This window comes from Streptomyces sp. NPDC127068, assembly GCF_042724695.1.
Classification (GTDB): Bacteria; Actinomycetota; Actinomycetes; order Streptomycetales; family Streptomycetaceae; genus Streptomyces.
Map to the genome: position 1 here is coordinate 113,183 of NZ_JBHXEN010000007.1, position 57,008 is coordinate 170,190.

The following is a 57,008-nucleotide window of genomic DNA, read 5'->3' on the forward strand; positions in this document are numbered from 1 at the left end:
GGGTGCATCACGATGGCGTGCTCGGGCATCCGCGCCATCCGGTCGGCGTCCAGGCCGTACCAGCGGGCGTACTCGCGCTCGGTCGGGAAGTAGGCGGCGTTCATCCGCTCCCGCTGGACGCGCAGCATCATCACGGCGTCGGACTTGGGCAGGACGCCGTCGAGGTCGTAGGCCACCTCGCAGGGCCACTGGGAGACCCCGACGGGGACCAGGGTGGGCGGGGCGACCAGCGTGACCTCGGCGCCGAGGGTGTGCAGCAGGTCCACGTTGGAGCGGGCGACCCGGCTGTGCAGGATGTCGCCGACGATGGTGATCCGGCGGCCGGCGAGGTCCTGACCGAGTCCGGCGTCGCGGCCGACGAGGCGGCGGCGCATGGTGAAGGCGTCCAGCAGGGCCTGGGTGGGGTGTTGGTGGGTGCCGTCGCCGGCGTTGATGACGTGGGCGTCGATCCAGCCGGAGGTGGCGAGCCGGTAGGGCGCGCCGGAGGCGCCGTGCCGGATGACGACGGCGTCGACGCCCATGGCCTCCAGGGTCTGCGCGGTGTCCTTGAGGGACTCGCCCTTGGAGACCGAGGAGCCCTTGGCGGTGAAGTTGATGACGTCGGCGGACAGCCGCTTCTCGGCGGCTTCGAAGGAGATCCGGGTACGGGTCGAGTCCTCGAAGAACAGGTTGACGACGGTACGGCCGCGCAGGGTCGGCAGTTTCTTGATCGGCCGGTCGGCGACCCTGGCCATCTCCTCGGCGGTGTCGAGGATGAGGACGGCGTCGTCACGGGTGAGGTCGGCGGCCGAGATGAGATGACGCTGCATCTGTCAGGCTCCGTAGGGCGGTTCGGGGGGATCGAGCGGGACGGGTCCGGGAGGGCGTGCGGGGGCCGAGGGGGGGTCGGCCCGGCCGGTCCGGACGGGTGCGCGGGAGGCCGGCGGCGGTCATGCCGGGACGCCGCGTCGGGGACGCGGGGCGCCGGGCGGGTCGGCCGCGGCCCGGTGTTCACCCACCGGGCGGCACGGGGAGCGGGGTCATCCGGCGGGAGCGCCGGACTTCACCCCGAGCAGGACCGTGTCCCGCCCGTCCTCTTCGGCGAGCTGCACCCGGACCGTCTCCCGCAGCGAGGTCGGCAGGTTCTTGCCGACGTAGTCCGCGCGGATCGGCAGTTCACGGTGGCCGCGGTCCACGAGGACCGCGAGCTGCACCGCGCGGGGGCGGCCGATGTCGTTCAGGGCGTCGAGGGCGGCCCGGATGGTGCGGCCGGAGAAGAGCACGTCGTCGACGAGGACGACCAGCCGTCCGTCGATCCCCTCGCCGGGGATCTCGGTGCGCGCGAGGGCGCGCGGCGGGTGCATCCGCAGGTCGTCGCGGTACATGGTGATGTCGAGCGAACCGACCGGCACCTCACGCCCGGTGATCTCCGCGAGTTTGCCGGCGAGCCGCCGGGCGAGGAAGACGCCCCGGGTGGGGATGCCGAGGAGCACCACGTCGTCGGCGCCCTTGGCGCGCTCGACGATCTCGTGGGCGATGCGGGTCAGCACCCGAGCGATGTCGGGGGCTTCCAGGACGGGCCGCGCCGCGGTGCCGTCCGGGCTTTCGATGCTGCTGGTGTCCATAAGAAACGGACCTCCTTCTCCGCCTCACGGGACGGACCTTAAAGGACGTCGGATTTGCGCCATCCACGGTAGCAGGCCGCGCATTCCCCCAGTTCACCCCCTCACCGTGCGTCTCACGGCAAGGCAGGGAAGAGTCGGTGCTGACCGTTCGGCTTGACGCATGCAAGTCACGCTGCGTAACCTCACAGTGAGTCACCAGCCTTCGTCCGGGGAGCCTTATGTCCAGCGAATACGCCAAACAGCTCGGGGCCAAGCTCCGGGCCATCCGCACCCAGCAGGGCCTGTCACTCCACGGCGTCGAGGAGAAGTCCCAGGGCCGCTGGAAGGCAGTGGTGGTCGGTTCCTACGAGCGCGGTGACCGCGCCGTGACCGTCCAGCGTCTCGCCGAGTTGGCGGATTTCTACGGGGTGCCGGTCCAGGAACTGCTGCCCGGCACCACGCCCGGCGGCGCCGCCGAGCCGCCGCCGAAGCTCGTCCTGGACCTGGAGCGCCTCGCCCACGTCCCGGCCGAGAAGGCGGGCCCGCTCCAGCGTTACGCCGCCACGATCCAGTCCCAGCGCGGCGACTACAACGGCAAGGTCCTCTCGATCCGCCAGGACGACCTGCGGACCCTCGCCGTCATCTACGACCAGTCCCCCTCGGTGCTCACGGAGCAGCTGATCAGCTGGGGCGTCCTGGACGCGGACGCCCGTCGGGCCGTGGCCCACGAGGAGAGCTGACCTCCGCCCCCATCAGCAGAAACGTGCCGCCCGGGGTGGCACGGGCCCGGAAGGGTTCGTGCCACCCCGGGCGGCTTCGTGCGCTCCGGGTGAGCGGAGTGCCCCAGCGGCGAAATCACCCGTTCGGCGGTATCCCTCGACGGGCGTTCTCCGGCGACCCGGGCGACGGTCGCGGGCGGGAGCAGGCTCGACCGGCCCGTGCAAGGCCCTGACGGCCCGCTGGGGGCACGGGGAGGGTGCGGACGGGAAGAAGCCCCCACCGTGGGACGGCAGGGGCTCCTGTGGCCGCGTCAGGCCCTGCGCAGGCCCGGCTTCAGCTCCTTGAGCCGCCCCAGCAGCCCGTTGATGAAGGACGGGGACTCATCGGTCGAGAACTCCTTGGCCAGCTCGACGGCCTCGTCGAGCACCACCGCGTCGGGCGTCCCGTCGACCCAGATGAGCTCGTACGCGCCGAGCCGCAGGATGTTCCGGTCCACGACGGGCATCCGGTCCAGCGTCCACCCCACGGAGTACTGCGCCAGCAGCTCGTCGATGCGCTGCTCGTACTGCGCGTACCCCTCGACCAGCTCCATGGTGAATTCGCTGACCGGCGGTTGACGGGTGTCAGTGCGCGAGTGCCGCACCCAGTCCGCGAGGACGGTCAGCACGTCGACCCCGCGCTGGTCACCCTCGAAGAGGATCTGGAAGGCGCGCTTGCGAGCCGTGTTCCGGGCAGCCACGGTTAGCTGTTCACCCGGCCGAGGTAGTCGCCCGAACGCGTGTCGACCTTGATCTTCTCACCGGTGGTGATGAAGAGCGGAACCTGGATCTCGAACCCGGTCTCCAGCTTCGCGGGCTTGGTGCCGCCCGTGGAACGGTCGCCCTGGACGCCCGGCTCGGTCTCCGCGATGACCAGCTCGACCGCGGTGGGCAGCTCCACGAAGAGCACGCTGCCCTCGTTCTGCGCCACGGTGGCCTCGAAGCCCTCCAGGAGGAAGTTCGCGGCGTCGCCCACGGTCTTGCGGTCGATGTGCAGCTGGTCGTAGGTCTCCATGTCCATGAAGACGAAGTAGTCGCCGTCCATGTAGGAGAACTGCATGTCGCGCTTGTCGACGGTGGCCGTCTCGACCTTGACGCCGGCGTTGAAGGTCTTGTCGACGACCTTCCCGGACAGCACGTTCTTGAGCTTGGTGCGCACGAAGGCAGGGCCCTTGCCGGGCTTGACGTGCTGGAACTCGACGACGGACCAGAGCTGGCCCCCGTCGAGCTTGAGCACCATGCCGTTCTTGAGGTCGTTCGTGGAAGCCACGGTTGCGGAATCTCCTGGACTGACGTGGACGACCGACGGGGCCCGGGTCCGGCGGCTCAGCGTGTGCTGAGGCTAGAGCGCCAGCAGCTCCTTGGTCGTGATGGTGAGTAGCTCGGGTCCGCCGTCCGCGTCGGAGCGGACGACGAGCGTGTCATCGATCCGGACCCCGCCCCGGCCGGGGAGGTGAACCCCCGGCTCGACGGTGACCGGCACACAAGCGTCCAGTTTACCCATGGCTGAGGGGGCGAACTGCGGGTCCTCGTCGTTTTCGAGTCCCACACCGTGCCCCGTCCGCAGGGGAACGCCCTCCCGGTGCCCCGCCGACTCCAGTACGAGGCGGGCCGCACGGTCCACGTCACGGCAGGCGGCACCGGGGGTCAGCGCCTCCCGACCGGCGCGCTGAGCGGCGAAGACGGCGTCGTACAGCTCGATCTGCCAGTCCGCGGGCGAGGTCCCGATGACGAAGGTGCGCCCGATCTCGCACCGGTAGCCGCGGTAGGCCGCGCCGAGGCAGACCGAGAGGAAGTCGCCCTCCTCGACCCTCCGGTCGGTGGGCCGGTGTCCGACCCGGCCCGCGTCCGGACCGGTCCCGACCGAGGTGGCGAACGCAGGACCGTCCGCCCCGTGGTCGACCAGGCGGCGTTCGAGCTCCAGGGCGAGGTGCCGTTCGGTGCGGCCGACCAGGATGGATTCGAGGAGTTCGCCCAGTGCCTGGTCGGCGATCTCGGCGGCGATCCGCAGACAGGCGATCTCGTCCTCGTCCTTGACCAGCCGGAGCTGTTCGACCACCCCGCCGACGTCGGCCAGCCGCAGCCCCGGGGCGGCGGTGGCGACGGCACGGTGGCGGGCGACCGTCAGGTGGTGCTCCTCCACGGCGAGCGCATCGGCTCCGTGGGCCGCGGCGAGGGTGGCCGCGGTGACCGCGGTGTCGCCCCGCGGGTCCGGCAGGACCTGGGTGAGGAGGGCGTCGTCGGGCTGCGGGTCACCGGGGCGGGCGTCCGGGGTCTCGGCGAGGACCAGCAGGTCGCCGTCGTCCTTCAGCAGCAGGACCGCCCCGGGCGGGGCGGCTCCGGCGAGGTAGCGGACGTTGGCGGGGCGGGAGACGAGTGCCGCCGCGGTACCGCCGGCCGCGGTGCGTTCCCGGAGACGGTCCCGGCGGGCTGCGTAGACCTCTGCCATGTCCCGAGCGTACGAGCGGCGGGGCGAAAGGGCCCGGTCAGCTCGTCCGGACGGGCTCTTCGGGGTCGGCAGGGCCCCGGTGCGCCGGGGTCACCAGGCGGGCGGGCTGGTGACCGATCGGGTGAGGACCTCGTCGAGCACCCGCGCCGTGGCGGGGACGTCGAGCTGGGAGTTGTCGATGATGGGCAGGCCCGAGCCGTACCAGCCGGCCATCCGGCCGTGGATGCGGGCGACCTCCTCGTCGGTGAGCCGACGGTTCCCCCGACGCTTCCCGTTGCGCTCCAGGACGATCTCCAGGCCCGGCAACAGGACGACGGGCAGCAGCCCCGGTCCCACGTGCCGTTTCCAGCCGCCGAGGCCGACCACCGGGCGGTCCGGGAACACGGCGTCGTCGAGGATGCAGGAGATGCCGTTGGCGAGGAAGTTGCGCGCGGCGAAACCGCAGGTGCGGCGGGCCAGGCGGTACTGCGCCTCGGAGTGGTCGTTCCACCCGGCCTGCGGGTCGGCGAATCCGGAGCGGACCCATTCGCGCACGTCGTCGAGGCTGATGTGCGCCGTGGGGACCCGTCGGTGCTCCGCCCAGTACTGGGCGACGCTGGTCTTGCCGGCACCCGCCGGGCCGATCAGCAGCACGGCGAGGGTGGTCGCCGTCGGGTCGGCGGCCGAAGGAGCCGGCGGAGGGCTCGGGACGGCGACCGGACCGCCGGGGGGCAGCCGGACGTGGCCGGTGGCGTCCGGTCCGGGCGGCGGGAGGTGTCCCGACGGAGGCGGACCGCCGGGCGAGGGGCCACCGGGCGGCGGGCCGGCGGGCGGCGGGCCGGGAGGAACTGCGGGCCGCGCGGGGCCGGGCGGGTGGGGAGGAGTACCTGGCGGGTGGGCGGGAGGAGTACCCGGCGGACGGCCGGGAGGAGTACTCGGCGGGTGGGCGCCCCGCGCCGTCGGGGGGAACCCCCGGGGTGCGGCGGCGGGCGGCTCCGGCGGGCCGGGGGGCGGCCAGCCGGGGCCCGACCCCCCGTTCGGTGGCAGCGGTGCTCCCCCTGCGTGCTGCATCCGGTGCCACTCCGTCTCCTGCCGGTCCGTCCCGCTGCTCACCGGGACGGAGGAACGCGTCTCGTACAGGCAACTGGCGGCGGCCGGGGAGAAGTTCCCGAGCGACCCGCCCCGCTCCCCCCGGCGCGGGGGGAGCGACCCGAACGGTACCCGGCCCGGGCCGGGCCGTGGGTCCGCCGGGGAAGGATTCCCCTGGGGTTACTCGGCCACTTCCCCGTACGCGGCGAGCAACACCGCCGGATCGGGTCCTTCGAGGACCGTGGGCCGGGCGAGGCCGTCGAGGACGATGAACCGCAGCAGGTCGCCCCGGGACTTCTTGTCGACCTTCATGGTCTCCAGGAGCTTGGGCCACTGGTCGTAGCGGTAACTGAGCGGCAGCCCGACGGACTCCAGGACCGCGCGGTGCCGGTCGGCGGTCGCGTCGTCCAGACGTCCGGCGAGCCGTCCCAGTTCGGCGGCGAAGTGCATGCCGACGGCGACCGCTGCCCCGTGCCGCCACTGGTAGCGCTCGTTCTTCTCGATGGCGTGCGCCAGGGTGTGGCCGTAGTTGAGGATCTCGCGGCGGCCGGACTCCTTCAGGTCACCGGAGACGACCTCGGCCTTGACCTTGATGGCCCGCTCGATGAGTTCCGCGGTGTGCGGCCCGGCGGGGGTCCGGGCCGCCGTGGGGTCGGCCTCGATCAGGTCGAGGATCGCCGGGTCGGCGATGAACCCGGCCTTGATGATCTCGGCCAGTCCGGAGACGTAGTCGTTGACCGGCAGCGACTCCAGTGCGGCGAGGTCGCACAGCACCCCGGCGGGCGGGTGGAAGGCTCCGACGAGGTTCTTGCCCTCGGCGGTGTTGATGCCGGTCTTGCCGCCCACGGCCGCGTCGACCATGCCGAGGACGGTGGTGGGCACGGCGATCCAGCGGACCCCGCGCAGCCAGCTCGCGGCCACGAACCCGGCGAGGTCGGTGGTGGCGCCGCCGCCCACCCCGACGATCACGTCGGTGCGGGTGAACCCGGACTGGCCCAGCGCCTTCCAGCAGTACGCCGCGACCTCGGCGGTCTTCGCCTCTTCCGCGTTGGGCACCTGGATGGCCACCGCCTCGAAGCCCTGCCCGGCGAGGTCGGCGCGCAGCGCCTCACCGGTCTCGGCCAGGGCCTCGGGGTGGATCACGGCGACGCGCTTGACCCGGTCGCCGACCAGGGGGCCCAGCTCGCCGAGCAACTGGTGGCCGACGAGCACCTCGTACGGTTCGGTGCCGGCGGTGCCGGCGACCTTGATGCGGATGGGTTCCTGCGCGGTCATGGGGTGTTCTCCTGCGGAGGGTCGGTGGGCAGCCCGAGCGCGTCGAGGACCGCCCGGGCGACCTCCTCGGGGCCGCGTCCGTCCGTCGGGACGACGGCGCGGGCCACCTCGGTGTACAGCGGAAGGCGCGCCTCCATCAGCTCCCGCCACTGACGGCGCGGGTTGACGGCGAGCAACGGGCGGGCGACGTTGAGCCCGGTGCGGCGCACGGCCTCGTCCACGTCCATCGACAGGAAGACGACGGGGTGGGCGGCGAGCAGCGCACGGGTGTCGGGGTCGAGGACGGCCCCGCCGCCCAGGGCGAGGACGCCGTGGTGGGTGGCGAGGGCCTCGCGCACGGCCGCCTTCTCGACGGCACGGAAGTAGGGCTCGCCCTCGTCCACGAAGAGGTCGGCGATGGGGCGGCCCTCGGCGGTGACGATGTCGTCGTCGGTGTCCCGGTAGGGGCGGTGCAGCTGCTCCGCGAGGAGCGCCCCCACGGTGGACTTGCCGACGCCCATGGGACCGACCAGAACGACGACCGGACCGCCGGGACCCGCGGGTCCCGGCGCGTCCGCGTCGGTGCCGGCGGACCCCCGCGTCGAGGGCGACCCGGATGTGTCGGGCACCGTCGTCACCGGATGTGCAGGTTGTCGAGGTAGGACCGGACGTTGCGACGGGTCTCGGGGACGCTGTCGCCGCCGAACTTCTCGGCCACCGCGTCCGCGAGGACGAGGGCCACCATGGCCTCGGCGACGATCCCGGCGGCCGGGACCGCGCAGACGTCGGAGCGCTGGTGGTGGGCCTGGGTGGCCTCGCCGGTCACCACGTCGACGGTGGCCAGGGCCCGCGGCACGGTGGCGATGGGCTTCATCGCGGCCCGCACCCGCAGCAGTTCACCGGTGGTGAGGCCGCCCTCGGTGCCGCCGGAGCGGCCGGTGGAGCGACGCAGTCCTTCGGGGGTGCTGACGATCTCGTCGTGGGCCTGGGAGCCGGGAACGCGGGCCAGGTCGAAGCCGTCGCCGAGTTCCACGCCCTTGATCGCCTGGATGCCCATGAGCGCGGCGGCGAGCCGGGCGTCGAGCCGGCGGTCCCAGTGGACGTGCGAGCCGAGGCCGACGGGCACGCCGTAGGCGAGGACCTCGACCACTCCGCCGAGGGTGTCGCCGTCCTTGCGGGCCTGGTCGATCTCGGCGACCATCGCCTTCGACGCGTCGGCGTCGAGGGAGCGCACCGGGTCGGCGTCGAGCTTCTCGACGTCGGCGGGCACCGGCAGGACGCCGTACGGGGCCTTGGCCGCCGCCAGTTCCACGACGTGGCTGACGATCTCGATGCCCGCGGTCTCCTTGAGGTAGGAGCGGGCGACCGCGCCGAGCGCGACGCGGGCCGCGGTCTCCCGGGCGGAGGCGCGCTCCAGGATCGGGCGGGCCTCGTCGAAGCCGTACTTCTGCATGCCCGCGAGGTCGGCGTGGCCGGGGCGCGGGCGGGTCAGCGGCGCGTTGCGGGCCTGGTCGGCAAGGACCTCGGGGTCGACCGGGTCGGCGGCCATGATCTGTTCCCACTTGGGCCACTCGCTGTTGCCGACCATGATCGCGACCGGGGAACCGAGGGTGAGTCCGTGTCGGACGCCACCGATGAAGGTGACCTCGTCGCGTTCGAACTTCATCCGGGCGCCGCGCCCGTACCCGAGGCGCCGCCGCGCGAGGTGGTCCGCCACCATCTCCGTGGTGATCGGGACACCGGCGGGAAGACCTTCCAGCGTCGCCACCAAAGCGGGTCCGTGGGACTCCCCCGCCGTCAGCCAGCGCAACCTGCTCAAGGGTGCTCCTCTGTTCGCGCACGCAACTGGGCGGCACGACCGGGTGCGCGGTCCCGGCCCCGCCACCCCCGATCTTCCCACGTCCGGAGCGGTTACCCGTTCGAAGGTCCAGCAAGCGGACGCCGGGGCCCGCGAACCGCCGCGCCGGTCGGTTCCGGTGGGGCGGTTCGCGGGCCGTCGATCAGCGGGCGGCCAGCGCCCGTTCCCCGGCCTGTCGCATCGCGGCCAGCGGGGCCGGGGTGCGCCCGGTCATCTGCTCGACCTGGATGACGGCCTGGTGGACCAGCAGGTCGAGGCCGCTGACGACGGCGCCCCCGTAAGCGGACCAGCGGGCCGCCAGCGCGGTGGGCCACGGCTCGTACAGCACGTCGAAGAGGGTCGCCGGACGCTCCGGCAACGCGGCGGCGAGGGCGTCGGTGGTTCCGGCCGGGGTGGTGGCGATGACGAGGGGGGCGCGCAGGGCACGGGCGGCGTCGGCCCAGTCCGCGGTGCGGACCTCGACGCCGAGGCGTTCGCCCCACTGGCGCATCTCGGCGGCCCGGGCGGCGCTGCGGACGTAGGCGGTGATCTCACCGGTGCAGATCCGGGCGAGCGCGGCCAGTGCGGAGGAGGCGGTGGCCCCCGCGCCGAGCACGGCGGCGGACTCCACGCTCTCCACTCCGTGTTCGCGCAGGGCGGCGACCATGCCGGGGACGTCGGTGTTGTCGCCGGTGCGACGGCCGTCCTCGGTGAGGACGACCGTGTTGACCGCCTCGACCGACGCGGCGGTTTCGGTGACCGAGTCGAGCAGGGGTATCACGGCGCGTTTGAGGGGCATGGTCAGGGACAGCCCTGCCCACTCGGGGCCGAGTCCCGCCAGGAAGTCGGGCAGCGCCGCCTCGTCCACCTCGAACCGTTCGTAGCTCCAGTCGGCCAGCCCCAGCTCGGCGTAGGCCGCGCGGTGCAGGACCGGGGAGAGCGAGTGGGCGATGGGCGAGCCGAGCACGGCCGCCCGACGACGGCTCCGGTCGGTGGGCTCACTCACCGTTCTTGCGCCGCTCATTGAATTCCGCCACCAGTTCCTCGTGCTCGGCCAACGTCTCGGTGAACTTGGTCGTCTTGCCGTCGATGGAGACGAAGAACATCCAGTCGCCGCCGTCCGGCTCGATCGCGGCGCGCAGGGCTTCCTCGCCGGGATTGCCGATCGGTCCGGGCGGCAGTCCCTCGACGAAGTACGTGTTGTACGGGTGGTCGTAGTTGCGGATCTCCGTGGTGGAGATGTCGATCTTGCTCTGGTTCTTCAGGTAGTTGTAGCTGGAGTCGAACTCGATCTTCCGGTTGGTGGCCACGTTGTCCGGTTTGAGCCGGTTGTAGACGACGGCCGCCATCTTCTTGAAGTCGTCGTGGGTCATGCCCTCGGCCTGGACCAGGCTGGCGACCGTGATGACTTCCAAGGGGTTCTTGAGCCCCACTTCGCGGGCCTTGGCCTGGAGGTCGTAGGTCTCGTACTGGTTCTTGGCCCGCGCGACCATCTTCTTGAGCACGTCCGCCGGTTTCATGCCCTCGGCCACGGGATAGCTCGACGGGTAGAGGAAGCCCTCCAGCGGGTCCTTCCGGTCGCCCGCGCCGTTCATCGCCCAGTCCGGCAGACCGAGCGACTTCCACTGGGCGGAGGCGACGCCCTTGGTGGTGCCCCCGGGCAGGTCGAGGCGCTTGTCGATCTGCTCGTACACCCAGATGTTGCGGCGGCCCTCGGCGATGATGAGGTTGTTGCGGCTCTTGGGGCTGAGCATGAGTTCGAGGGCGCTGGCCGCGGACATCTCCTTGCGGAGCGTGTAGACGCCGTCCTGGACGGTGTTGCCCTTGGGGTGCTGCTGCTGGGCGGAGACGAACGCGTCGACGCTCTTGATGACCCCGGCTTCCTTGAGCTTCTGACCGATGACGTAGCCGCCCGAGTCCTTGGGGATCTCGACGGACACCGTCGTGGTCAGGCCGTCGCCGGCGAAGTCGGCCGGCTCGCCGAACCGGTCCTGGTAGAACTGGTAGCCGAAGTAGCTGACGGCGCCGAGGCCGCCCACGAACACCGCGGTCACCAGGAGGCAGGCGCAGCCGTTGCGGCGTTTCTGCTTGCCCTTGCCGCCCCGGGAGCGGCGGTCCCCGCCCCGGCCGGACGGCTCGTCGTCGTACCCGTCGTCGTCGGCGTACCCGTCGTCGGCGTCGGGGCGGCGGGGGGCCGCGGGGGCGCCGCGGCCGGAGTCCGTGAAGAAGCCCTCCTCCGGACCGTCACGGTCCGGGTCCCAGTCCTGACGGCCGTCGCCCCGGGCCGGTTCCTCTTCGGGTTCGGGCTCGGGGCGCCGTCGGGCGGGCGGCTCCGGCGGGGGGTACGCCTCGGGAGTGCCGTAGTAGTCGGGGGGTTCGACGCCGTACGCCTCGGGCTGCCCGGGGTAGGTCCCGGCCGGGTCGGTGCCGTAGGGGATCTGTCCGGGCTGGGCCGTCTCCCAGCCCCCCTGGTACTGCTGGCCGTAGCCGTCCGACTGGGCCGGCGCGGCCCACTGGTCGTAACCCTGGTGGACCTGCTGCTCGAAACCTTGGGGGACCTGCTGGTCGTAACCCTGGGGAACCTGCTGCTGGACGTACTCCTGCTGGTGCTGCTGGTGCTGCGGGAAGTGACCGGGCTGGCCCTGGTGACCGTACTGCTCGCCCTGCGGGTACTGCTGGTGACCCGTCTGCGGGGACTGGCCGGGGTGGCCCTGCTGCTGGCCCTCCCATCCGACGTCCCCGTACAACGGGTCCTCCGGATACCACGGTTCGGAGCCCTGGCCCCGGCCATAATCAGTCATCTGTCCCCATCGAGCCGCGAGGCGGGGCACGTGAGCACTCGCGGCGCGCCGTCGCACCCACCTCTTTGCTGTGCGGGGGCTGTTCGAACACCACCGCATCGCGCGGAACGTTACCGTATCGCGATCAGATGACCACTTCGACGCCCTCGCCGGGTGCCTCGCCTGACGCCCGTTCGGACTCCAGAGCGTTTTGGAGGATCACCACAGCGGCAACCTGGTCGATGACAGACCGACCCTTTCGGGACGTGACGCCCGAGGCGCGCAGTCCCTGGCTGGCCGTAATTGTGGTCATCCTCTCGTCCACCAGACGCACCGGGACGGGCGCGATCGTGGTGGCGAGCCGTCCGGCGAAGGTGCGGACCTTCGCCGCCGCCGGACCTTCGCCGCCCCGCAACGAGCGCGGGAGTCCGACGACGACCTCGATCGGTTCGTACTCGTCGACGAGCTGGCGCAGCCGCCGGTGGGCGGCCGGGACGTCCCGTCCCGGCACGGTCTCCACCGGCGTCGCGAGGATGCCGTCGGGGTCGCAGGAGGCGACACCGATCCGGGCGTCACCCACGTCGATCGCCAGTCTGCGGCCCCGGCGCATCAGGCGGCGGTTTCCGCGACGAGCCGTTCGACGGCGCCGACGGCGTCCCCGATCGCAGCGGCGTTCTGGCCGCCGCCCTGGGCGACGTCGGGCTTGCCGCCGCCACCTCCGCCGAGGGTCTTGGCGGCGGTGCGGACCAGGTCACCGGCCTTCAGACCGCGCTCGCGGGCCGCCTCGTTGGTGGCGATGACGGTGAGCGGCTTGCCGCCCGAGGTGGTGAACAGGGCCACGACGACGGCCCGCCCGCCCTGCACCCGGCCCCGGACGTCGAGCACCAGCTTGCGCAGGTCGTCGGCGGTGGTGCCGTCCGGGACCTGACCGGTGACGAGGGCGACCCCGTGGACGTCCTTGGCGGACTCGGCGAGACCGGCGGCGGCCTGGAGGACCTTCTCCGCGCGGAACCGCTCGATCTCCTTCTCCGCGTCCCGCAGCTTGGTGAGCATGCCGGAGATCTTCTCGGGCAGTTCCTCGGCGCGACCCTTGACCAGCTCCTGGAGCTGGGCGACGACGGTGTGCTCACGGGCCAGGAAGTTGTACGCGTCGACGCCGACGAGGGCTTCGATGCGGCGGACCCCGGAGCCGATCGACGACTCGCCGAGCAGCTTCACCAGCCCGAGCTGGGCGGTGTTGTGGACGTGGGTGCCGCCGCACAGCTCCTTGGAGAAGTCGCCGATGGTGACGACCCGGACCCGCTCGCCGTACTTCTCGCCGAACTCGGCGATGGCGCCCTGCTTCTTGGCCTCGTCGATGCTCATGACCTCGGCGTGCACGTCGAGCTCGTGGGAGAGCACCTCGTTGATCCGCTGCTCGACGTCCGTGAGGACGGTGCCGGGCACCGCGGCCGGCGACCCGAAGTCGAACCGGAAGCGGCCGGGCTGGTTCTCGGAACCGGCCTGGGCGGCCGTCGGGCCGAGGGCGTCCCGCAGTGCCTGGTGGGTGAGGTGGGTGGCCGAGTGGGCGCGGGCGATGGCGGTGCGGCGGCGCACGTCGATGGTGGCGTGGGCAGCGGCGCCGAGCGTGACCTCGCCGACCTGGACGACGCCCTTGTGGACGTAGACGCCGGGGACCGGCTTCTGGCAGTCGCGGACCTCGACCACGGCGCCCGACTCCAGCCGGATGCGACCGGTGTCGCCGATCTGGCCGCCGCCCTCGGCGTAGAACGGGGTGCGGTCGAGGACGATCTCCACCTGGTCGCCCTCGGTGGCGGCCGGCGAGGCGACGCCGTCCACCAGGATGCCGACGACCCGCGATTCGCCCTCGGTGTCGGAGTAGCCGATGAAGTCCGTCTCGCCGGCGCTGTCGGCGATCTCCCGGTAGGCGCCGAGGTCGGCGTGGCCGGTCTTCTTGCCGCGGGCGTCGGCCTTGGCGCGCTCCCGCTGCTCCTTCATCAGCCGGCGGAAGCCGTCCTGGTCGACGGCGAGGCCCTGCTCGGCCGCCATCTCCAGGGTGAGGTCGATGGGGAAGCCCCAGGTGTCGTGCAGCAGGAACGCCTTGTCGCCGGAGAGCACCGTGCCCCCGCCGGCCTTGGTCTCCGTGACGGCGGAGTCGAGGATGTTGGTGCCGGCCTTCAGGGTCTTGAGGAAGGCGGCCTCCTCGGCGAGGGCCACGACCTCGATGCGGCTGCGCTCGTCCTCCAGCTCCGGGTACTGCTCGGCCATGGAGCGGATGACGGTGTCCACCAGCTCGCCGACGACGGGACCGGTGGCGCCCAGCAGCCGCATGTTGCGGACGGCCCGGCGCATGATGCGGCGCAGCACGTAGCCGCGGCCCTCGTTGCCGGGGGTGACGCCGTCGCCGATGAGCATCACGGAGGTGCGCATGTGGTCGGAGACCACGCGCAGCGCCACGTCGCTCTCGTGGGTCTTGCCGTAGGCGACGCCGGTCAGCTCGGTGGCCTTGTCGATCACGACCCGGGAGGTGTCGATCTCGTACATGTTGTGCACGCCCTGGAGGATCATGGCGAGCCGTTCGAGACCGAGGCCGGTGTCGATGTTCTTGTTCGGCAGTTCGCCGAGGATCTCGAAGTCCTCCTTGCCGGTGCCCTCGCCGCGCTCGTACTGCATGAACACGAGGTTCCAGATCTCGACGTACCGCTCGTCGTTGACGGCGGGGCCGCCCTCGACGCCGAACTCGGGGCCGCGGTCGTAGTTGATCTCGGAGCAGGGGCCGCAGGGGCCGGGAACGCCCATGGACCAGAAGTTGGGTCCCTTGCCCAGGCGCTGGATGCGCTCGGCGGGGACGCCGACGACGTCGCGCCAGATGCGCTCGGCCTCGTCGTCCTCCTCGTAGACCGTGATCCACAGCCGCTCGGGGTCGAGGGCGTAGCCGCCGTCCGCGAGGGAGCTGGTCAGCAGCTCCCAGGCGTACTTGATGGCGCCTTCCTTGAAGTAGTCCCCGAAGGAGAAGTTGCCGCACATCTGGAAGAACGTGCCGTGCCGGGTGGTCTTGCCGACCTCTTCGATGTCCGGGGTGCGGACGCACTTCTGGACGCTGGTGGCACGGGCGTAGGGGGGCTTGACCTCGCCGAGGAAGTACGGCTTGAAGGGGACCATGCCCGCCGGGACCAGGAGCAGCGTGGGGTCGTCCGCGATCAGCGACGCCGACGGCACGACGGTGTGCCCGCGCTGCTCGAAGAAGCGCAGCCAGCGACGGCGGATTTCAGCCGACTCCATCAGTGGTCCTCATTCCGGTTGTCCTTGTGCGAATACAGGTCCGAACGTGTGCGGTGACCGAGGTGTTCCGGTGCGTTCGGACCGACTGGGGGGTAGCTGTCGAGGGCGGCGCGGCGCGGCGCGGGCAGCTCGTGGTGGTCGACCGGGTCGTGCAGACCGAGCGCGTCGCCGAGTTCGGCTTCGCGCTGGAGCATTCCGGCGCGGATGTCGAGGGCAAACTCCCGGACCCGGTGGCCCGCGTCGACGGCCTTGTTGGCGGCCTGGGCGGCGAGGCTCTCGGGCGTCAGCTGCTTGAGCTTGCGGTTGACCTTGGTGGTGGCCCAGACCCCGGCGGCGGCGCCCGCGGTGAACCAGAACGTACGACGGAACATCGCTTGTCAGTCCTTCTTCCGCCTGCCGCGGCGGGCGGTGGGGACGGTCCGGCCGACGATCACGGTACGGCGGGTCCGCTCGGTGGGCGGGGGGTCGGCGGGGGCGCTCTTGCGGCCGACGGCGCGGCGGACTCCGTACCCGAACGCGGCGACCTTCACCAGGGGGCCGCCGAAGGTGGAGGCGACGGTGGAGGACAGCGCGGAGGCGTTCTGGGTGACTTCCTGCACGTCGGAGGCGATGGAGTCGACCCGGTCGAGCTGGGTCTGCGCGGATCGCACCGCATCGGTGGCACCCGCGAGGAGCGGTACGGCCTGGTCGGTCACGTCCGCGACGAGTTTGGTGGTCGCCTTGAGCGTCTGGGCCAGCCTCGCCAGCGCGACGGCGAGGAAGGAGACCAGGATCGCCCAGAAGACGGCCACCAGGATCCCGGCAACCTCTCCACCGGACACTGTGCACCGCTCCCTGAGGTATCGCCCGGACGGACCGGGGCTCACTTGCTCGACATGGTCGACGCTCGTCATGGTCGGCGATCGTCATGGTCGACATGGTCGACAACCGTCGGTCGGTGCCGACAGGTGTCGTACGAGCCTATCGCGCCGGAAGCGGGGCTCCGCACCCCATTTCGCCCCCGCCGCGCCACGGACCGGGGCCGCGCCGGGCCCCGCGGCGCACGGGAGCCGGGCGGACTGATTGTACGTACCGCTTATGCGTGAGTACGCTCCGTTGCCCATGCGACCCACATCGCGGCCCGGGCCGCGAACGAACGATTCTTCGGACGTCGCCGAGGTGCCCCGCGACCTCCCCCTGGAGCTGACCGCCTTCGTGGGCCGTGCCCCCGAGTTGACCCGTCTCGGCGAGGCGACGGCCCACGACCGGTTGGTGACCGTCGTCGGCCCCGGCGGGGTCGGCAAGTCACGGCTGGTGGCCCGGGCCGCGGCGGCGTGCGCCCTCCCGGACGGGGCGCGCCTGGTGGACCTCACCGCCGTGCACGCCGTGGAGCGCGTCGACCGGGCAGCCGCCGCGTCCCTCGGGCTCACCGACCACGCCGGCCGCCCCGCCCTGGAGGTGCTGCGGGAACACTTCGCCGGGCAGCGCGCACTCCTCGTGCTGGACGGCTTCGAGCACCTGGTCGCCCCGTGCGCCGCCCTCGTGGGCGACCTGCTGCGGGCCGCGCCGGGACTGCGGATCCTCGCGGCCGGGCGGCGTCCGCTGGGGGTGCGGGGCGAACGCGTGGTCCCGCTCGCCCCGCTGGACGAACGGGACGCCGTGGCGCTGTTCGCCGACCGCGCGGAGGCCGCCGTGCCGGGCTTCGCACTGGACGAGGACAACACGGCGGACGTACGGGAGATCTGTCGGCGCCTGGACGGCATCCCGCTCGCGGTGGAACTGGCGGCCGGTCGGCTCACCGTGCTGTCGCCGGAACAGCTGCTGCACCGGCTCGACGACCGGTTCCGGCTGCTGACCGGCGGCGGCCGGGACGCACCGCCCCGGCACCGGACGCTGCGCACCGCCATCGGCTGGAGCCACGAACTGTGCACCGCGCAGGAGCGGCTGTTGTGGGCGCGGCTGTCGGTGTTCGCCGGGTCCTTCGACCTGGAGGCCGCCGAGTACGTGTGCGGTGCGGAGGGGCTGTCCGTCGACGAGGTGCTCGACGTGCTCGGCGAGTTGCTGGCACAGTCCGTGATCAGCCGCGAGGACGGCCCCGAGGGCGTGCGGTACCGCATGTTGGAGACCGTCCGGGCGTACGGCGCCGACTGGCTGGCGGGCTCCGGGGACACGGCGCGGCTGCGGCACCGGCACCGCGACTGGTACGCGGGGCTGGCTACCTGGTGCGAGCTGGAGTGGTTCTCGTCGCGCCAGGCGGAGGCCGCCGCACGGATCGAGGTGGAGCTGCCGAACCTGCGGGCCGCGTTGGAACACGCGCTGACCGAGCCCGGTGACACCCACCCGGGGCAGCACCTGGCGAGCACCCTCTGGTTCTGCTGGGTGGGGTGCGGACGGCTGGCGGAGGGCCGGTACTGGCTCCAGCGGAGCATCGAACTCGACCCGGGCCCCGAGGCGGAGTCCGACGGGGTCCCGGGCGCCCGGCTCAAGGCGCTGTGCGCGTTCGGCCACGTGGCACTGCTCCAGGGCGACACGGTCGCGGCGCTCACCGCGCTCCACGAGTGCCGGGACGAGGCGGAGCGCACGGACGACGCCGTGGCGGTCGCCTACGCCGAGCACCGCACCGGCTTCCTGGCCCTGGTCGGCGACGACGCGGCGCGCGCCGAGCGGCTGCTGCGCTCGGCCCTGGAGCGCTACCAGGACATCGGCGAGCTGAACAGCCTGGTCCTGCTGGCCCGGGTGGAGCTGGCGACGGCGGTGCTGGTCCAGTGCGGCTTCCCGGGCGAGGGGTCGCCGGACGATCGGGGCGGGGCGGTCCGCACGGCCGAGGCGGTACGGCTGTGCGAGGAGGTGCGCGAGGTCTGCGAGGACCACGGCGAGCGCTGGGCCCTGGCGTACGCGCTGCTCGTCCTCGCCTACGTGGCCTGGTCGGAGGGCGATCCGGCGCGGGCCCGGCGGCTGTTGGAGGAGTGCTTGGTCATCGAGCACGGCTTCCAGGACCTGGTGGGCGCGCTGCTCGCGATCGAACTGTTGGCGCTGGTCACCCTGGACCAGGGCGATCCGGCGGAGGCGGCGGTGCTCCGGGGGGCGGCGGGAGCCCTGTGGCCCTCGGTGGGGCCGCCGTTGTTCGGTTCGGCCTCGTCCCGCGACCCGCGGGTGCCGGGTGAGCGGCGCTGCCGCGCGCGGCTGGGCTCAGCGGGGTACGAGGCGGCGGTGCGGGAGGGCGCGCGGCTCGGACTGGACGCCGCCGTGCGACGGGCCCTGGGGCGGAGCGCGGAACCGGTGCCCGTGGCGCCGTAGGAACCCCGGGAGGGGCCCGGCCCCGAAACAGCGGGGGCGGGAACAGCACGGCCCGCCGCCTCCCCTGCTCCGTGGAGCGGGAGGGACGACGGGCTGATGCGCTGGGCGCGGGAAGTGCTACGTCCGGGTCAGCGGGCGTAGTACTCGACGACGAGCTGCTCGTCGCAGATCACGGGGATCTCCTTGCGCTGCGGGTCCCGGTCGAGGCGGAAGGCCAGGGCCTTCAGGTTGACCTGGAGGTAGCGCGGGGTCTCGCCGTCGGCCGCGTAGCCACCCTCGCGGGAGACCTGGAACAGCGTCTTCTCGCGGGAGCGCTCGCGCACCATCACGACGTCGTCGGGGCGGACGCGGAAGGAGGGCTTGTCGACCTTCTTGCCGTTGACCTCGATGTGGCCGTGGACGACCATCTGACGGGCCTGGTAGATCGTGCGGGCGATGCCCGAACGCAGGACCAGCGCGTCGAGGCGGCGCTCCAGCTCGATGATCAGGGCCTCGCCGGTCTTGCCCTGGACCTTGCTGGCGCGGTCGTAGGCGCGGACGAGCTGGCGCTCGGACACGTCGTACTGCGCGCGCAGACGCTGCTTCTCCAGCAGACGGACCTTGTAGTCCGAGGTCTGCTTGCGACCGCGGCCGTGCTCACCCGGCGGGTAGGGACGGGCCTCGAAGTACTTGACGGCCTTGGGGGTCAGCGCGATGCCGAGGGCACGCGACTTCTTGACCTTGGGACGGGACTGGTTCGGCACGAACCAACCTCTCTCACTCTGTGCGAATACGGCTTCACCAGGGTTAGGGGAGGTCGCATCCGCAGCCTGGGGAAACCCGGCGGGTCCTGGTGGACCCTCGGGCAGCCGCTCCCCTGGTCTGGGCACATACGTGCAGCACGCGAGTGGCCCACCGACCGCCGCAGGGGGGTGGTGGGCTGCCCGCGACACCGTTCGACGGTGCGCGACGCTCCTGGGACCCCGTCCTCACGGACCGGGTCCCGGCTGCTCGTCCCGCTCTGGTGAACCGACCGGAGTCGGACACGGGACGCAGCACTCGGGCCAGTTTAGCGGGTGTCCGGGGTCGGGATGACCCGGGCCGGTGGTCGGCTACTCCGGAGCGGTCTCGGAGCCGCCCGGCTGCTCGCCCCGCAACCGGGCGCGTACCCGGTCCACGACGTCCGCGTAGCGGGCCTCCGCCCCGTACCGGGTGGGGCGGTAGTAGCGCTTGCCCTCGACGGCCTCGGGCGCGTACCGCTGGGCGGCGATGCCCCCGGGGACGTCGTGGGGGTAGAGGTAGCCCTGGGCGTGACCGAGCTTGGCGGCGCCCTGGTAGTGGCCGTCCCGCAGGTGCGCGGGGACCGGGCCGGCGAGACCGGCGCGGACGTCCTCCATGGCGGCGCCGATCGCGAGGGTCGCCGCATTGGACTTGGGGGCGAGGGCCAGGGCGATCGTGGCGTGGCTGAGGGTCAGCGCCGCCTCCGGGAAGCCGATGAGCGCGACGGCCTGGGCGGCGGCCACCGCGAGGGGCAGGGCGGTCGGGTCGGCGAGCCCGATGTCCTCGCTGGCGGAGATCATCAGCCGGCGGGCGATGAACCGGGGGTCCTCGCCCGCCTCGATCATGCGGGCCAGGTAGTGCAGCGCGGCGTCCACGTCGGAGCCCCGGATGGACTTGATGAGGGCGCTGGTCACGTCGTAGTGCTGGTCGCCCGCGCGGTCGTACTTCACCGCCGCCCGGTCGACGGACTCCTCCAAGGTGGTCAGCGTCACCGTGCCCTCGCCCTTGGCGAGGGCGGAACCGGCACCCGCTTCGAGCGCGGTGAGCGCGCGCCGGGCGTCCCCGCCGGCGATCCGCAGCAGATGGCCCTCGGCGTCCTCGTCGAGGGCGACGGCGCCGCCGAGCCCGCGTTCGTCGGTGAGTGCGCGCCGCAGCAGACCGCGCAGGTCCTCGTCGGTGAGGGGTTCCAGGGTGAGCAACAGGGAGCGGGAGAGCAGCGGGGAGATCACCGAGAAGTACGGGTTCTCGGTGGTGGCGGCGATCAGGGTGACCCAGCGGTTCTCCACGGCCGGCAGCAGCGAGTCCTGCTGCGCCTTGCTGAAGCGGTGGATCTCGTCCAGGAAGAGGACGGTCTCCTTGCCGTAGCCGCCGGTGGCGCGCCGGGCGCCCTCGATGACCGCGCGGACCTCCTTGACGCCGGCGGTGATCGCCGAGAGTTCCACGAAGCGCTTGTTGGTGGCCTTGGAGACGACGTACGCGAGGGTCGTCTTCCCGGTGCCGGGCGGGCCCCAGAGGATCACCGAGGAGGGGCCGGCCGGGCCGCCGCCGCCCTCGCCGACCAGGCGACGCAGGGGGGCTCCGGGCTTGAGGAGGTGCTGTTGGCCGACGACCTCGTCCAGGGTGCGCGGGCGCATGCGCACGGCCAGCGGGCTGCTCGCCGGGTCCTTCTCCTGACGTTCCTCGGCTGCCGCGGTGAAGAGATCGGGTTCCACGGGTGAACCCTATGTCAGCGGCGCCGCGGCCCGTGCCGCCGGGCAGTGGCCCGGGGCGGCACGGACCCGCGGCCCAGCGGCCCAGCGGCTCAGCTGGCCGCCCAGAGCTGGTCCTTCCAGCGGGTCAGGATCAGCATGGCGATGATGCCGAGGTGCACGACGGGCAGGACCCAGGTGAACTCGGCGAAGAAGCGCTTCAGCCAGCTGGGCGCCGGGAGGAAGCCGTTGCGGATGTTGGAGGAGGTCACGTACCAGAACATGATGATCGTGGCGGCCCAGGCGAGGCAGCACCACAGGCACAGGGCGTTGATCTCGTAGAGGGACTGCTGGGTGAGCCAGGCGCAGAAGCCGACGCCGAAGAGCATTCCGGCGTTCATGGTGAGCCAGTACCAGCGCGGGAAGCGGGCCCCGGCGAGCAGGCTCATGCCGACGGCGATGACGATGCCGTAGGTGACGAGCCCGAGCATCGGGTTGGGGAACCCGAAGACGCTCGCCTGCTCGCTCTTCATGATGTTGCCGCAGGAGATGACCGGGTTGACGCTGCACCCGGGGACGTAGTCCGGGTTCTCCAGGAGCTTGAACTTGTCCAGGGTGATGATCCACGCGGCGAGGAGTCCGGCCGCGCCGGTGATCACCAGCAGCAGGGCGAGCCCCCGGCCGGCACCCGCTCTCGAAGTGTCCGGCGCGGAGGGGGCCGAGGACACCGGGGGTTCTGCTGTCGTCGTCTTGGTCATCTCGCCGTTTCCGTCAGTCGAGTCGCGGTCCAAGGGCAGGGTCATTGTGCCGTACGTGACCCGGGACCCACCGTTCGGTACGGATAAGGTCCGTCCGCATCGGTGGCGGCCCCGTCGCAGGTGACGGGCGCCGCTCGGGCGTCGGACGGGTCCCCCCGGACGGAAGACGAGGGGGCCGCACGGCACCCGGCCGCGCGACCCCCTCGTACGGATGTGCGCTCAGCCGAGCCGGGAGCGCAGCTTGTCGACGACCGCGTCCAGGGCGACGGGCTCCTGCTCGCCCGACTCCATGTTCTTGAGCTGGACCACTCCGTCCGCCAGGTCCCTCCCCCCCGCGACCAGCGCGAACCAGGCGCCGGAGCGGTGCGCGGACTTCATGGCGGACTTGACGCCGCGACCGCCGTAGGCGAAGTCGGTCGCGATCCCCGCCCGGCGCAGGTCGGCCACCACGGCGAAGAGGACCTTGCGGGCCTCCTCGCCGAGCGGCACCGCGTACACGCTGGTGACGGGCGGGACGTCGAGGGTGATCCCCTCGGCCTCCAGCGCGAGGACGGTCCGGTCCACGCCGAGCGCCCAGCCGACGGAGGGCAGCGCGGGGCCGCCGATCATCTCGGACAGGCCGTCGTACCGGCCGCCGCCGCCCACCGCGGACTGCGCCCCGAGGCCGTCGTGGACGAACTCGAAGGTGGTCCGGGTGTAGTAGTCAAGGCCGCGCACCAGCCGCGGGTCGTCCTCGAAGGCGACGCCCTGCGCGGTCAGCAGCTCGCGGACCTCGGCGTGGTAGGCGCGGCACGCCTCGCACAGGTGGTCCCGCAGCAGCGGGGCGCCGGCGAGTTGGGCCTGCACCTCGGCGCGCTTGTCGTCGAGGACGCGCAGCGGGTTGATCTCGATGCGCCGGCGGGTCTCCTCGTCCAGGTCGAGGCCGCGCAGGAAGTCCTGGAGCGCCGCCCGGTAGGCGGGGCGGCACTCGCGGTCGCCGAGCGAGTTGAGCAGGATGCGGAAGCCGGTGAGGCCGAGGGACCGGTACGCCTGGTCGGCCAGCAGGATCAGTTCCGCGTCGAGTGCCGGGTCCTCGGTGCCGATGGCCTCGGCGCCGACCTGCGAGAAGTGGCGGTAGCGGCCCTTCTGGGGGCGCTCGTAGCGGTAGTACGAGCCGGAGTACCAGAGCTTGACCGGGAGGTTGCCGGCCTTGTGGAGGTTGGCCTCCAGCGCGGCGCGCAGCACGGAGGCGGTGCCCTCAGGGCGCAGCGCCAGTTCGCTGCCGCCCTTGGTGGTGAGGGTGTACATCTCCTTGGTGACGATGTCGGTGGACTCGCCGACGCCGCGGGCGAAGAGTTCGACGTCCTCGAAGCCGGGGGTCTCGACGTACCCGTACCCGGCGGCCCTGAGCGGCGCCGCGAGCGCGTCACGGACGGCGAGGAACGCCGCGCTGGTCGGGGGGATCAGGTCGTACGTGCCCTTGGGGGCGGTGAAGGTGCTCACGGGGTTGGTCTCGTCACATTCCTCGTCGGGGGGCCGCAGGGGCTCCCTGGCCGTCGGCCACCTGCCGCAGATGGGGGTTGGTGGCGCGCTCCCGGCCGATGGTGGTCTGGGGGCCGTGGCCGGACAGCACCACGGTCGAGTCGTCGAGCGGCAGGCACACCCGGGCCAGGGACCGCAGGATCTCGGGGTGGCTGCCGCCGGGCAGGTCGGTGCGTCCGATGGAGCCGGCGAAGAGCAGGTCGCCCGAGAAGAACACGGACGGCACGTCCGCGCCCTCGGGCATCCTGAAGGTCACCGACCCCCTGGTATGCCCGGGCGCGTGCGCCACGGTGAGGTCGAGTCCGGCGAGCTCCAGGGTGGAGCCGTCGGTCAGCTCCCGGAGGTCGTCGGGCTCGCCCACGGTCAGCTCGCCCATCAGGGGCGCCCCGATGGTCCGGCCGAGGGCCTTCTCCGGGTCGCTCATCATGTACCGGTCCTCGGGGTGGATCCAGGCGGGCACGTCGTGCGCGCCGCACACCGGGACCACCGAGGCCACGTGGTCGATGTGGCCGTGGGTGAGGATGACCGCGACGGGCTTGAGTCGATGCTTGGCGATGGCGTCCTCGACTCCCTGGGCGGCCTGGTGGCCCGGGTCGATGATCACGCACTCCTCGCCGGCGGCGGGGGCGACCAGATAACAATTGGTGCCCCAGGCCCCGGCGGGGAACCCCGCAATGAGCACGATCGTCCTTCGTGTGTCTCGGAATGTTCTCGTACGTCTCGTACGAATGGGATGCCGTGACGCCCGCCGTCCGGAGGGCGCGGCTCCCCCAGAGCCTACCGGCGCTGCCGTACACACAGCGAACCCGGATACGGTACGGGGCACATACGCAGGCGGTCAGGGTTTTCGAGGCGTAGCCACGACTGACCACGACAGGAACGGAGACATCCCGTTGGTCAGCCAGGAGCAGCGGCGGCGGCAGCTCGCCCGGGAGAAGTTCTTGCGGCAGCAGCAGCGGCGCGAGGACGCACGGCGCAAGGGGCGTACGCGTAACGCGGTGATCGCGGCGGTACTGGCCGTGGTCGTGGCGGGCGGCGCGGTGTCGTACGCCGCGGGCGCGTTCGACGGCGGCGGCGACAAGAAGAGCGGGGCCGCGGCCTCGCCGAGCAAGGCCCCGGACCCGTGCGAGAAGCCCGCCGCGGGCAAGCCGAAGACGGCGACGTACAAGAAGGAACCCAAGCTCGCCGTCGACAAGTCCGCGAAGTACACGATGAAGCTGGACACCACGTGCGGTGTCCTCGACATCGGGCTCGACGCGGCGGCGGCGCCCCGCACGGTGAACTCGTTCGACTTCCTGCTGAACAAGGGCTACCTGGACCACACCAAGTGCCACCGGCTCACCACCAGCGGCATCTACGTGCTCCAGTGCGGTGACCCGCAGGGCACCGGGCAGGGCGGGCCGGGCTACTCGATCCCGGACGAGAACCTGAAGGACAAGCGGCTGAAGGGCAACGTGTACCCGGCGGGGACCGTGGCCATGGCGAACCAGTACAACGGGCAGACCAACAAGGGCCGCGACTCGGGCGGCAGCCAGTTCTTCCTGGTCTACCAGGACAGCCAGCTGCCGCCGGACTACACGCCGTTCGGCACGCTGTCCGCGTCGGGCATGAAGGTGCTGAAGAAGATCGCGGGCGCGGGTGCCGCGGCCCCGGACCAGATGGGGACGACCAAGCCCAACGCGACCGTGGTCATCAACAAGGCCACGGTCACCAAGTCCTGATCCGGACTGCGTAAATCCGGTCGCGCGGGATGCGGACAGCCGCCCCGCCGGTCGCCTAGATTGACCGTGACGAAACTGTGGACGATGCCCGGGGGCCGCCTCGGCCCGCGCGGGCATCATGTGGAGGAGGCGCTGTGAGCAGCGACCCGTGGGGCCGCGTCGACGAGACGGGGACCGTGTACGTGCGGACGGCCGAGGGCGAGCAGGTCGTCGGTTCCTGGCAGGCCGGCTCTCCCGAGGAGGCGCTGGCCTACTTCGAGCGCAAGTACGAGGGCCTGGTCGTGGAGATCGGCCTCCTCGAACGCCGGGTGAGGACCACCGACCTGTCGGCGAAGGACGCCCAGACCGCTGTCGGCCACCTCCGTGAACAGGTGGACGCGCACCACGCGGTGGGCGATCTCGACGCGTTGCGGAAGCGGCTCGACAAGCTCGTGGAGACGGTCGACGCGCGCCGTGAGGAGCGCAAGGCCGAGCGGGCGAAGCAGTCCGACGAGGCGCGGCAGGCCAAGGAGGACCTGGTCTCCGAGGCGGAGGAGCTGGCCCGCAGCGAGCAGTGGCGGTCCGCCGGTGAGCGGTTGCGGGCGCTGGTGGACACCTGGAAGGGGCTGCCCCGCCTCGACCGCAAGTCCGACGACGAGCTGTGGCACCGCTTCTCGCACGCCCGCTCCGCGTTCTCCAAGCGGCGCAAGGCGCACTTCGCGTCGTTGGACGCGCAGCGCGAGGAGGCCCGCAAGACCAAGGAGCGGCTGGTCTCCGAGGCGGAGGCGCTGTCGGCTTCGTCGGACTGGGGTCCGACGGCGGCCCGCTACCGCGAGTTGATGGCGGACTGGAAGGCCGCGGGCCGGGCCCAGCGGGAACACGAGGACGACCTGTGGAACCGCTTCCGGGGCGCGCAGGACGTGTTCTTCGCGGCCCGCAGTTCGGTGTTCGCGGAGCGTGACGCCGAGCAGACGGAGAACCTGAAGCTCAAGGAGGAGCTGGTCGCGGAGGCCGAGAAGCTGCTCCCGGTGACGGATCTGAAGGCGGCCCGGGCCGCGTTCCGTTCCGTCAACGAGCGGTGGGAGGCCATCGGTCACGTGCCGCGGGACGCCCGGGCGCGGGTCGAGGGCCGTATGCACACGGTGGAGCGGGCCCTCCAGGACTCGGAGGAGTCGGAGTGGCGCCGGACCAACCCGGAGGCACGGGCCCGGGCCGAGGGCCTGACCGGGCAGCTCCAGGCGGCCGTGGACAAGCTGCGGGCGCAGATCGACGCGGCGCGGACGCAGGGCAACAACGCCAAGGCGGACAAGCTGGAGCGTGAGTTGGAGGGCCGGCAGGCGCTGCTCGACCAGGCGCTCAAGGGTCTCCAGGAGTTCGGGGGCTGACCCCGGGCCCCGTAGCGACGACGAAGGGGGCTGACCCGCACACTCCGGTGCGGGTCAGCCCCCTTCGTCGTGCTCCGTGAGCGCCCCGGTCAGCCGGTCAGGGCCTGCGGGCCGAGGTGACGCGGTAGACGTCGTAGACGCCCTCCACTCCGCGGACCGCCTTGAGGACGTGGCCGAGGTGCTTGGGGTCGCCCATCTCGAAGGTGAACCGGGAGGTGGCCACCCGGTCCCGGGAGGTCTGGACGGCGGCCGAGAGGATGTTGACGTGCTGGTCCGACAGGACCCGGGTGACGTCGGAGAGCAGCCGGGAGCGGTCCAGTGCCTCGACCTGGATGGCGACGAGGAACACCGAGGACTGGGTGGGCGCCCACTCGACGTCAAGGATGCGTTCGGGCTGCTTGGACAGGGACTCGACGTTGACGCAGTCCGCGCGGTGCACCGAGACGCCGCTGCCGCGGGTCACGAACCCGATGATCGGGTCCCCCGGCACGGGGGTGCAGCAGCGCGCCAGCTTCACCCAGACGTCGTCGACGCCCTTGACGACCACCCCGGGGTCGGCGTTGGAACGCCGCTTGCGGCCGCGACCGCGGGCCGGGGGCACGCTCTCCTCGATGTCCTCGCTGGCGGCCTCCTCGCCGCCGAGCGCCTGCACGAGCTTCTGGACGACGTTCGCCGCGGCGACGTGGCCCTCGCCGATCGCCGCGTACAGCGAGGAGATGTCCGGGTAGCGCATCTCGTGGGCGAGGGTGACCAGGGAGTCCCCGGTGAGGATGCGTTGGATGGGCAGGTTCTGCTTGCGCATCGCGCGGGCGATGGCGTCCTTGCCCTGCTCGATGGCCTCGTCCCGGCGTTCCTTGGAGAACCAGGCGCGGATCTTGTTGCGGGCCCGGGGGGACTTGACGAAGCCGAGCCAGTCCCGGGAGGGGCTGGCGTTGGTCGCCTTCGAGGTGAACACTTCCACCAGGTCGCCGTTGTCGAGCGTGGACTCCAACGGGACGAGCCGGCCGTTGACCCGGGCCCCTATGGTGCGGTGGCCCACCTCGGTGTGCACGGCGTACGCGAAGTCGACGGGGGTGGCGCCGGCGGGCAGCGCTATGACGTCGCCCTTGGGCGTGAAGACGAAGACCTCGTTGCGGGACAGGTCGAAGCGCAGGGACTCCAGGAACTCGCCCGGGTCCTCGGTCTCCTTCTGCCAGTCAAGCAGCTGGCGCAGCCACGCCATGTCGTTGACGGCCGCGCTGTCCTTGCCCGCCTTGCCGGCCGGGCTCTTGGGGGCGTCGGTGCGGACCTTGGAGGCGCCCGCCACGGCCTCCTGCTTGTACTTCCAGTGCGCGGCGATGCCGTACTCGGCCCGGCGGTGCATGTCGAAGGTGCGGATCTGGAGTTCGACGGGCTTGCCGTTGGGCCCGATCACCGTGGTGTGCAGCGACTGGTACATGTTGAACTTGGGCATCGCGATGTAGTCCTTGAAGCGCCCCGGAACCGGGTTCCAGCGCGCGTGGACGGTGCCCAGGGCCGCGTAGCAGTCGCGGACGGTGTCCACCAGGACGCGGATGCCCACCAGGTCGTAGATCTCCGCGAAGTCCCGGCCGCGGACGATCATCTTCTGGTAGACGCTGTAGTAGTGCTTGGGGCGACCGGTGACGGTCGCCTTGATGCGGGCGGCCCGCAGGTCGGCCTGGACCTCGTCGGTCACTATGGCCAGGTACTCGTCCCGCTTCGGGGCGCGCTCCGCGACGAGCCGGACGATCTCGTCGTACATCTTGGGGTAGAGGATCGCGAAGGCGAGGTCCTCCAGCTCCCACTTGATGGTGTTCATGCCCAGCCGGTGGGCGAGCGGGGCGTAGATCTCCAGCGTCTCGCGGGCCTTCTTCTCCTGCTTCTCCCGCTTGAGGTAGCGCATGGTGCGCATGTTGTGGAGGCGGTCCGCGAGCTTGATGACCAGGACCCGCGGGTCCTTGGCCATCGCGACGACCATCTTGCGGACGGTCTCGGCCTGCGCGGCCTCGCCGAACTTGACCTTGTCGAGCTTGGTGACGCCGTCCACCAGCAGGGCGACGGTGTCCCCGAAGTCCCGGCGCAGGGTGTCGAGCCCGTACTCGGTGTCCTCGACGGTGTCGTGCAGCAGGCCCGCCATGAGGGTCGCCGGGTCCATGCCCAGCTCGGCGAGGATCGTGGTCACGGCGAGCGGGTGCGTGATGTACGGGTCGCCGCTCTTGCGCTTCTGACCGCGGTGCCAGCGCTCGGCGACCTGGTACGCCTTCTCGATCTGGCGCAGGGTCGCCGTCTCGATCTTGGGGTCGTTGCCCCGCACTATCCGCAGCAGCGGTTCCAGGACCGGGTTGTACGGGTTGGAGCGCTGCACGCCCAGCCGGGCGAGCCGGGCGCGGACCCGGTTGGACGAGGCGGAGCGGGACGAGGCCTGCCCGGGGGCGGGGCGGGCCGGACCGGACGCCGGGGAGGCGGGAGCGGGCCGCGGAGACGGTTTCGGGCGTGACGGTTCCTCCGCCCGACCGCTGCGCGCGCGCTCGGCGGGCTTGCCCTGCCGCGCGTCCTGCGCGGGCTTGGCGGTCGCGGTGGTGCGGGCCGCCGCCGCCCGTTCTGCCTGCGTGTCGGGCGTGGCGGCGAATGGCTGGGGCTCGTCTGGCAAGTGCGCTCCTCGTGCGCTTCCGGGTCCTCCGGTCAGGTCCCGGCAGGCCCATGGTATCGACCCCGGGCCGCGGCCTCCTGTCGTGCGGGACGCCGCCCTGCGCGAGCGGCCGTCGTGACCGTGGGCACCGCGGACGCCCCCGGCGTTCCCGGGACGGCGACGCGCGACACCTGTGCGCAGGAATGTGTCAGGGCCTCGGGAGGTGCCCGGGGCGCTGCTGTGGCCCATGGGACATCCTGTGCGGCTGTCAACGCAAGATATGCGCCAAGAATTCCTGGTGATCGCCGAAGAGCGGGGATCACCGAAAGTGGGGCGCCCCCGGGAACCTGGTGTTCCCGGGGGCGCCCCGAAACCGTGCCGCGCCGGCGGCGGGCCGGTCAGACGGTGATGAGGGACTGGAGGGGCGCGCCGTCCAGCGCGGCCTCCAGCCGGGTGCGGCCGTTCAGGAACCCCAGCTCCATCAGGACGGCCACCCCCGCCACCGACGCGCCCGCGCGCCGGATCAGCGAGAGCGATGCCTCGGCCGTACCACCCGTGGCGAGGACGTCGTCGATGACCATCACCCGGTCGTCGGGGGTGAGGTCCTCGGCGTGCACCTCGATCTCGGCGGAACCGTACTCGAGGTCGTACGACTGGCTGAGGGTGGCACCGGGCAGCTTGCCGGCCTTGCGGACGGGGATGAAGCCCACCCCCGCCCGCACGGCGACCGGAGCGCCCAGGATGAAGCCGCGGGCCTCCAGACCGACGACCTTGGTGGCCCCGTACCGCAGCGTCAGCTCGGTCAGGGTGTCGGTCAGCGCCGTGAACGCCTCCGGGTCGGCGAGCAGGGGGGTGATGTCCTTGAACACCACGCCCGGCTCCGGGTAGTCCGCCACGTCCCGGATGCGGCTCAGCAGCAGCTCGCTCACCCCGGTCATCGGCGCTTGCCCGAGGAGCGACCGCGGCCCCGCTGGCTGCGGGGACCGACGACGGCGTGCTGCTCGCCGTCGGGCACGGAGTCCTGCGGCTGCGCACCGTCGCCACCGGCCGCCGCCTCGTCGCGGGCGGCCTGGGCGCGCTTGGCGAGCACCCGCTTGGTGAGCGCCTTGAACTGGGGCTCGCGCTCCTTGAAGTCGGCGACGAGCGGCGTGGCGATGAAGATCGACGAGTAGGCACCGGCCGCGAGACCGACGAACAGCGACAGCGAGATGTCGTTGAGCATGCCGGCGCCGAGGACACCGCCACCGATGAACAGCAGACCGGCGACCGGCAGCAGCGCGACGACCGTGGTGTTGATCGACCGCACCAGGGTGCTGTTGATCGACCGGTTCGCGACCTCGCTGTAGGTGTAGCGGGTCTGTTTGGTGAGGTCCTTCGACTGTTCCTTGAGCGAGTCGAAGACGACCACGGTGTCGTACAGCGAGTAGCCGAGGATCGTCAGCAGACCGATGACGGTACCGGGCGTGACCTCGAAGCCGACGAGGGCGTAGACGCCGACGGTGATGGTGATGTCGTGGATCAACGCGATCAGCGCGGCGAGCGCCATCCGCCACTCGAAGGCGATCGCCAGGTAGATCACCACGAGGAACATGAACACGCCGAGGCCGGTCCACGCCTTGTTGGCGATCTGTTCACCCCAACTGGGGCCGACCAGCTCGGCGTTGATGTCCTTCGGGTCGACGTTCAGTTCCTTGGCGAGCGTCGGCCGGATCTGGTCGGCCTTGCTGGTGTCGACGTTGCTGATCTGGATCCGCATGCCGCCGGTGCCCAGTTCCTGCACGATCGCGTCGTGCCCGGCCGCCTCCTCGGCGACCTTCTCCGCGTGGGAGGCGGACACGCTCACCTTGGGCGTGGTGAAGACGGCACCGCCCTGGAACTCGATGCCCATGTTCAGGCCGCGCACCGCGAGGCCGACGATCGCCGTGATGGTGATCAGGATGGAGACGCCGTACCAGAAGCGGCGCTTGCCGACGAAGTCGTACCCGACCTCGCCGCGGTACAACTTGGCGCCCAGTTCACCGAGTCGCGACATGTCACGCCTCCTTCGGGTCGGTCAGAGGGGCGGACGGGCGGCGGGTGCGGCGCAGCGGGGCCTTGATCCCGAGGCGCTTCGGGTCGAAGCCGGACCAGGGGTGACCGTCCGCGAAGAACTTGGAGCGGGCGGCCAGGGTCAGCAGCGGCTTGGTGAAGAAGAACACCACGACCACGTCGAGCAGGGTGGTGAGGCCCAGCGTGAACGCGAAGCCCTGGACCTTGCCGACCGTGACGATGAACAGCACGGCGGCGGCGAGGAACGACACGAAGTCGGAGACCAGGATGGTGCGCCGGGCCCGGGGCCAGCCGCGCTCGACGGCGGGCCGCAGCGAACGGCCTTCCCGGACTTCGTCGCGGACCCGTTCGAAGAACACGATGAACGAGTCGGCGGTGATGCCGATGGCGACGATCGCACCGCAGACGGCCGGCAGGTTCAGCGCGAAGCCGATGGCCGGGCCGAGCAGGGACATGAGCACGTAGGTGAGGGCCGCGGAGAGCAGCAGCGAGGCGATGGCGATCAGCGCCAGGCCGCGGTAGTAGACCACCAGGTAGATCACGACGAGTGCGAGGCCGATGGCACCGGCGATCAGGCCGGCCTCCAGCTGCTCACCGCCGAGCGCGGCGGTGACGGTGGTGACGCTCTGCTCCTCGAACGTCAGCGGCAGGGCGCCGTACGAGAGCATGTTGCCCAGGTTCTCGGCTTCCTCCTGCTTGAAGTTGCCGGAGATCTGGGCGTTGCCACCGGTGATCGCGGTGTTCACCGAGGGGGCGGAGGTGATCTCACCGTCGAGGACGATGGCGAACTGGTTCTGCGGGGCGGCCTTCGCGGCGAGCTGGGAGGTGATCTTGCCGAACTGGTCCGCGCCCTTCTTGTCGAAGTCCATCTGCACGATCCAGCCCTCGACGCCCTGGGGGTCGATGACGGCGCTGGCGTCCGAGATGCGCTTGCCCTCGACGGCGACGGGGCCCAGCACGTACTTGTAGCCGCTGTCCGGGTCGCAGGCGACGATCGAGTCCTCGGGCTTCGCGCCGCGGGCCTTGTCGCTGGCGTCCAAGCGGCCTTCGGCGGTGGAGCAGTCGAGCGCTTCGAGCCGCTTCTGGAGGTCGGTGGCCTGGGCGGCGGCGGCCGCGTCGGCGGAGGAGCTGGACGACGGCGCCGGGCTGGTGGAGTCCGACGGCTCGGCCGAGGCGGAACCGCTGGGGGTGGCGTCCGCGGCGAGGGCCCCGGTCACCGCGCGGCCCTGGGTGGTGGCGCTGCTCGACGGCGAGGCGGAGGCGGAGCTGCTGGAGCTGGCCGAGGGCTTGCCGCTCTCGTCGCCCTTGCCCTTGTCGCCGCCCTTGTCGCCGGAGGCGCTCGGGGACGGGCTGGGCGACTCCTTGCCCGACTCGGTGACCGGCATGCCGGTCAGGACGGGTCGGAAGGACAGCTTCGCGGTCGTGCCGACCTGCTCACGCGCCGATTCCTCGTCGGTGCCCCGGGGGATGTTGACGATGATGTTGTCGTTGCCCTGGGTCTGCACCTCGGCCTCGGACACGCCGAGGCCGTTCACCCGCCGTTCGATGATGCCGACGGCGGTTTCCATGTTGGTCTGGTTGACCGCGTTCTTCTGGCCGGGTTCGTTCTTCGCCTTGAGCGTGATGCTCGTACCGCCGGCGAGGTCGATCCCGAGTCGCGGGGTAGTGTGCCCCGAAAGGAACATTCCCCCGGTGAGCGCCACCATGGCGATCAGGATCAGGACCAGCGTGCGCCCGGGCTTTCCCTGTGCACTCGGCTTACGGCCCTTCTTGGGTGCTGCCACCTTGTCGTTTCTCCCTCTCCAGCCGCCCCGCGCGGGTCGGGCGCCGACGGCCGGTCACTGGTGTGGAGACGCGGCGTGAAGCCAGCACGACCCGGGAGCCACCGCACGTGAGCGGTCTCGGCGGAGCTCCCGGGCGTGACTACTTCGCGTCGGACTCGCCGTCGGTCTTCTTCGGCTCGGCATCGGCCGCCTTCTCGGCCCCGTCCGCCGCGTCACCGGCGGCTTCGGTGTCGGCGTCCTTCTTGCCGAGGTCGATGCGGGAGGCGCGGGAGTCCTCGGATTCGGCGGCTTCGGTGAGGGAGGAAGCGTCATCGGGGACGACTGCGCCGTCGAGGTCGTCGGACCCGTCGGTCTCGTCCGTCTCGTCGGTTCCGTGCACGAGACGGTTGTACTCGTCGTCTTCGAGGACGACGGCGATCGCGTTCTTGGCGAAGATCAGGTGGACGCCGGGGGCGGCTTCGAGGAGCACCGTGTCCTCGCTGACCTCCTTGACGGTGGCGTACATGCCACCGATCGTGCGGACGCCTGATCCGGGCTGCATCTGGTCCCGCATCTGGACGGCCTGCTGCTGCTTCTTCTTCGCAGACCGCGTCATCAGGAACATGGCCCCGATGAGCACGATGAACGGGAGGAGGGTCACGAGACTCACGGGTCGGAACTTCCTTCAAGGGACCGCTTGCGGCGCGGCCTGATCATTGGGGGTGTGGTGACGCCCCCATGAGGGGGCCATCGGCGGAGTCTAAGCGAGTCCGCGCTGATGGAACAACGCTCAGCATGGCACCGGGGTTCCCGACCCCGCGAGGACACGCGCCGTCACGCCCCGAACAGGTCCTGTTGTCCGATTCCGCCGACGAATCCGCCCGGGGCCCGCTCGGGGGCGGTCAGCCCGAGGTGCGCCCAGGCCGCCGGCGTGGCCACCCGACCACGGGGCGTGCGCGCGAGCAGCCCCTCCCGGACCAGGAAGGGCTCGGCGACCTCCTCGACGGTCTCGCGCTCCTCCCCCACCGCGACGGCCAGCGTGGACAGGCCGACCGGGCCGCCGCCGAAGAGCTTGAGCAGCGCCTCCAGCACCGCCCGGTCCAGCCGGTCGAGTCCGCGTTCGTCCACCTCGTACACCCGCAGGGCCGCGCCGGCGACCTCACGGGTGATCGCTCCGTCCACCTTGACCTGCGCGTAGTCGCGGACCCGGCGCAGCAGTCGGTTGGCGATGCGGGGGGTGCCCCGGGACCGGCCGGCGATCTCGGCGGCGCCCCCGGTGTCGATCGTGACGTCGAGGAGGCCGGCGGACCGGTGGACGACGCGCTCCAGTTCGGGCGGGCCGTAGAACTCCATGTGCGCGGTGAAGCCGAAGCGGTCGCGCAGCGGCGGGGGCAGCAGTCCGGCGCGGGTGGTGGCGCCGACCAGGGTGAAGGGCGGCAGTTCCAGGGGGATCGCGGTGGCCCCGGGTCCCTTGCCGACGATCACGTCGACGCGGAAGTCCTCCATGGCCATGTAGAGCATCTCCTCGGCGGGCCGCGACATGCGGTGGATCTCGTCGAGGAAGAGGACCTCGCCCTCCTGGAGGGAGGAGAGGACGGCGGCGAGGTCGCCCGCGTGCTGGATGGCCGGGCCGCTGGTGATCCGGATGGGAGCGCCCATCTCGGCCGCGATGATCATGGACAGGGTGGTCTTGCCGAGGCCGGGGGGGCCGGAGAGCAGGACGTGGTCGGCGGTGGCACCGCGCGCCCGGGCGGCCCGCAGGACCAGGTCGAGCTGTTCGCGGACCTTCTCCTGACCGATGAACTCGGCCAGGTCCTTCGGCCGCAGGGCGGCCTCCACCGCCTGGTCCTCGCGGTCGGCGGACGCTCCCACCAGCCGGTCGGCCTCGGAGGTCTCGTCGGTCGAGTCGTCCCAGTTCATCAGCGTGCCTCGGGGTGGTGGAGGGGGCCGGTCGGTCCGGCCGGCGGGTGGCGTGCGAAAGCCGGTGCGGGGGGCTGACGTCGGCGGCGCCCTCACGACGAGGGCGGCGGGGCGTCAGCGGGCCTTGTTCAGGCTCTGGAGGGCCGCCCTGAGGAGGTGGCCGACCTGGGGGGCGCCCTCGGCCGCCTCGGCCTGCGGGGTCACGGCGGTGATCGCCTCGTCGGCCTCGCGGGGGGCGTAGCCGAGTCCGATCAGGGCGGTCTGGAGCTGGTCGCGCCAGCCGGGGGCGGCCGGGGCGGCGGACGCCGGAGCGCTGCCGACGGGGGCCCCGAGTCGGTCCTTGAGTTCGATGAGGAGCTTCTGCGCGCCCTTCTTGCCGATGCCGGGAACGGCGACCAGTGCCTTCTCGTCGGCGGAGGCGACGGCGCGGCGCAAGGCGTCGGGGCTGTGCACGGCGAGCATCGCCTGGGCGAGCCGGGGGCCGACGCCGCTCGCGGTCTGGAGCAGTTCGAACGTCTGGCGTTCGTCCTCGTCGGCGAATCCGTACAGCGTGAGCGAATCCTCGCGGACGACCAGCGAGGTCGCGATCCTGGCGGGCTGGCCGACGCGGAGCGCGGAGAGGGTGTTCGGCGCGCACTGGACGGCGATGCCGATGCCGCCGACCTCGACGACGGCCCCGTCCGGGGCGAGCGAGGCGATCGGGCCGCTGACGAAGGCGATCATCGGTTGACCTTCCGTGCGAGGGTGCTGGCCCGGCGGGCCTCGTCGTGGGCCTGCTGGAGGCGGTTCACGGCGGGAGCGCGCCAGATGTGACAGATGGCGAGGGCGAGGGCGTCGGCGGCGTCGGCGGGTTTCGGCGGGGCGTCGAGCCTCAGCAGGCGGGTGACCATGGCACCGACCTGGGCCTTGTCCGCGCGCCCGCTGCCGGTGACGGCGGCCTTGACCTCGCTGGGGGTGTGCAGGGCGACGGGCAGTCCGCGGCGGGAGGCGCAGAGCAGGGCCACGGCGCTGGCCTGGGCGGTGCCCATGACCGTGCGCACGTTGTGCTGGCTGAAGACCCGTTCCACCGCCACGTACTCCGGGCGGTGTTCGTCGAGCCACTTTTCGATGCCCTGCTCGATGGCGACCAGTCGGTGGCCGAGGGGCGCATCGGCAGGGGTGCGGACCACCCCGACGCCGACCATGGTGAGCGGCCGTCCGGCGACGCCCTCCACCACTCCCACCCCACAGCGGGTCAGCCCGGGGTCCACCCCCAGTACGCGCACGTCAACCGCCTTCCGTCGATCACCTGTTCCCGCAGGCTATCGGCACCCGCTGACAACGGGGCCCGCGCGCCCCGTGTCGACGGTACGGGTCGCGGACCCGTACGCGGCGACGGGCCGACGGGTGTGTCCCGTCGGCCCGTCGGCGTGCCCGGTGCGGTCCGCGAACCCGTCCGGGGACGGTTCGCGGGCTGCGGCGTCAGGCGTCGACCTTCTCCATCACGTCGTCCGGGACGTCGAAGTTGGCGAAGACGTTCTGCACGTCGTCGCTGTCCTCCAGGGCGTCGATCAGCTTGAAGATCTTCTTGGCGCCCTCCTCGTCCAGTTCGACCTGCATCGTCGGGACGAAGTTGGTGTCGGCCGAGTCGTAGTCGATGCCGGCTTCCTGGAGGGCGGTGCGGACGGCGACCAGGTCGGACGCCTCGCTCAGCACCTCGAAGGACTCGCCGAGGTCGTTGACCTCTTCGGCGCCCGCGTCCAGGACGGCGCCGAGGACGTCGTCCTCGCTCAGCTCGCCCTTGGGGACGATCACGACGCCCTTGCGGTGGAAGAGGTACGACACCGAGCCCGGGTCGGCCATGGAGCCGCCGTTGCGGGTCATCGCGACCCGCACGTCGGACGCGGCCCGGTTGCGGTTGTCGGTGAGGCACTCGATCAGGACGGCGACGCCGTTGGGGCCGTAGCCCTCGTACATGATCGTCTCGTAGTCGGCGCCACCGGCTTCGAGACCGCCACCGCGCTTGATCGCGGAGTCGATGTTCTTGTTGGGAACCGACTGCTTCTTGGCCTTCTGCACGGCGTCGAACAGCGTCGGGTTGCCTTCGAGGTCGACGCCACCGAGGCGGGCCGCGACCTCGACGTTCTTGATCAGCTTCGCGAAGAGCTTGCCGCGCTTGGCGTCGATCACGGCCTTCTTGTGCTTCGTCGTGGCCCATTTAGAGTGGCCGGACATCTGCCTGTCTCCTTCGCGTAACCCATCTCTTTACGAACGCCAGCGATCCTACAAGGATCGCACGGCCCCCCGTCCGCACGCCCGACCCGTCCCGGGCGCGGGCCGTTCTCCCTCAGGAGGCGACGGCGGCCCGCACCATCGCCACGAAGAGGGCGTGCACCCGGTGGTCGCCGGTCAGTTCCGGGTGGAAGGAGGTGGCCAGGGCACGGCCCTGGCGGACGGCGACCACGTGCCCGGCGTGGGTGGCCAGCACCTCGACGCCGGGGCCGACGGACTCGACCCAGGGCGCGCGGATGAAGACCCCCTCCACGGGGGACCCGGTGACGCCCGTGACCTCGACGGCGGCCTCGAAGGACTCGTTCTGCCGGCCGAACGCGTTGCGCCGCACCACCATGTCGATCCCGCCGATCGTCTCCTGACCGGAACGGGGGTCGAGGATGCGGTCCGCGAGCATGATCAGGCCCGCGCAGGTGCCGTAGACGGGCATCCCCGCACGGACCCGTGCCCGCAGCGGCTCCATCAGCCCGAAGAGCACCGCCAGCTTGGAGATGGTGGTGGACTCGCCGCCGGGGATCACCAGGGCGTCCACCTCCGCGAGTTCCTCGGGGCGGCGGACCGGTCGGGCCACGGCGTCGGCCGCGGCGAGCGCGGCCAGATGCTCCCGTACGTCGCCCTGGAGGGCGAGCACGCCGATCAGCGGCGTGCGGGCGTCCGGCGCGGTCGGCTGCGGGGGGATCACGGTGGTGGTCGTCATGGTTCGGGTGACCTGTGCCTCGCTACTCGGTGCGGTACGGGGGCACGGCGCCGCGGGGGCGCCGTGCCGGGGGCGGTGGCCGGTCACCAACCGCGGTTGGCGTACCGCTCCGTCTCGGGGAGGGTGTCGCAGTTGATGCCCACCATGGCCTCGCCGAGGTTGCGGGAGGCGTCGGCGATGACCTTGGGGTCGTCGAAGAAGGTGGTGGCGCGGACGATCGCCGCGGCGCGCTTGGCCGGGTCGCCGGACTTGAAGATGCCGGAGCCGACGAAGACTCCCTCGGCGCCGAGCTGCCGCATCAGCGCCGCGTCGGCCGGGGTGGCGACGCCGCCGGCGGAGAACAGCACCACGGGCAGCTTGCCCAGCTCGGCGACCTCCTTGACCAGCTCGTAGGGGGCGCGCAGGTCCTTGGCCGCGGCGTACAGCTCGTTGTTGTCGTAGCCGCGCAGCCGGGCGATCTCGTTCTTGATCTGCCGCAGGTGCCGGACGGCCTCGACCACGTTGCCGGTGCCGGCCTCGCCCTTGGAGCGGATCATCGCCGCGCCCTCGGCGATCCGGCGCAGCGCCTCGCCGAGGTTGGTGGCGCCGCAGACGAACGGGGTGGTGAAGGCGAACTTGTCGGAGTGGTTGACCTCGTCGGCGGGGGTCAGCACCTCCGACTCGTCGATGTAGTCGACGCCGAGCGCCTGGAGGACCTGGGCCTCGACGAAGTGGCCGATGCGGGACTTCGCCATGACGGGGATCGAGACGGCCCCGATGATGCCCTCGATCATGTCCGGGTCGGACATCCGGGCCACCCCGCCGTCCTTGCGGATGTCGGCCGGGACCCGCTCCAGGGCCATGACGGCGACGGCACCCGCGTCCTCGGCGATCTTCGCCTGCTCCGGGGTGACGACGTCCATGATCACGCCGCCCTTGAGCTGCTCCGCCATGCCGCGCTTGACGCGCGCGGTGCCGGTGGCGGGGGTGCCCTGCGGGGCGGCCGGGGCGGTCTGGTCGGTGCTGGGCGTGCTGGACACGGGAGGACCTCGCTCGGGGGAAGAGTGATGCTGCTGCCCCGAGGAAACCTTTCGGGCGGGTCGGGCGACAAGAGCCAATGGGGAGCCGGTGGATCGTTCTCGCCCGTCCACCCGGCCACCGCGCCGGCCCGGCCCGCGCGGTGGCCCCTGCCACGGGTGTCCGCCGCTCCGCCGTGCACGACCGCCGGACACGACCGCCGGGCAGGCATCCCCGTGCGCCCCGCTGCGACCCTGTGGCGCCGTGTCCGCCCCGTGGGGCTTGTGGGGCCTGCGCGGCGGGCTGGCGGCTAGGCGGCGCGCTCCGCCAGCGCGGCCGGCGGCCGGTCGTCCATCTCGAACGCCAGCGGGAAGGGCGCGTGCCCGGCCAGCCGGAACCAGCGGACCTTGCGGTGCCGGCGCAGGGCCCGGGCGGCACGTACGGCGTCGTTGTGGAACCGGCGGGCCATCGGCACCATGCGCACCGCCCGGGCCAGTTCGCCGGTGGCCTCCTCACCGCCCGGCACCGCGCGGACCGCCTCGATCTGGGGGGCCTCCCCGAAGACCGCGCGCAACGCCTGGCTCAGATCGCTCTCGGCGACCTCGCGGTGCTCCTCGTCCGCCTGCCGGGCCTCGTGGGCCGCCTCGTACAGGACGATGGAGGCCGCCGGGTCCAACACCCCCGAGGTGGCCAGTTCCTGGGCGACGGAGGCCCGTCGCAGCAGTTGCGCGTCCAGGGCGGCGCGGGTCGAGTCGATGCGGGTGTGCAGGCGGTCCAGCCGACCCGCGGTCCAGCTCAGGTAGAGGCCGACGGCCACCAGGGCCACGACGATCCAGATCAATGTGGAGGTCACGGGGGGCAAGGCTAGTCGTCCGCCCGCCGAGGGCCGCCGTCCACGTCGTCAGTTGCCGATGCCGAGCCGGGCGCGCAGCCCGGTGACCCGCTCGTCCGCGGCGACGGCCGCGGCTCCCGCGGTGACGGTCTCGTAGACGGACAGGATGTCGGCGCCCACAGTGGACCAGTCGAAGCGACGCACGTGCGTGCTGCCGAGCCGGCGCAGTTCCGCGCGCCGTTCGGGGTCCGCCAGCAGCCGGACCGCGCCCTCGGCGAGCGCGTCCGCGTCCTCGTTGGCGAAGAGTTCCCCGGCGTTGCCCCGGTCCAGCACCTGGGCGAACGCGTCGAGGTCGGCGGCGAGGACGGGCGCTCCCGCGGACATGGCCTCGACGAGGATGATCCCGAAGCTCTCGCCGCCGGTGTTCGGCGCCACGTACACGTCGACGCTGCGCAGCAGCCGGGCCTTGTCCTCGTCGCTGATCATGCCGAGGAACTCGACCCGGGAGCGCAGGGCGGCGGGCAGGGTCGCGACGGCTTCCTCGGCGTCCCCGCGGCCGGCCACCAGGAGCCGGGCGCCCGGCCGTTCGGCGAAGATCCGGGGCAGGGCGCCCATCAGGACCGGGAGGCCCTTGCGCGGCTCGTCGATCCGTCCGATGAAACCGATCGTCTCGCCCTGCCACTCGGGGCGGGGCTCGGCGCGCGCGAAGAAGTCGACGTCGACGCCGTTGGGGATGACGACCGCGTCGCCGCCCAGGTGCTCGACCAGGGTCCGGCGGGCGTACTCGCTGACCGCGATCCGGGCGCTGATCTTCTCCAGGGCCGCCTGGAGGATGGAGTACGCGGCGATCATCGCCCGCGAGCGCGGGTTGGAGGTGTGGAAGGTCGCCACGATCGGGCCCTGCGCGGCCCAGCAGGCCAGCAGGCCGAGCGAGGGCGAGGCGGGCTCGTGGATGTGGATCACGTCGAAGGTGCCGTCGTGCAGCCAGCGGCGGACCCGGGCGGCGGACAGGAACCCGAAGTTGAGCCGCGCCACCGAGCCGTTGTACGGGACGGGCACCGCGCGCCCGGCGGACACCACGTACGGCGGCAGCGGGGTCTCGTCGTCGGCGGGCGCGAGGACCGAGACCTCGTGGCCCAGCCCGATCAGGTGCTCGGCGAGGTCGCGGATGTGGAACTGGACGCCACCGGGCACGTCCCAGGAGTACGGGCAGACGATGCCGATCCTCATGCCGCTCCCCCGTACCGCGGGGCGTCGGGCGCCCGCGCCGGGTCGAGGTCCGCGAGCCACAGCCGCTGGAGCATGTGCCAGTCCTCCGGGTGGTCGGCGATCCCGGCGGCGAACGCGTCCGCCAGGGCCTGGGTCATGAGGGACGTCTTCTCGGCCCGGTCACCCGAAGCGGGCACCTCGACGGGCGGGTGGACCCGGCCCCGCATCACCGGCGAGTCGTCGTACCAGAGGGTGACGGGCAGCAGCAGGGCCCCGGTCTGCTGGGCGAGCAGGGCGGGCCCGGCGGGCATCCGGGCGGTGTCCCCGAAGAACCGGACCTCGACCCCGGACGCGGACAGGTCGCGGTCCGCCACCAGACAGACCAGACCGCCCGCGCGCAGCCGGCGGGCGAGGGTGCCGAAGGCGGCGCCACCGCTGTGCGGCAGCACCTCCATGCCGAGGCCCTCGCGGTAGGCGACGAAGCGGTCGTACAGGGTCTCGGGCTTCAGGCGTTCGGCGACGGTGGTGAACGGCGTCCCGAGTTCGGTGGTGACCCACGCCCCGGCGAGGTCCCAGTTGGCGAGGTGCGGCAGGGCCAGGACGACGCCCTTGCCCTCGGCGAGCCCGTCGGTGAGGTGGTGGACGTCCTCGCAGGTGAATCCGGCCCGCACCCGCTGTTCGCTCCAGGCGGGGAGCCGGAACGACTCCATCCAGTAGCGCAGGTAGGAGCGCATGCCGGCCCGGGACAGCTCCGCGAGGCGCTCGGGGCCGGCGTCCGGGACCACCCGGGCGAGGTTGGCCTCCAGCCGCAGGACCCCCTTGCCGCGGCGCTTCCAGGCGAGATCGGCGACCGTGCGGCCCAGCCGGGCGGCGGCGGGCTCCGGCAACTTCTTCACGGTGGCCCAGCCGGTGCCGTACAGGGTGTCCGCGAGCCGGTCGCCGAGGCTCATCCGGTCGCCTCGCTACCGGCGGCGGTGTGACCGCTGGGCGGGCGCGGGTTGTCGGCGTCGGCCTCGGCGGCCTCCTTGCGGACGGTGATCACCCGCTGGACGAGCGTGACGAGGCTGCCCACGGCGACGATCCACAGCGCGATGGGGAGCAACACGTCGATGCCGGGGACCCCGAAGGCGTGCAGTCCGGCGAGGCCCGCCGCGACCAGCGACACCACGAGCCGTTCGGCGCGCTCCACGAGGCCGTTGACGGCGACCGGCAGCCCGATCGACTCGCCGCGGGCCTTGGTGTACGACACCACCTGGCCGCTGGCCAGACAGAAGATCGACACCGCGCACAGGACGTTGTTGTCGCCCTGCCCCGCGTACCAGAGGGCGAACCCGCCGAAGATGGCCCCGTCGGCGACCCGGTCCAGGGTGGAGTCGAGAAACGCCCCCCAGCGGCTGGAGCGGCCCAGCTGGCGGGCCATGTTCCCGTCGACGAGGTCCGAGAAGACGAACAGCGTGATGACGATCGTCCCCCAGAAGAACTCGCCCCGGGGGAAGAAGACCAGCGCGCCCACCACCACTCCGGCGGTCCCGAGGAGGGTGACCGTGTCCGGGCTCACCCCGCGGCGGATCAGAAATGCGGCGAACGGCGTGAGGACACGCGTGAAGAATGCACGCGCGTACTTGTTCAGCATGGCCTTCCCGGAGGTTCGGTGGACCGGTCGGCCCTTGCTGGCCTCCGGCTGGCCCATCGTAGCCACGCCCGGCCGGGTGCTCCCCCGGGCACCGTCCGCCCCGGTGGCCGCGTCCGACGGATGGACGCACGGTTACGGGAGGGGAAGGCTCACGAGCACCGCGCGCGTCCTGCGGGGCCGCCCTCCCCGTGCGGCCCCGCAGGACCCGCTCCGGACGGGGCTCCCACCGTGCACACGACCGGGAGGCAGGCCATGGGCGACAAGGCGAACGCGCATCCCGGAGCCGCCGCGGGGGTGCTGCCGGCCGACGGTCCCGCGTCGGTCCGGAACGTGGCGCTGGTGGGCCACAGCGGCTCCGGCAAGACGACCCTGGTGGAGGCCCTGGCGCTGACCGCGGGGGCGGTGAACCGGGCGGGCCGGGTCGAGGACGGCAGCACCGTCTCCGACCACGACGAGATCGAGCACCGGCAGCACCGTTCGGTGCAGCTGTCCGTGGTCCCGCTGGAGTGGAACGGCTGCAAGGTGAACCTGGTGGACACCCCCGGCTACGCGGACTTCGTCGGGGAGCTGCGGGCCGGGCTGCGCGCGGCCGACGCGGCGCTCTTCGTGGTGTCGGCGGCCGAGGGGCCGGAGGTGACGGCCGGGGCGACCCGGCTGCTGTGGGAGGAGTGCGCCGCCGTGGGGACGCCCCGGGCGGTCGTGGTCACCCACCTGGAGTCGGCGCGTGCCGGTTTCGAGGAGGTGGCGGAGCGGTGCGCCCGGACCTTCGGCGGCGAGGACCCCGATGCGGTGCTCCCGCTCCACCTGCCGTTGCGGGGCGAGCCGGGGCCGGACGGCCACGCACCCGTGACCGGGCTGGTCGACCTGGTGTCGGGGCGGTCGTACGACTACTCCTCCGGTCGGCGGGTGGCGACGGAACCGGGACCCGAGCAGGAGCCGCTGGTCCGGGAGGCACGGAACCGGCTGATCGAGGGGATCATCGCCGAGAGCGAGGACGAGGGGCTGATGGACCGCTACCTCGCCGGCGCGGTCGTCGAGGTGGAGACGCTGGTGGCCGACCTGGAGCGGGCCGTGGCGCGCGGGGTGTTCCACCCGGTGGTCGCGGCGGCCCCGGCCGCCCCGGGTGCCCGGCAGGGCCTCGGCACGGTGGAGCTGCTGGAGCTGCTGACCGGTGGCTTCCCCACCCCGTTGGAGCGCACGGCGCCGCCGGTCACGACCCCGGACGGGGCGGAGCGGCCCGGGGTGGTCTGCGACCCGGACGGCCCGCTGGTGGCAGAGGTCGTGAAGACGCTGTCGGACCCGTACGTGGGCCGGGTGTCGCTGGTACGGGTGTTCTCCGGGACGCTGCGGCCGGACGCGACGGTGCACGTGTCCGGGCACGGGCTCGCCGACCGGGGCCACGAGGACCATGACGCGCAGGCCAGGATCGGTGCGCTGACCTCGCCCTTCGGGAAGCAGCAGCGGATGCTCGCCGAGTGCGTCGCGGGTGATCTGGCGTGTGTGGCGAAGCTGAGCGCCGTGGAGACCGGTGACACCTTGTCCTCGACCGACGACCCGCTGCTGATGGCCCCGTGGGAGCTGCCGGACCCGCTGTTGCCGGTCGCGGTCCGGGCGCACGGAAAGGCCGACGAGGACCGGCTGTCGACGGGGCTCGCGCGACTGGCGGCCGAGGACCCGACGCTGCGGCTGGAGCAGAACCAGGACACCCACCAGGTGGTCCTGTGGTGCGTCGGGGAGGCGCACGCCGAACTGGCCCTGGAACGGCTGCGCGCCCGGTACGGGGTGCAGGTCGACGTGGTGCCCCATCGGGTGCCGCTGCGGGAGACCTTCGCGGGGCCCTCGATCGGACGGGGTCGGCACGTCAAGCAGTCCGGCGGGCACGGGCAGTTCGCCGTCTGCGAGATCGAGGTGGAGCCGCTGCCGGGCGGCTCGGGGATCGAGTTCGTGGACGCGGTGGTCGGCGGGGCGGTGCCCCGGGCGTTCGTCCCCTCGGTGGAGAAGGGCGTGCGCGCGCAGGCGGCGAAGGGGGTGGTCGCGGGCCATCCGTTGATCGACGTGCGGGTCACCCTGCGGGACGGGAAGGCGCACTCGGTGGACTCGTCGGACGCCGCGTTCCAGGCGGCCGGGGCACTCGCCCTGCGGGAGGCCGCCGAGGGCGCCACGGTCCGTCTGTTGGAGCCCTTCGCCGAGGTGCGGGTCCTGGTGGGCGACGCGTACGTGGGCCCGGTGATGAGCGATCTGACCGGGCGGCGGGGCCGGGTGGTGGGCACCGAGCAGGAGCCGGGGGGCCGCACGCTGGTACGGGCCGAGGTCCCGGAGATCGAGATCGGACGGTACGCGGTGGACCTGCGTGCTCTGGCGCACGGGACGGCCCGCTTCAGCCGGGGCTACCTCCGTCACGAACCGATGCCGCGGCAGGTCGCGGAGCGGGTGCGGGAGCAAGGGAAGGCGGGCGCCTGAGCGTCGGCCCCGGTGGCGAGGGCGGGGACAGGGCCGGGGCAGGGACGGGGGGCAGGGCCGGGGACGAACTCGCCCCGGCGGGTGGCCTTTCGTCGTCCCCTGACGGATACCGGCCCCTGCGGATACGCTGAGTCCTGGTCATGTCGCGGTGCGCGTGCGCCCCGTGCCGTCAGGACGGCGGGGGCGGCTCGATCCAGCCGTCCACCTGGTCAACAGGTGTGCGGAGCAGTCACGTCGGGAAGGGCCGCAGGAGCGACAGCGCGGCAAGGAGGGGGTTCTGCGGTGGCGGACGGTTTCGATTTCACTCCGGGGGCTCAGGTTCCGCTCTCGGGTTCATCGGGTCAGACCGCGGCCACCACGGCGCTCGCGTCGGCCGCGTACCGGGACAGTCCGATCGAGGACATCAAGCAGGCGGACAACGAGCTGTACCAGTCGGGCGTGGACGGCGGTCGCCCCTGGGCGTCCCTGTTCGCGCCGAACCTCGGGGAGGCGTTCTCCCGGGCGATCCAGGTCCGGATGCTGGGGGGCGGCCGGGCGCCGCTGATCCAGTCCTTCGGCATCGATCCGCAGGCCGTCGTGGAACACGCCCTGGCAGCCAGTCGCATCCGCAAGCACCGGGACAGCTGGCTCACCGCGATCATGGCGCTGTGCGGGTTCGTCTTCCTCCCGGGGTTGCTGGGCTGGTTGTTGGTCTTCCAGGTGCGCCGCTGGGTGAACGGCTCCACCGACAAGCGCGCCTCCACGCTGGGCACCGCGCTGCTGATCGGGGTCGGCGTGTTCGCCGCCCTGCTGTTGTGGAAGCTGCCGTTCACCGGTTTCTGGCCCTGGTACGCGCGGGCCGCGATCGTCGCCCCGGTCGTCGGCTGGTTGTGGGCCAAGCAGATCTGCGAGCGGACGGCGCAGGACCTGCGTTCGCGCTGGGACGGTCTGCTGTCCGGCGGCGGGGTCGGAGCGAAGATCCCCGAGTCGGTGCCCACCCACCCCAACCAGACCGCCGCCGAGGCGCTGCGCCAGGGGCTGGCCCGGCTGGGCGCCGAGCAGCAGTCCAACTCGGTGTTCTACGCCGGCCCCAAGGGCATCCTGGGGATGGGCACCCGCTGGGGCAGTTGGCAGCTCGCCGAGGACCTGGTGTCCCGGGAGCCGGGCAAGGAGATCCATCCGTTCCGCAGCTGGGACGTGGTGCGCGCCATCCACGACCAGTTGCGGATGCTGACCCGCGGCCCCCTGCACACCGGTGGCTTCCCGACCCCCTCGATACGGCACTGGATCGTGACGCCGATCGGCGAGGGCGCGAAGGGGGTGTCGCGGCCGAGCGGCACGGACGTCGACGCGTACCAGATCAAGTCGCACGAGATACAGCGGATCTGCAACGAGCAGCAGTTCGGCAGCGGTGACCGGCACTACCTGGGCGTCCAGTTCGTGCTGTGGGACGGCCAACTGGTGATCACCATGATGATCACCGTCACGGTGCTCCACGAGACGCTGCGCATCGAGGTCACGGGGCACGCCCTGGGGCCGGTGCACGGGCTGTTCACCACGCCGTCGTCGCCGAAGACGAAGTCCGTGTCCAAGGCGATCAGGTTCTGGGAGACCAGGACGGTGAACCTGCCGCTGATCGAACCGGACGAGGTGGTGCGGCTGGCGGCGCGGGCGCCGCTCACCTGGTACCCGCCGCTGCTGGACTGGCTCGGCGGCAAGATGTCGTTGCCGGAGCCGTTCGGGCTGCGGCACGCATGGGCCTCGCAGCCCTGGCGGCACCGGTTCATGGCGGACGACGCGCTGCGGGCCGCCACCCCGGTCCTGCGGGTGGTGCACGCGGCGGCGCTCAAGGTGCTCGACGAGAACGGCGTCGACACCGACAAGTTCGGCGCCCGTTCGGCGTTCCTCTCGGGAGCCGTCCAGGACCCGTCACCGCGCAAGGCCGACCTGTACGACGCCTGAGGTCCGCGGCTGCGCCGCCCGCGCCCCGAAGGGCACGGGCGGTGGGCGGCTCAGACGGGCCAGGCCGCCGCGAGCATGGCCCGGGTGTCGGCGAGGAGCTGGGGCAGCACCTTCGTGTGTCCGACGACGGGCATGAAGTTGGTGTCACCGCCCCAGCGCGGCACCACGTGCTGGTGCAGGTGCGCGGCGATGCCGGCGCCGGCGACGGTCCCCTGGTTCATGCCGATGTTGAAGCCGTGCGCTCCGGACGCGGCCCGCAGTGCGGTCATCAGGCGCTGGGTGAAGTCCGCCAGCTCCAGCGTCTCGCTCCGGTCCAGCTCGGTGTAGTCGGCGACGTGCCGGTAGGGCACGGCCATGGCGTGCCCGCCGGTGTACGGGTACAGGTTGAGCACCGCGTAGACCTGCTCGCCGCGGGCGATGATCAGCCCGTCCTCGTCCGACTTGGCCAGAATCGCACAGAACGGACAGCCGTCGTCCACCCCGGGGCCGGTCGGCTTGTTCTCTCCCTGGATGTACGCCATCCGGTGGGGCGTCCACAGCCTCTGGAAAGCGTCGGGGACGCCCACTCCGATCTGGTGCTCCGGCTCACTCGTCGTCATGTTGTGCAGCATAAGACCCCCGGGAGGACGAGCCTCCCGGGGGCCGGATGCCGCGGTGCCGGATCAGACCTGGGTGCGGTCCGCGACGACCTGCTCGATCTTGGCCAGGGCGTCGGCGACGGCGATGCCGTTCTCCTGGGAGCCGTCGCGGTAGCGGAAGGAGACCGCACCGTTGGCCATGTCCTCATCGCCCGCGATGATCATGAACGGCACCTTCTGCTTCTGCGCGTTCCGGATCTTCTTCTGCATCCGGTCCGAGGAGGAGTCGACCTCCACCCGCAGCCCGCGCTTGCGGGCCTGCCGGGCGAAGTCCTCCAGGTAGGGCACGTGGGCGTCCCCGATCGGGATGCCGGTCGCCTGGACCGGCGCCAGCCACGCCGGGAAGGCCCCCGCGTAGTGCTCCAGGAGCACCGCGAAGAAACGCTCGATCGACCCGAACAGTGCACGGTGGATCATGACCGGCCGCTGCTTGGTGCCGTCGGGGCCGGTGTACTCCAGGTCGAAGCGCTCCGGCAGGTTGAAGTCGAGCTGCACGGTCGACATCTGCCAGGTCCGGCCGATGGCGTCCTTGGCCTGGACGGAGATCTTCGGGCCGTAGAAGGCGGCGCCGCCCGGGTCCGGGACCAGCGGCAGGCCCTGCTTCTCGGCGACCTTGCGCAGCGTCTCGGTGGCCTCGTCCCAGATCTCGTCGGAGCCGACGAACTTCTCGGGGTCCTTGGTGGACAGCTCCAGGTAGAAGTCGGTGAGGCCGTAGTCGCGCAGCAGGTTCAGCACGAAGGTCAGCGTCGAGTCCAGCTCGTCCGCCATCTGCTCCTTGGTGCAGTAGATGTGGGCGTCGTCCTGGGTGAAGCCGCGGGCGCGGGTGAGGCCGTGCACGACCCCCGACTTCTCGTACCGGTACACCGTCCCGAACTCGAACAGGCGCAGCGGGAGCTCACGGTAGGAGCGACCCCGCGCGTCGAAGATCAGGTTGTGCATCGGGCAGTTCATGGGCTTGAGGTAGTAGTCCACGCCCTCGTCGAGCTGCATGGGCGGGTACATGCCGTCGGCGTACCAGTCGAGGTGCCCGGAGGTCTCGAACAGCTTCCCCTTGGTGGCGTGCGGGGTGTAGACGAACTCGTACCCCTCCTCCTCGTGGCGGCGCCGGGAGTAGTCCTCCATGACCCGGCGGACGACGCCGCCCTTGGGGTGGAAGACGGCGAGGCCGGAGCCGATCTGGTCGGGGATCGAGAAGAGGTCCAGCTCGTTGCCGAGCTTGCGGTGGTCGCGCTTCTCGGCCTCGGCCAGGAAGTCGAGGTGCGCCTTCAGCTCCTCCTTGGAGGGCCAGGCGGTGCCGTAGATGCGCTGGAGCATCGGGTTCTTCTCGCTGCCGCGCCAGTACGCGGCGGCGTTGCGCATCAGCTTGAACGCCGGGATGTTCCGGGTGGTCGGCAGGTGCGGGCCCCGGCAGAGGTCCTTCCAGCACAGGTCCCCGGTCTTGGCGTCCAGGTTGTCGTAGATCGTCAGCTCGCCGGCGCCGACCTCGACGTCCGCGCCGTCGTCGTGCGAGGCGGCGCCCTTGAGGCCGATCAGCTCCAGCTTGTACGGCTCGTCCGCCAGCTCCTCGCGGGCCGCCTCGTCGCTGACGACGCGGCGCGAGAAGCGCTGGCCGCGCTTCTGGATCTCCTGCATCTTCTTCTCGACGGCCTTGAGGTCCTCGGGGGTGAAGGGCCTCGCCACGTCGAAGTCGTAGTAGAAGCCGTCCCGGACCGGCGGGCCGATGCCGAGCTTGGCCTCGGGGAACAGTTCCTGCACGGCCTGCGCCATGACGTGCGCGGTGGAGTGGCGCAGGATGTCGAGGCCGTCCTCGGAGGAGATGTCGACGGGCTCGACGCTCTCCCCGTCGCGCACCTCGTACGCGAGGTCCTTCAGGTCGCCGTCCACCCGGGCGGCGACGACGGAACGCTCGCCGGGGAACAGGTCGGCGGCCGTGGTGCCCGTCGTCACCGCTCGCTCTTCCCGCTCGGAATCGCGTTGGATGACCACACGGACGTCTGACACCGGACTCTCCTGCCTGAAGGTGGGGCGCTACCAGTCGCGGGTACGCGCTCCCCGGATCGTACCGAGCCGGGGCCGTCCACCGCGAAACGGTTACCGCGGGCGACGCTCCGTGTACTCCCCCGGCGCCCCCTCGCACGCCCCGCCTCGCCCGCTCCCGGTCACCGCGCCCCGTTGCGCGCGGCGGCGCCGGGTCTCCTCGGACGGGGGACGTTCCCCCTCCGCAGCCAGCGGTGCCGGCGGGTCGTCGAACTGCCGTAACCGAGGCGGGGTCTTGCCGCCGGCCCGCGTATGCCCGAAGCGGCCCGGGTATCACCCGAGCGGGCAGCAGGCGACAGCCAACTGCCGAGTTGGACTGAGGAGTTGGGTGACCATGACGCTCTGGTACGAGGGCCCGCTGGCTGCCTTCGCGACGGAGACCACCGGCGTGGACGTCGAGTCCGACCGGATCGTCGCCGCGGCCGTGGTCTGTCAGGACGTGCCGGGCGGGCGCCCCCGGGTCACGCGCTGGCTGGTCAACCCGGGCGTGCCGATACCGGAGCGGGCCACGGCGGTGCACGGCCTGACGGACGAGCAGGTGGCGCGGACCGGCCGGTGGCCGTCCCCGGTGATGGAGGAGATCGCCCGCGCGCTCAGCGACCACGGCGCGGCGGGCCGCCCCCTGGTGGTGATGAACGCGCCGTTCGACCTGACCCTGCTGGACCGCGAGTTGCGTCGGCACCGGGCGGCCACGCTCCCCCGCTACCTGGAGACCACCCCGCTGCGGGTGCTCGACCCGTGGGTGCTGGACCGGCACTTCGACCGCTACCGCAAGGGCGGCCGGACCCTGGCCGACCTGTGCGCGCACTACGCCCTGGAACCGGTCGGGGCGCACGACACCGCGGCCGACGCCCTGCGGGCGATGGAGGTGGTCCGGGCGGTGGGCCAGCGCTTCGCGGCCCGGCTCGGCCGGCTCTCGCCCGCCGAGCTGCACACCCTCCAGGCGGTCTGGCACGCCGCACAAGCCCGCGGTCCCCAGGCGTGGTTCGCCCGTCCCGGCGTCGAGGAGGCGGTCGACCCGGCTTGGCCGTTGCGCCCCGAGCTGCGGACCACCGTCTGAGGGGCCCGGCGGCGTCCGAACGCAGAAGGACCGGCCCGCCTTTCGGCGGACCGGTCCTCTCCCGGGTGGGCGATACTGGGTTCGAACCAGTGACCTCTTCGGTGTGAACGAAGCGCTCTCCCACTGAGCTAATCGCCCGGGAACGCACTGAACCATACAGGTCCCGGGCGGGTTCGTTCAAACCGTTCTGCCCGCCCCCGGCTGCGTGCCCCGACGCAGCAGCGCGGTGAGGCCGCGCCGCCCGCAGCGCATCATCCACGCGTGGTTGAGCAGGAAGAAGGGCCGGCCCGGCACGGCGAGCCGGCGCATCGACGGCCGGCGCACCTCGACCTCCTGTTCGTAGCGGGCCAGGGTGCCGAGCCCACCGGGCGCCAGGGTCCAGCGGGCCCAGCCGTCGAGGTCCCCGCTCATGGCGACCTCCAGCACCCCGGCGGCCGGGTCGCTCCGGAGGCGGGTCGCGGTGACGACGAGCGCGTACGGCAGGAACGAGCGGAACCGGGCGGTGCCGGCGGGCTGCCCGTCCCGGGTGCGCCCGGGCGCCGGGGTCACCTCCCGGACCTGCGGCCACCAGCGCGGGTACTCCTCGGCCCGTTCCAGGACGGCGAAGACGGTGCCGGGCGGCGCGGGCAGGTCCCAACGGCTGTGCAGGCGGTAGTGGCACCAGTCCATGCCGGCAGTGTGCCCGGCCGGGGGCGCCCCTCCCGGCGGGACGCGCCCGAGCACTGAGTACGCCGGCTGAGTACGCGTGCTCAGGTGGTGCGCGCCGATCGTCGTCACACTCCCGGTATGACGAACTACCCCCCGCCGGCCGAGGAACTTCGGCTGGTGGACCGCGAACTCGGGATGCTGGACGCCCGTCGAGCGGTCCTGCTCCAGCGCCGGGCCTGGCTGCTGAACGTGCTCCGGGCCGCCGCCCCCGTCCCGCCGCCGGCCCGCACGGGCCCGCCGTCCGGATGGAGGGCTCCGGGCCCCGACACGGGTGCGCGCGGGGTGCAGAACCTCCTGCTGGTGTTGGGCGGGTTGCTGCTGGCGGTGGCGGCCGTCGCCTTCACGCTGTTGAGCTGGGGGCGGATGGGCATCACGGGGCGCTCCCTGGTGCTCGGCGCGGTGACCGCGGCGGCGCTCGCCGTGCCGCTGGTCGCGCTGCGCCGGGGACTGCGCTCCACCGCCGAGGCGATCGCGGGCACCGGCCTGGTGCTGACGGTCCTGGACGCGTACGCCGTGCACCGGGTGGCGCTGCCCGAGCTGGGGGCGACGGCCTACACGGCGGTCGCCGCGGCGGTCCTGGCCACCGGGTGGGCGGGCTACGGGCTGGGGGTGCGCGCCCTGCGGCTGCCGGTCCCCGCGGCGGTGCTCGCCGCGCAACCGGTGCTGTTCCTGTGGGCGGTGGCGGCGGGGGCGGAGGTCCCGGTGCTGGCTGCGGCGCTCCTGGTGACGAGCGCCGGCGACACGGTGCTCGCGCTGCGTGCCCCGGGCCGTGCCGTGCGGATCACCGCCGCGGTGACGGCGGGGGTCGCGGGATCGGCGGCGGTGCTCGCGAGCCTGTGGCAGGTGGGGTCGGCCGACTCGTGGGCGGACTCCCTGGTCGGTGCCGCGCTGTTGGCCGCCACCGCGGCCCTCGCGGTGGCGGCGGCCCGGGCGGTGGCGTCGACGGGGCTCGCCCTGGCGCTGTCGCTGACCGGCGGTCTCCTCGCGGTGGCGGCGCTCGGTGTCGTCCCGGCCCGGTTCCTGCCGGACGCCTGGGTGCTCCCCGGGTACCTGTCGGTCGCGCTCGTCCTGGGCGCCGCGGCCCTGTTGCCGGAGCCCTCGCGGTGGCCGGCCGGTCCGGTGCGCCGCGGTGCGCTGCTGGCGGCGGGGGTCGTGCAGACGGCGGGCCTGCTGTGGGCGGGCCCCGTGGTGGCGCTGGGCGTGGTGGGACCGCTGCGGCAGTGGGGCGCGGTGTGGTCCGGGACTCCCGAGCACCTGCCGTCTTCGGCAGGAGCAGCCGGGCTCCCGGAGCCGCTGGCGGCGACCGTGGTCCTCGGGGTGCTCGCCGCCGTGGCGTACGGCCTCGCCGTGCTGCGGGAGCGCGGCGGCGTCCCGGACCCGCGGCTGCGGCTCGCCGTCGTCGTGCTGGGCTGGGCGGGCGCGGTGTCGCTCCCGCTCGCCCTACGACTGCCCTACGCGGCGGCACTGACGGCGTACGGGGTGCTGGTGGCCGTACTGGTGGCCCAGGGGTGCCGTCGCGGCGGGACGGCGCCCGGCAGCGCCACGCCCGGCGAGGAGGGCGGGCCGGCGGCACTGCCGCACCCGGCGCTGCCGCTCGCCCTGCTGACCTCGTTCAGCACCACGTCCCTGGCCCTGGCCACGCAGACCGCCACCCTGGTGGTCCTGGGCGCCCTGTGCGCCCTGTCCGGCGGTGCCGGTCGAGCGCTGCGCGGGAGCCGTGTGCCGCTCGCGGCCCCGGTGGCGGCCGTGGTCTGCCTCGGCTACGCCACCGGCCTGCTCGGGGCCGTCGGCGCGGCGCTCGACCTCGGCCACCCGGGCACCGCCCTGCTGGTCCTCACCGTGCCGACGGTCACCGTCCTGCTCGCGGCCTGGCTCGGGGACGATCCGCTGACCCGGGCCGTGGAGGGCGGCGGGGTGCCGGCGGCCGTCGTCGCGGTGCTGCTCGCCGTACCGGACGCAGCGGCGCTCTCCCTGGTCCTCGGCCTGTGCGGCGGGCTGGCTGCGGTGACCGCGCTGCGCGCCGACCGGCGGGCGGCGGGGTACGTGGCGGCCACGCTGTTCGTGCTGTCCGCCTGGGCCCGGCTGCTCGGCTGGGAGGTGACGGCCCCGGAGGCGTACGCCCTTCCGGTGACGGTGCTGGCCCTGGCGGTGGGAGTGCTGCGCAGGCGGGGCCGGCCGCTGACCTCCTCCTGGACCGCGTACGGGCCGGGTCTGGCCGTGACGCTGCTGCCCTCGCTGATGGCTGCGTGGTCCGACACCGGATGGGTACGGCCGCTGCTGCTCGGCGCGGGGGCGCTCGGCGTGACCCTGGTGGGTGCGCGCCACCGCCTCCAGGCGCCGCTGGTCCTCGGCGGGACGGTCGTCGCGCTGGTGGCCCTGCACGAACTCGCCCCGTACGTCGCCCAGGTGGCGGGAGCCCTGCCGCGCTGGCTGCCCCCGGCGCTCGCCGGTCTGCTGCTGTTGACGGTGGGAGCGACGTACGAACACCGTCTGCGGGACGTGCGCCGTTTCCGTACGGCACTCGGTCGGCTGCGCTGAGGACCGACGGGTGAGGGGTGCCCCGCCCGGGGCCGCGCGACCCCGGGCGGGGCTTCGACGGGGGTCGCGGCGGGGCGAACTGAGCGCCGGTCAGAATCACCCCGGAGAAGCCGAGTTCCGACACAGGGAATTCACCGGAAAGCGACGGTGACAATTCAGCCTCGAACACGGTCAGTGAAGTATCACGCCAAATACCCGTGGCCCGGAGGCTTTGGGGCCTCCGGGCCACGGGTCCGGGGTGGGCGATACTGGGTTCGAACCAGTGACCTCTTCGGTGTGAACGAAGCGCTCTCCCACTGAGCTAATCGCCCCGGGTGCACGGAGAACATTACCGCATGTCAGCCGGCGCTCCGACCACCCCGGCCCGCCCGACGGACGGGCCCGCCGGGCGGCTCACCACTCGACGTCCCAGGGCATGGCCAGCCCGTACTTCCACAGGTAGTAGCCCATGAGCACACCGATGATGGTGAGCCCGAGCCCCGTGAGGATCATGTTCCGACGGCGCACCTTGGGGTCGAGTGCCCGCTGCGCCGCCTCGGTGACCTTGCGTTTCGTCCATCGGAGCACCAGCTGGGCCCAGACGAACTCGGTCGCCCAGATGGCCATGCCGGCGAAGATGACCAGCCAGCCGGGACCGGGCAGCACCAGCATCGCGACGCCGGCGCCGACCACGGCGAGCCCCACGATGAACACACCGACCTGCCAGCTCAGGTGCAGCACCTTGCGCCGTTGGACGTACGCCGGGGCCCGGGAGCCCAGGGGCCGTTCCGCCTGCTCGTCTTCCGCGTCGTCGGCCGCCAAGGCCACCTTCCCCGTTCCGTCACTCCCCGTATTCATGGGGACAAACGTACCCGAAGGAATCCGGTCACCGGAATGGTCCCGTGGTACGAACAATGGCTCCGCCGTACGGGGTACCTAAAGACACGCAAAACCCTCAGAGGGGTTTACAACGACACCGTAGGTGGCATGTCGATTTCGCCGACGTGCGAATCCCCGAGCGCACACTGAGCGAAAGGCCATGGCGCTTATGAACACCACGGTCAGCTGCGAGCTGCACCTGCGCCTCGTTGTGTCGAGCGAGTCCTCACTGCCTGTTCCCGCAGGACTGCGGTATGACACGGCCGATCCCTACGCCGTGCACGCCACCTTTCACACCGGAGCCGAGGAGACCGTCGAGTGGGTCTTCGCCCGTGATCTCCTCGCCGAGGGCCTGCACCGGCCCACCGGCACCGGCGACGTCCGCGTCTGGCCGTCCCGGAGCCACGGTCAGGGCGTGGTGTGCATCGCCCTGAGCTCCCCCGAAGGTGAGGCCCTACTGGAGGCCCCGGCGCGGGCCCTGGAATCGTTCCTGAAGCGAACGGACGCAGCCGTGCCGCCGGGCACGGAACACCGCCACTTCGATCTCGATACGGAGCTGTCCCACATCCTGGCCGAGAGCTAGGAGAGGTCCGGGAGAGCCACCGCACGACGAGAGAGGGCAGGCACAGCCACACCGAACGAGCCCGACGCCGTCCGACTCGGGGAGACGGCGCGGGCCCCGGCCCCCGTAGAGGGCACTCACCGGCGCCACCGCAGCGGAACACCGTGCGGGGGCGCCGGTGAGTGCGTTCGGGGCCCGGGAGGGGCGCAGGCGCCCGTACAGGGGCTCGCGGAGCCAGTAGCATCGGCCCTCAGACGGGCCACGGGTCCGGTTCGCGGCCAGGGGAGCGATTCGTGCTGATCACCCATGACACCCGGTGCGCTCTGAACACCGTGGTCGATCTGGTGAACTCCGCACCGGAGGACGACGGCGCCGATCCGAAGAGTGACGGGTTGGCCGACCTCACCGCGCTGCGGGCCTTCGTGCGCGACCACGAGATCAGCGACGTCGGCGCCCTGACCGACGCGGACCTCACCGCCGTGCACCGGGTCCGCGCCCGGTTCGCCGAGGCGTTCGCGGGCCACGGTCCGGCGACGGTGGCGGCACTGATCAACGAACTGGTGGCCGGAGCGGGCACCACCCCACGGCTCACCGACCACGACGGCTACGACTGGCACATGCACTACTTCGCGCCGGGAGCCTCCATCGGGGACCACCTCGCGGCGGACTGCGGGATGGCCCTCGCGTTCTTCGTGGTCGCCGGGGAGCAGGAACGGCTGCGCCGCTGCGCGGCCCCGGACTGCCGGCGGGCCTTCGTGGACCTGTCCCGGAACCGCTCCCGTCGCTACTGCGACGGCCGCACCTGCGGCAACCGTCTGCACGTCGCCGCGTACCGGGCCCGCCGCAGGGAAGCCACCGGCTGATCGGGGCGGGCCGCCCGTCCCCCGCGCCCGGTCAGCGTCCCAGCAGGAACAGGTCGTGCACCGCCCCCATCATCAACAGGGCGCCGATCACCGTCAGGAAGATCATCAGTGGTGGTTGGGAGAGGGCGTAGAGACACCCCTGCGCCTCCTGGGGAACCCCCGCGGGCACGTCGGCGCAGGGCGTCCCGGTCCGTTCCGGTCGAACGGGGACGGGAGGCGGCGGTTCGACCGGCTCCCGCCGGCTCACGGGACGCGCCGACCGTCCCCCGTACGCTGTGACCCAGGGTGACCGTCGGAGGTCCTTGCGGCCCACCGGACGGGCGTGCGCCCGGCGGACCGCCACCGGGGACGGGGGTGGCCCTGCCGGGTGCGCGTGGGACGGGTCGGCTCCCGAGGGGAGCCACACCGAGGGCGCGGTGCGTCGGTTCCGGGGCCGGCGTGCGCTGGGGCGCACGGTGTGGGCGGGGGTGGCTGTGTGGGTGGGGGTGGCTGTGTGGTTCCTGGTGGCGCCGTCGTCCAGGGGGGCCCGACCGGCCCGGTCCGCCGTGTTCGCGGCGACTGGATCGACGAGGGCGGCACCGTGGTGCGTGGTGTCGAGCATCTCGCGCCGATGATGACGCATCGCCAGACGCGACGCGATCAACACGCCCGTATTGGGCGGGAGTTCACCGGATTCCGTGTCACATGTTGAGACGGCTCGGCAGGGCGTTCGTGCCCCGGGCGGGGCTCCCGGCGGGAGCCGACAGCCGTCAGATGCCGTGCTTCTTCAGAATGGCCTCGATGTCGCTGAAGTCCTCCGAGCCGGGGGCCGAGGACGGTCGGGAGGCGGGCTTGGCGGACTGCTTGGACGGCTTGAGCGACGGACGGCCGCTCGCCGGCGACGACGCGCCGGGCGCCACCGCCTCCCGCTCCGCGGCGCCGGCCGCCTTCGCCTGGGCCTTGGCCGCCCGCCGGTCCTTGCGGCTCATCCCGCGCCGCCGCTCCACCGCCCGGGTCGTCATGAACAGGCCCCACGCCACGCCGAGCACCCCGAACCCGGCCCACGCGGTCGGGCTGAAAGCGGTGTCCACGATCCACTGGACGGCCCCGGTCATGACCAGCCCGAGCGGTACGAGTGCATAGGCGGCCGTCCGGGCCGCGGCGAGGAACCGCTTGCGGTAGGCGGTGACCGCCGCGATGCCCAGGCCCGCCACGGCCACGGCGGAACACACGGTTTCGGCAATCATTCCGGCCTCCAACTGAATCG

The 57,008-nt window shown here is 72.3% G+C and carries 50 protein-coding genes, 2 tRNA genes and 1 pseudogene (1 of these 53 cut by a window edge); 10 read left to right on the top strand and 43 right to left on the bottom strand.

The annotated features are described in order from the left end of the window. Positions 1–809: the 5' portion of an aspartate carbamoyltransferase catalytic subunit gene (locus tag ACFWIA_RS06320; protein ID WP_385494178.1), read on the bottom strand. 169 nt of this gene lie to the left of the window's left edge; 809 of the gene's 978 nt are visible here — the first part of the coding sequence; the start codon lies at positions 807–809; the stop codon falls past the left edge of the window. A gap of 210 nt (positions 810–1,019) precedes the next feature. Further along, positions 1,020–1,604 carry a bifunctional pyr operon transcriptional regulator/uracil phosphoribosyltransferase PyrR gene (gene pyrR / locus ACFWIA_RS06325; protein WP_387000948.1) on the bottom strand — a complete coding sequence of 195 codons (585 nt, stop codon included), beginning with the start codon at positions 1,602–1,604 and terminating at the stop codon, positions 1,020–1,022. A 218-nt stretch (positions 1,605–1,822) separates the two neighbouring features. Here pyrR and bldD point away from each other — a divergent pair, with 218 nt between their 5' ends. Beyond that, positions 1,823–2,323 (top strand): transcriptional regulator BldD, encoded by a 501-nt coding sequence (gene bldD, locus ACFWIA_RS06330; protein WP_030607052.1) that lies wholly within the window; start codon positions 1,823–1,825, stop codon positions 2,321–2,323. A gap of 290 nt (positions 2,324–2,613) precedes the next feature. On the opposite strand, the gene nusB is transcribed toward bldD, so the two are convergent. From nusB to ACFWIA_RS06395, 13 genes are all read right to left on the bottom strand, one after another. Then, positions 2,614–3,042 carry a transcription antitermination factor NusB gene (gene nusB, locus ACFWIA_RS06335; RefSeq protein ID WP_387000951.1) on the bottom strand — a complete coding sequence of 143 codons (429 nt, stop codon included), beginning with the start codon at positions 3,040–3,042 and terminating at the stop codon, positions 2,614–2,616. Positions 3,043–3,044: 2 nt separating this feature from the next. Then, the gene (gene efp, locus ACFWIA_RS06340) at positions 3,045–3,611 is read right to left on the bottom strand and encodes an elongation factor P (RefSeq protein ID WP_385494181.1); all 567 of its coding nucleotides are present in this window, start codon (positions 3,609–3,611) and stop codon (positions 3,045–3,047) included. Between the two features lie 72 nt (positions 3,612–3,683). Beyond that, a complete protein-coding gene (locus ACFWIA_RS06345; protein ID WP_387000953.1) occupies positions 3,684–4,790 on the bottom strand; it encodes a M24 family metallopeptidase in 1,107 nt (368 codons plus the stop codon). A 90-nt stretch (positions 4,791–4,880) separates the two neighbouring features. Beyond that, on the bottom strand, positions 4,881–5,840 hold the full coding sequence (locus tag ACFWIA_RS06350; protein WP_387000955.1) for an AAA family ATPase: 960 nt from the start codon (positions 5,838–5,840) through the stop codon (positions 4,881–4,883). Positions 5,841–6,038: 198 nt separating this feature from the next. Further along, positions 6,039–7,133, bottom strand: coding sequence for a 3-dehydroquinate synthase (gene aroB / locus ACFWIA_RS06355; RefSeq protein ID WP_387000957.1), 1,095 nt, complete (start codon positions 7,131–7,133; stop codon positions 6,039–6,041). Next, positions 7,130–7,633: a shikimate kinase gene (locus ACFWIA_RS06360; protein WP_387001040.1), complete on the bottom strand. Its 504-nt coding sequence runs from the start codon at positions 7,631–7,633 to the stop codon at positions 7,130–7,132. Before ACFWIA_RS06360 ends, aroB begins: the two co-directional genes overlap by 4 nt. Before the next feature lie 113 nt (positions 7,634–7,746). Beyond that, positions 7,747–8,931 carry a chorismate synthase gene (aroC, locus tag ACFWIA_RS06365; protein ID WP_385494184.1) on the bottom strand — a complete coding sequence of 395 codons (1,185 nt, stop codon included), beginning with the start codon at positions 8,929–8,931 and terminating at the stop codon, positions 7,747–7,749. Between the two features lie 181 nt (positions 8,932–9,112). Further along, positions 9,113–9,955, bottom strand: a complete 843-nt coding sequence (locus tag ACFWIA_RS06370) for a shikimate dehydrogenase (RefSeq protein WP_387000959.1) — start codon at positions 9,953–9,955, stop codon at positions 9,113–9,115. After that, positions 9,948–11,750 carry an endolytic transglycosylase MltG gene (mltG, locus tag ACFWIA_RS06375; protein WP_387000961.1) on the bottom strand — a complete coding sequence of 601 codons (1,803 nt, stop codon included), beginning with the start codon at positions 11,748–11,750 and terminating at the stop codon, positions 9,948–9,950. Before mltG ends, ACFWIA_RS06370 begins: the two co-directional genes overlap by 8 nt. A 124-nt stretch (positions 11,751–11,874) precedes the next feature. Continuing rightward, positions 11,875–12,339, bottom strand: a complete 465-nt coding sequence (gene ruvX, locus ACFWIA_RS06380; RefSeq protein WP_385756503.1) for a Holliday junction resolvase RuvX — start codon at positions 12,337–12,339, stop codon at positions 11,875–11,877. Beyond that, positions 12,339–15,011: an alanine--tRNA ligase gene (gene alaS / locus ACFWIA_RS06385; RefSeq protein WP_387000964.1), complete on the bottom strand. Its 2,673-nt coding sequence runs from the start codon at positions 15,009–15,011 to the stop codon at positions 12,339–12,341. Before alaS ends, ruvX begins: the two co-directional genes overlap by 1 nt. Next, positions 15,011–15,382 carry a DUF6167 family protein gene (locus tag ACFWIA_RS06390; protein WP_387000965.1) on the bottom strand — a complete coding sequence of 124 codons (372 nt, stop codon included), beginning with the start codon at positions 15,380–15,382 and terminating at the stop codon, positions 15,011–15,013. Before ACFWIA_RS06390 ends, alaS begins: the two co-directional genes overlap by 1 nt. A 6-nt stretch (positions 15,383–15,388) precedes the next feature. Next, positions 15,389–15,832 carry a DUF948 domain-containing protein gene (locus ACFWIA_RS06395; protein ID WP_387000967.1) on the bottom strand — a complete coding sequence of 148 codons (444 nt, stop codon included), beginning with the start codon at positions 15,830–15,832 and terminating at the stop codon, positions 15,389–15,391. Positions 15,833–16,112: 280 nt separating this feature from the next. Here ACFWIA_RS06395 and ACFWIA_RS06400 point away from each other — a divergent pair. Next, a pseudogene (locus tag ACFWIA_RS06400) lies at positions 16,113–18,428 on the top strand (ATP-binding protein). Here ACFWIA_RS06400 and rpsD read toward each other — a convergent pair. From rpsD to ACFWIA_RS06425, 5 genes are all read right to left on the bottom strand, one after another. Continuing rightward, the gene (gene rpsD, locus ACFWIA_RS06405; RefSeq protein ID WP_073792029.1) at positions 18,416–19,030 is read right to left on the bottom strand and encodes a 30S ribosomal protein S4; all 615 of its coding nucleotides are present in this window, start codon (positions 19,028–19,030) and stop codon (positions 18,416–18,418) included. The pseudogene ACFWIA_RS06400 and the gene rpsD sit on opposite strands and share 13 nt — an antisense overlap. A 348-nt stretch (positions 19,031–19,378) precedes the next feature. Then, positions 19,379–20,758 (bottom strand): replication-associated recombination protein A, encoded by a 1,380-nt coding sequence (locus ACFWIA_RS06410; RefSeq protein WP_387000969.1) that lies wholly within the window; start codon positions 20,756–20,758, stop codon positions 19,379–19,381. Between the two features lie 89 nt (positions 20,759–20,847). Next, on the bottom strand, positions 20,848–21,492 hold the full coding sequence (locus ACFWIA_RS06415) for a vitamin K epoxide reductase family protein (protein WP_387000971.1): 645 nt from the start codon (positions 21,490–21,492) through the stop codon (positions 20,848–20,850). 219 nt (positions 21,493–21,711) lie between these two features. Continuing rightward, positions 21,712–22,974, bottom strand: a complete 1,263-nt coding sequence (gene hisS, locus ACFWIA_RS06420; protein WP_387000972.1) for a histidine--tRNA ligase — start codon at positions 22,972–22,974, stop codon at positions 21,712–21,714. Between the two features lie 13 nt (positions 22,975–22,987). Further along, positions 22,988–23,695 carry an MBL fold metallo-hydrolase gene (locus tag ACFWIA_RS06425; RefSeq protein ID WP_385494195.1) on the bottom strand — a complete coding sequence of 236 codons (708 nt, stop codon included), beginning with the start codon at positions 23,693–23,695 and terminating at the stop codon, positions 22,988–22,990. A gap of 211 nt (positions 23,696–23,906) precedes the next feature. Between ACFWIA_RS06425 and ACFWIA_RS06430 the strand changes: the two genes are divergently transcribed. After that, a complete protein-coding gene (locus ACFWIA_RS06430) occupies positions 23,907–24,734 on the top strand; it encodes a peptidylprolyl isomerase (RefSeq protein ID WP_387000974.1) in 828 nt (275 codons plus the stop codon). A 134-nt stretch (positions 24,735–24,868) separates the two neighbouring features. Continuing rightward, positions 24,869–26,098, top strand: a complete 1,230-nt coding sequence (locus tag ACFWIA_RS06435; RefSeq protein WP_387000976.1) for a DUF349 domain-containing protein — start codon at positions 24,869–24,871, stop codon at positions 26,096–26,098. 97 nt (positions 26,099–26,195) lie between these two features. On the opposite strand, the gene ACFWIA_RS06440 is transcribed toward ACFWIA_RS06435, so the two are convergent. The 15 genes from ACFWIA_RS06440 to pgsA all read right to left on the bottom strand — a co-directional run bounded on the left by ACFWIA_RS06440 (position 26,196) and on the right by pgsA (position 42,154). After that, the gene (locus ACFWIA_RS06440; protein ID WP_387000978.1) at positions 26,196–28,748 is read right to left on the bottom strand and encodes a RelA/SpoT family protein; all 2,553 of its coding nucleotides are present in this window, start codon (positions 28,746–28,748) and stop codon (positions 26,196–26,198) included. Between the two features lie 377 nt (positions 28,749–29,125). Next, complete coding sequence (locus ACFWIA_RS06445) at positions 29,126–29,665, bottom strand: adenine phosphoribosyltransferase (protein WP_387000980.1); 540 nt, start codon at positions 29,663–29,665, stop codon at positions 29,126–29,128. After that, positions 29,662–30,759, bottom strand: coding sequence for a protein translocase subunit SecF (secF, locus tag ACFWIA_RS06450; RefSeq protein WP_387000982.1), 1,098 nt, complete (start codon positions 30,757–30,759; stop codon positions 29,662–29,664). Before secF ends, ACFWIA_RS06445 begins: the two co-directional genes overlap by 4 nt. 1 nt (position 30,760) lies before the next feature. Further along, entirely contained in the window at positions 30,761–32,560 is a 1,800-nt protein-coding gene (gene secD / locus ACFWIA_RS06455; protein ID WP_387000985.1) for a protein translocase subunit SecD, read from the bottom strand. A gap of 139 nt (positions 32,561–32,699) precedes the next feature. Beyond that, the gene (gene yajC, locus ACFWIA_RS06460) at positions 32,700–33,209 is read right to left on the bottom strand and encodes a preprotein translocase subunit YajC (protein ID WP_387000986.1); all 510 of its coding nucleotides are present in this window, start codon (positions 33,207–33,209) and stop codon (positions 32,700–32,702) included. Between the two features lie 164 nt (positions 33,210–33,373). Then, positions 33,374–34,459 carry a Holliday junction branch migration DNA helicase RuvB gene (ruvB, locus tag ACFWIA_RS06465; protein ID WP_387000988.1) on the bottom strand — a complete coding sequence of 362 codons (1,086 nt, stop codon included), beginning with the start codon at positions 34,457–34,459 and terminating at the stop codon, positions 33,374–33,376. Positions 34,460–34,573: 114 nt separating this feature from the next. Next, a complete protein-coding gene (ruvA, locus tag ACFWIA_RS06470) occupies positions 34,574–35,182 on the bottom strand; it encodes a Holliday junction branch migration protein RuvA (RefSeq protein ID WP_387000990.1) in 609 nt (202 codons plus the stop codon). Further along, a complete protein-coding gene (ruvC, locus tag ACFWIA_RS06475) occupies positions 35,179–35,724 on the bottom strand; it encodes a crossover junction endodeoxyribonuclease RuvC (protein ID WP_387000992.1) in 546 nt (181 codons plus the stop codon). Before ruvC ends, ruvA begins: the two co-directional genes overlap by 4 nt. A gap of 196 nt (positions 35,725–35,920) precedes the next feature. Then, the gene (locus ACFWIA_RS06480; protein WP_385493233.1) at positions 35,921–36,673 is read right to left on the bottom strand and encodes a YebC/PmpR family DNA-binding transcriptional regulator; all 753 of its coding nucleotides are present in this window, start codon (positions 36,671–36,673) and stop codon (positions 35,921–35,923) included. Positions 36,674–36,785: 112 nt separating this feature from the next. Then, positions 36,786–37,427 carry a pyridoxal 5'-phosphate synthase glutaminase subunit PdxT gene (gene pdxT, locus ACFWIA_RS06485; RefSeq protein ID WP_387000994.1) on the bottom strand — a complete coding sequence of 214 codons (642 nt, stop codon included), beginning with the start codon at positions 37,425–37,427 and terminating at the stop codon, positions 36,786–36,788. Between the two features lie 83 nt (positions 37,428–37,510). Further along, positions 37,511–38,446, bottom strand: coding sequence for a pyridoxal 5'-phosphate synthase lyase subunit PdxS (gene pdxS / locus ACFWIA_RS06490; protein WP_387000996.1), 936 nt, complete (start codon positions 38,444–38,446; stop codon positions 37,511–37,513). 287 nt (positions 38,447–38,733) lie between these two features. Further along, positions 38,734–39,276, bottom strand: a complete 543-nt coding sequence (locus ACFWIA_RS06495) for a hypothetical protein (protein ID WP_387000997.1) — start codon at positions 39,274–39,276, stop codon at positions 38,734–38,736. Positions 39,277–39,324: 48 nt separating this feature from the next. Further along, a complete protein-coding gene (locus tag ACFWIA_RS06500; RefSeq protein ID WP_387000999.1) occupies positions 39,325–40,485 on the bottom strand; it encodes a glycosyltransferase family 4 protein in 1,161 nt (386 codons plus the stop codon). Then, on the bottom strand, positions 40,482–41,414 hold the full coding sequence (locus ACFWIA_RS06505; RefSeq protein WP_387001001.1) for a phosphatidylinositol mannoside acyltransferase: 933 nt from the start codon (positions 41,412–41,414) through the stop codon (positions 40,482–40,484). Before ACFWIA_RS06505 ends, ACFWIA_RS06500 begins: the two co-directional genes overlap by 4 nt. Next, positions 41,411–42,154, bottom strand: coding sequence for a phosphatidylinositol phosphate synthase (gene pgsA, locus ACFWIA_RS06510; protein ID WP_387001042.1), 744 nt, complete (start codon positions 42,152–42,154; stop codon positions 41,411–41,413). Before pgsA ends, ACFWIA_RS06505 begins: the two co-directional genes overlap by 4 nt. Positions 42,155–42,349: 195 nt before the next feature. Between pgsA and ACFWIA_RS06515 the strand changes: the two genes are divergently transcribed. Both ACFWIA_RS06515 and ACFWIA_RS06520 read left to right on the top strand, forming a co-directional pair. Beyond that, the gene (locus tag ACFWIA_RS06515; RefSeq protein ID WP_387001003.1) at positions 42,350–44,557 is read left to right on the top strand and encodes an elongation factor G-like protein EF-G2; all 2,208 of its coding nucleotides are present in this window, start codon (positions 42,350–42,352) and stop codon (positions 44,555–44,557) included. A gap of 282 nt (positions 44,558–44,839) precedes the next feature. Further along, positions 44,840–46,498 carry a hypothetical protein gene (locus tag ACFWIA_RS06520; protein WP_387001004.1) on the top strand — a complete coding sequence of 553 codons (1,659 nt, stop codon included), beginning with the start codon at positions 44,840–44,842 and terminating at the stop codon, positions 46,496–46,498. A gap of 50 nt (positions 46,499–46,548) precedes the next feature. Here the strand turns inward: ACFWIA_RS06520 and ACFWIA_RS06525 are convergent, their stop codons facing one another. Further along, positions 46,549–47,109, bottom strand: coding sequence for an HIT family protein (locus ACFWIA_RS06525; protein WP_387001006.1), 561 nt, complete (start codon positions 47,107–47,109; stop codon positions 46,549–46,551). Positions 47,110–47,160: 51 nt separating this feature from the next. Next, positions 47,161–49,137, bottom strand: a complete 1,977-nt coding sequence (thrS, locus tag ACFWIA_RS06530; protein ID WP_387001007.1) for a threonine--tRNA ligase — start codon at positions 49,135–49,137, stop codon at positions 47,161–47,163. A 370-nt stretch (positions 49,138–49,507) separates the two neighbouring features. On the opposite strand from thrS, the gene ACFWIA_RS06535 reads away from it, so the two are divergent. Then, a complete protein-coding gene (locus ACFWIA_RS06535; RefSeq protein ID WP_387001044.1) occupies positions 49,508–50,233 on the top strand; it encodes a 3'-5' exonuclease in 726 nt (241 codons plus the stop codon). 66 nt (positions 50,234–50,299) lie between these two features. Here ACFWIA_RS06535 and ACFWIA_RS06540 read toward each other — a convergent pair. Together ACFWIA_RS06540 and ACFWIA_RS06545 are read right to left on the bottom strand one after the other, a co-directional pair. Further along, positions 50,300–50,371 (bottom strand) — tRNA-Val (locus ACFWIA_RS06540). Between the two features lie 39 nt (positions 50,372–50,410). Further along, a complete protein-coding gene (locus ACFWIA_RS06545) occupies positions 50,411–50,902 on the bottom strand; it encodes an SRPBCC family protein (protein ID WP_387001009.1) in 492 nt (163 codons plus the stop codon). 117 nt (positions 50,903–51,019) lie between these two features. Between ACFWIA_RS06545 and ACFWIA_RS06550 the strand changes: the two genes are divergently transcribed. Further along, positions 51,020–53,479 (top strand): SCO7613 C-terminal domain-containing membrane protein, encoded by a 2,460-nt coding sequence (locus tag ACFWIA_RS06550; RefSeq protein ID WP_387001011.1) that lies wholly within the window; start codon positions 51,020–51,022, stop codon positions 53,477–53,479. Between the two features lie 239 nt (positions 53,480–53,718). Here the strand turns inward: ACFWIA_RS06550 and ACFWIA_RS06555 are convergent. Beyond that, a tRNA-Val gene (locus ACFWIA_RS06555) sits at positions 53,719–53,790 on the bottom strand. An 82-nt stretch (positions 53,791–53,872) separates the two neighbouring features. Next, the gene (locus tag ACFWIA_RS06560; RefSeq protein ID WP_387001013.1) at positions 53,873–54,316 is read right to left on the bottom strand and encodes a TIGR02611 family protein; all 444 of its coding nucleotides are present in this window, start codon (positions 54,314–54,316) and stop codon (positions 53,873–53,875) included. A gap of 190 nt (positions 54,317–54,506) precedes the next feature. On the opposite strand from ACFWIA_RS06560, the gene ACFWIA_RS06565 reads away from it, so the two are divergent. Continuing rightward, positions 54,507–54,920, top strand: coding sequence for an SsgA family sporulation/cell division regulator (locus tag ACFWIA_RS06565; RefSeq protein ID WP_003959770.1), 414 nt, complete (start codon positions 54,507–54,509; stop codon positions 54,918–54,920). Positions 54,921–55,192: 272 nt separating this feature from the next. After that, a complete protein-coding gene (locus tag ACFWIA_RS06570) occupies positions 55,193–55,762 on the top strand; it encodes a CGNR zinc finger domain-containing protein (RefSeq protein ID WP_387001016.1) in 570 nt (189 codons plus the stop codon). A gap of 31 nt (positions 55,763–55,793) precedes the next feature. Here the strand turns inward: ACFWIA_RS06570 and ACFWIA_RS06575 are convergent, their stop codons facing one another. Next, positions 55,794–55,931: a hypothetical protein gene (locus tag ACFWIA_RS06575; protein WP_387001018.1), complete on the bottom strand. Its 138-nt coding sequence runs from the start codon at positions 55,929–55,931 to the stop codon at positions 55,794–55,796. Positions 55,932–56,511: 580 nt separating this feature from the next. Then, the gene (locus ACFWIA_RS06580) at positions 56,512–56,988 is read right to left on the bottom strand and encodes a hypothetical protein (RefSeq protein ID WP_387001020.1); all 477 of its coding nucleotides are present in this window, start codon (positions 56,986–56,988) and stop codon (positions 56,512–56,514) included. Positions 56,989–57,008: the final 20 nt, after the last annotated feature.

What these genes read in the sequence shown, in the direction of transcription:
- pyrR (WP_387000948.1), bottom strand. Translation starts at nt 1,604, where the DNA reads ATGGACACCAGCAGCATCGAAAGCCCGGACGGCACCGCGGCGCGGCCC.
- bldD (WP_030607052.1), top strand. Translation starts at nt 1,823, where the DNA reads ATGTCCAGCGAATACGCCAAACAGCTCGGGGCCAAGCTCCGGGCCATC.
- ACFWIA_RS06345 (WP_387000953.1), bottom strand. Translation starts at nt 4,790, where the DNA reads ATGGCAGAGGTCTACGCAGCCCGCCGGGACCGTCTCCGGGAACGCACC.
- ACFWIA_RS06350 (WP_387000955.1), bottom strand. Translation starts at nt 5,840, where the DNA reads ATGCAGCACGCAGGGGGAGCACCGCTGCCACCGAACGGGGGGTCGGGC.
- aroB (WP_387000957.1), bottom strand. Translation starts at nt 7,133, where the DNA reads ATGACCGCGCAGGAACCCATCCGCATCAAGGTCGCCGGCACCGCCGGC.
- ACFWIA_RS06360 (WP_387001040.1), bottom strand. Translation starts at nt 7,633, where the DNA reads ATGGGCGTCGGCAAGTCCACCGTGGGGGCGCTCCTCGCGGAGCAGCTG.
- mltG (WP_387000961.1), bottom strand. Translation starts at nt 11,750, where the DNA reads ATGACTGATTATGGCCGGGGCCAGGGCTCCGAACCGTGGTATCCGGAG.
- ruvX (WP_385756503.1), bottom strand. Translation starts at nt 12,339, where the DNA reads ATGCGCCGGGGCCGCAGACTGGCGATCGACGTGGGTGACGCCCGGATC.
- alaS (WP_387000964.1), bottom strand. Translation starts at nt 15,011, where the DNA reads ATGGAGTCGGCTGAAATCCGCCGTCGCTGGCTGCGCTTCTTCGAGCAG.
- ACFWIA_RS06390 (WP_387000965.1), bottom strand. Translation starts at nt 15,382, where the DNA reads ATGTTCCGTCGTACGTTCTGGTTCACCGCGGGCGCCGCCGCCGGGGTC.
- ACFWIA_RS06415 (WP_387000971.1), bottom strand. Translation starts at nt 21,492, where the DNA reads ATGACCAAGACGACGACAGCAGAACCCCCGGTGTCCTCGGCCCCCTCC.
- ACFWIA_RS06445 (WP_387000980.1), bottom strand. Translation starts at nt 29,665, where the DNA reads ATGACCGGGGTGAGCGAGCTGCTGCTGAGCCGCATCCGGGACGTGGCG.
- secF (WP_387000982.1), bottom strand. Translation starts at nt 30,759, where the DNA reads ATGTCGCGACTCGGTGAACTGGGCGCCAAGTTGTACCGCGGCGAGGTC.
- ruvB (WP_387000988.1), bottom strand. Translation starts at nt 34,459, where the DNA reads ATGAACTGGGACGACTCGACCGACGAGACCTCCGAGGCCGACCGGCTG.
- ruvA (WP_387000990.1), bottom strand. Translation starts at nt 35,182, where the DNA reads ATGATCGCCTTCGTCAGCGGCCCGATCGCCTCGCTCGCCCCGGACGGG.
- ACFWIA_RS06480 (WP_385493233.1), bottom strand. Translation starts at nt 36,673, where the DNA reads ATGTCCGGCCACTCTAAATGGGCCACGACGAAGCACAAGAAGGCCGTG.
- pdxT (WP_387000994.1), bottom strand. Translation starts at nt 37,427, where the DNA reads ATGACGACCACCACCGTGATCCCCCCGCAGCCGACCGCGCCGGACGCC.
- ACFWIA_RS06500 (WP_387000999.1), bottom strand. Translation starts at nt 40,485, where the DNA reads ATGAGGATCGGCATCGTCTGCCCGTACTCCTGGGACGTGCCCGGTGGC.
- ACFWIA_RS06505 (WP_387001001.1), bottom strand. Translation starts at nt 41,414, where the DNA reads ATGAGCCTCGGCGACCGGCTCGCGGACACCCTGTACGGCACCGGCTGG.
- pgsA (WP_387001042.1), bottom strand. Translation starts at nt 42,154, where the DNA reads ATGGGCCAGCCGGAGGCCAGCAAGGGCCGACCGGTCCACCGAACCTCC.
- ACFWIA_RS06515 (WP_387001003.1), top strand. Translation starts at nt 42,350, where the DNA reads ATGGGCGACAAGGCGAACGCGCATCCCGGAGCCGCCGCGGGGGTGCTG.
- ACFWIA_RS06525 (WP_387001006.1), bottom strand. Translation starts at nt 47,109, where the DNA reads ATGCTGCACAACATGACGACGAGTGAGCCGGAGCACCAGATCGGAGTG.
- ACFWIA_RS06535 (WP_387001044.1), top strand. Translation starts at nt 49,508, where the DNA reads ATGACGCTCTGGTACGAGGGCCCGCTGGCTGCCTTCGCGACGGAGACC.
- ACFWIA_RS06545 (WP_387001009.1), bottom strand. Translation starts at nt 50,902, where the DNA reads ATGGACTGGTGCCACTACCGCCTGCACAGCCGTTGGGACCTGCCCGCG.
- ACFWIA_RS06550 (WP_387001011.1), top strand. Translation starts at nt 51,020, where the DNA reads ATGACGAACTACCCCCCGCCGGCCGAGGAACTTCGGCTGGTGGACCGC.
- ACFWIA_RS06560 (WP_387001013.1), bottom strand. Translation starts at nt 54,316, where the DNA reads ATGAATACGGGGAGTGACGGAACGGGGAAGGTGGCCTTGGCGGCCGAC.
- ACFWIA_RS06565 (WP_003959770.1), top strand. Translation starts at nt 54,507, where the DNA reads ATGAACACCACGGTCAGCTGCGAGCTGCACCTGCGCCTCGTTGTGTCG.
- ACFWIA_RS06580 (WP_387001020.1), bottom strand. Translation starts at nt 56,988, where the DNA reads ATGATTGCCGAAACCGTGTGTTCCGCCGTGGCCGTGGCGGGCCTGGGC.